Source organism: Paenibacillus sp. GCM10027628, from assembly GCF_042676385.1.
In the GTDB taxonomy this organism is placed as follows: Bacteria; Bacillota; Bacilli; order Paenibacillales; family NBRC-103111; genus Paenibacillus_E.
On record NZ_JBHTHA010000035.1, the window covers coordinates 55968 to 104617 of the forward strand.

The following is a 48650-nucleotide window of genomic DNA, read 5'->3' on the forward strand; positions in this document are numbered from 1 at the left end:
TTTTAAGAAAGGAGAATGCTTGATGTCCACACAAGCCTCGGCTGTAAAAACTGTGAAAAAACGTCGCCGAGAACAGTCCATGGGATGGACTCCATATCTTTTCGTGTTGCCCAACCTGTTGATTTTTTCTGTTTTCATCGTCATTCCAACCGTTATCGGCTTCATATATTCTTTTCATAAATATGATGGGCTGAACCCGATGGAATTTGTAGGGTTTGACAATTTTAAAGAAATTTTCATGAACGAAGAGTTTTGGGGCGCATTAGGGAAAACGGCCCGCTATGCCCTGATCGCGGTTCCGTCGATTTATTGCGTTTCTTTGGCGGTTGCCATGATGCTGATTCAACCGCTCCGTGCGAAAGGGCTGTTTCGATCCATATTTTACTGGCCTACGATGATTTCGTATATCATTGTCGGTCTGACGTGGAAGTGGATATTCGGTGACTTCGGGATTATGAACTACGTTCTGACTTTGTTTGGCGGAGAGCCTATTCAGTTTATGTCGAATCCATTTTTCGCGAGCTTATCGGTCATCATTGCTACAGTTTGGTCTCGTCTCGGATTTTATATGGTTATTTTTATGGCCGGACTTCAAGCCATCCCGATCGACTATTACGAGGCGGCACGACTGGACGGGGCGTCCAAGATTCGGGTATTCCGCAGTATTACACTACCCCTACTTAAGCCTACGACAGTCCTTGTTGTTATGCTTGCGTTGATTGACGCCTTCAAAGCGTATCCGTTATTGTTCTCGCTGACAGGCGGCGGGCCTGGGAAAGAAACAACTTTTATCGTGCAATATATTTACGAAACGGGCTTTGCCAAGCAGGAGCTCGGCATGGCGAGCGCGATGTCTGTTGTGTTGTTTGTCCTGATCTGCTTGTTCACCGCACTACAGAATAAATTGTCTAAGGGAGGCGAGGACTGATATGGAATTAAAATCTTCCGCTAAAGTCACCCTTTACATTGGTCTTATCGTATTGGCCGTTGTATGGCTGTTTCCTGTCCTTTGGATCGTAATTTCATCTTTTAAGACGAATAATGACTTGTACAGCTTTCCGCCGCGCTTTTGGCCACAGCCGGTTACGTTCCAGCATTTTGCCGATGCTTTCGAGAAGGGGAATTTCGGACGATATTTCTTGAACAGCACCATTGTTACCATCAGTTCGACGATTTTGCTGCTGCTAATCAACTCGATGGCAGGGTTCGCTCTGGCCAAATATAAGTTTAAAGGCGATACGGTGCTGCTTGTCGGCTTCATCTCTACGCTTATGATTCCACTCGAGGTCATTATGATCCCGATCTTTAAAGTTCTCAGCTTCCTAGGGATGTTCAACAGCTTGTGGGCTCTTATTATTCCTCCGGCAGCTACACCGACAGGGGTCTTTATGCTCAGGCAATATTTGCTTACCGTACCGAACGAGCTGTTGGAAGCAGCCCGAATGGACGGGGCGTCGGAATGGCGCATTTATTTCCGGATCATTTTGCCGATCTGCAAACCGATTCTGGCGGTGCTCGCTATTTTCTCTTTTATGTGGCGTTGGGACGATTTCCTGTGGCCACTTATCGGCATCAGTGACCCGTCGCTGTATACGGTTCAATTAGCGTTGTCCAACTTCATAGGAGAATACAATGTAGATTGGGGCAGCTTACTTGCGATGTCCGTCATTACGATGATTCCGGTCCTTGTTGTGTTCCTTATTTTCCAACGACAATTCGTCAGCGGTATGGTGACGTCCGGAATGAAATAATCACATCAATTCCCTTCAATGACAGTGACCGGTTCGGCTCTGTGGGCGAAGGGATTTTTTAAGGGGATTAATTTATGGAGCGCTTTATCCTTTCAATAGATCAAGGAACGACTAGTTCAAGAGCTATATTGTTTAATCAAAACAATGATGTTGTGGGCACGTCTCAGCAGGAGTTCCCTCAGATTTATCCGCATCCCGGTTGGGTGGAGCACGATGCTGAACAGATTTGGGAATCCGTAGTGTCTGTCGTCAATTCCTGCATGTCGGAGGCAGGGATAGAACCGGAGCAGGTAGCCGCAATCGGCATAGCCAATCAGCGTGAAACGACGGTGGTATGGGAGAAAGCGACCGGTATGCCGGTCTACCATGCGATTGTCTGGCAGTCGAGACAGACAGCTGCAATCTGCGAAAGACTGGCAGAACAGGGCTGGCAGAGCAAGATTCGGGAGAAAACGGGGCTGGTCATCGATCCCTATTTTTCAGGAACGAAAGTGGCTTGGATTTTGGATGAGGTCCCAGGTAGCAGAGAACGTGCGGAGCGGGGCGAGCTTTTGTTCGGCACGATCGATACTTGGCTGATATGGAAGCTAACAGGCGGCAAGGTTCATGTGACGGACTTCTCCAACGCTTCGCGTACGATGCTGTTCAATATCCACGACTTAACCTGGGATAAGGAACTGTTGGAGCTGATGCGCATACCGGAATCGATGCTGCCCGAGGTTAAACCGTCGTCCGGCATATATGGACTCACGGATAAGGCTTTATTCGGTGATGAAATCGTTATCGCAGGAGCGGCGGGAGACCAACAGGCTGCGTTGTTCGGTCAGTCGTGCTTTAAAGAAGGAGAAGCCAAAAATACGTACGGCACAGGCTGCTTCATGCTAATGAATACCGGCAACAAGGCGGTCAGCTCCAAACATGGGTTACTCACAACCATCGCCTGGGGAATTGGTGACCGGGTTGTCTACGCCTTAGAGGGCAGCGTGTTTGTGGCTGGTTCAGCAATCCAATGGCTGCGGGATGGGCTGAAGATGATCGAGGACGCTGCGGAGACGGAGCATTACGCTTCCAGTGTGGAATCGACAGATGGAGTCTATTTCGTACCTGCATTTGTCGGTCTGGGAACCCCCTATTGGGACAGTGAAGTTAGAGGGGCCGTATTCGGACTCACTCGTGGTACCACCAAGGAGCACTTCGTGCGAGCGGCCTTGGAGGCGCTCGCCTATCAGACTAAGGATGTGCTGGACGTCATGGAAGAAGACGCAGGCATTGCCGTAAATAGGCTGCGTGTGGATGGCGGCGTTGTCCGAAATCAATTCTTAATGCAATTCCAGAGTAACATCTTGAATATACCTGTCGATCGACCGGTAATCAATGAAATTACCGCGCTGGGCGCTGCCTATTTAGCGGGATTGGCTGTCGGTTACTGGGCGGACCAGTCCGAAATCGTGGAACGATGGAAGATAAATAAAACGTTCTTGCCGGATATGAATGATGAAAACCGTCATCACCGCTACAACAACTGGAAGAAAGCCGTGCTTGCAGTGAGAGCTTTTAAATAACGGATAGAAATGCTGGAGGGAAAATAATGAAAGTAAGCAATAACTTATTGCAGGTTGTGGATGGGAGAAGTTATTTGGATTTGGTGACGGATGGGGCACGATACCGGATCTATCTGATGAACGATCATATTGTCCGGGTTCGTGGAACCTTTGATGAGCAATTTGCCGAAGAAGCCTCGTACACGCTGATGATGACCGCATGGGACGACAAAATGGACGGCATCATCGAGGATCGAAAGAGGGGGGAAGCCCTCCCTATTCGGTATGAAGATGCGGGAACCCATTTGCTGCTCACCACTAAGCAATTACGCGTCCTCATCCATAAGAGCCCGTTTGCCATTGAGATCCAAGATACTGAAGGCCGCGTGCTTCATGAGGACTTGAAAGAGCGCTCATACGTGAAGGATAAGCATGGACGACTCTATCACTATTCCACCTTGAAAGATGAGGACCATTATTACGGCTTCGGCGAGAAGAGCGGCTATTTGAACAAGAAGAAAAGAAGACTGCGGATGCACAACGTCGATACGATCGGCTACGATTCCGAGCATACCGACCCATTATATAAGCATATTCCATTCTATATCAAATTTAACGGTATGACGCAAACCGCCACGGGCTTATTCTATCATAACAGCTACGACTCCATCTTCGATATGGGCTGCGAGCGCAGCGGCTATTGGAATAAGTACAGCTATTTTTGCGCGGACGGCGGGGAATTGGACTATTTTTTCATGCACGGACCGCACATGAAGGACGTTATCCGGCATTATACGGATCTGACAGGGAAAACGATTTTGCCAACCCAATATTCTTTGGGCTATATGGGATCCACCATGTATTACACCGAGCTGGAAGAAAATTCGGATCTAGCAATCCTGAACTTTGTCGAACGATGCAAGGCGGAAGGTATTCCATGCGACGGCTTTTTTATGTCGTCGGGCTATACCACCGGAGAAGACGGCAAACGATATGTATTCAATTGGAACTACAATCGGTTCCCTGCCCCTCAAAGCTTCATCGAACAAATGCGGGACAAGGGAGTAGCGCTCGCACCCAATATCAAGCCGGGTATGCTGGTCACGCATCCGTTTTACCGTCAATTTGATGAGGCAGGGGCCTATATTAAAGATGACCAAGGCGAGAAGTCCGTGACGGACCGCTATTGGGGCGGGCAGGCCTCGTTCGTCGACTTTACGAACCCTAAGGGCAGAGATCTGTGGAAGCAGCATCTGAAATCATCATTCATCGATTTGGGCGTCACCTCGATTTGGAACGATAACAACGAATATGAAATCAACAATCCGGATGCGCTCTGCGAGTTTGAAGGCGATAAGAGGGAGATTAGCGCTTTGCGGCCGATACTTCCGAATTTGATGGCCCAAATGGCCAAAGAAGCGATCGCCGAAGCCGCTCCGAATACACGACCTTATATCGTCAACCGCGCAGGATTTGCCGGTATACAGCGTTATGCCCAGACTTGGGCAGGCGACAACAATACGAGCTGGCACAGCTTGAAGTTCAATATTCCCGTTATTCTAGGTATGGGATTGTCCGGCGTGGCGAATCAAGGCTGCGACATCGGAGGCTTCTTCGGACCCGCACCAGAGCCGGAGCTGTTCGTCCGCTGGGTACAGAACGGAATTTTCCAGCCGAGATTCTCGATCCATTCTTGCAATACCGACAATACCGTTACGGAGCCGTGGATGTATCCTTCGTATACGCCCTTTATTCGGGATGCCATCCGGCTTCGGTACTTGCTGTTTCCATACTTCTATTCCTTGCTGCATGAAGCTTCCGTAGAGGGCTCTCCCGTTATGCGACCCATGGTGTATGAATTCCAGGAAGACCCTGCTACATGGGAAGAAAGCTTTGATTTCATGCTGGGACGTTCCATTCTTGTTGCTAATGTCCTCGACAAGGGCGCGAAAACAAGAAAAGTATACTTGCCGGAAGGCAGCGAATGGTTCGACTGGAATACGAGAAAGCATTATGCCGGCGGACAGACTGTTGAGATGGATGTTTCCTTAAGCTCGATTCCGATGTTCATTCGCAGCGGAGCGATTATTCCGATGGCGCCTACCTTGCAGAACATTCACAATGAGCGCGTTGAGGAACTTCACCTGCTGGTCGAGCCGTCTGAAAATACGAGCTTCGTGCTCTACGAAGACGACGGCACCACGAATAATTACAAACACGGTGAATACCTGAAAACTACTATCAACGTGAACACCCAACGAAATACGGTCATTTCCTTCAAGAAAGAAGGAACCTATACAAGCAGCGTCAAGCGACTAGTCATCGATTTGATATGCAAGCGAATCGCGCCGGTTCAAGTATCGCTGCAGGATCGCAAGCTTCCAATGTTCCTGGATCACGCGGAATGGGACTCGAAGGACGAAGGTTGGTACTACGATCTTGAGCTGAAAACAACGAAGATCAAAATGGTGAGCAGCGAAACGGACGCCGATATTGCGGTTAACTTCGATGTGAAAGACCTGATTTCCATTTAACAGATGTAACGCTAGTGGAGTAACAGTCGCAGCACATCGTGAGTAAGTTGACACCGGTATTGAACCGGTGTCAGCTTTTTCTCATTTTCATTATGTTCTTCTATACTTGATTTACCCATCAGATGAAAGCAATATACGTTAAATTGTAAGCAATAATCGATCTAACATAAAAATGTAGATGTGATAACATTTTAATGTAACCGTTGTCAGAAAGCGCTATCAACTATCATTGACAAGAAAATCGGGGGAATGTCATATGAAAAAAAACATGAAATCGGCTATGACTCTTGTTCTTGCAGGACTGCTCACGTTCGGGCTGACTGCTTGTGGAGGAAGTACGGGAAGTTCGCAAGCCGGCGGTCAAGCTGCAGGCAAGAGTGTATCTGAAGCTAAGAAGCAAGTTACACTTGATTATCTTTGGTTTACGGACGGTATTGAAGGCGATGTGATGAAAGGGATTATCGGCGATTACGAAAAGCAAAATCCGAACGTGAAAATCAATCTCATTGAAGTCGCTTTTAAAGACCTGCCGTTGAAATTGAAGACGATGCTTTCTGGCGGTCAACCGCCTGCACTCGCGCGTATTACCGACACGGGGATGTTTGCCAATCAGGCACTGGATTTGACGCCGTATGTGGGCGGTGCAGACAGCTTTACCTCCCAGTTTATCGATTCCATCAAGCCTTATTATGTGATGAATAACAAAATTATCGCTGCTCCGATGGATGTAACGGCCAATGGCATGATCTACAATAAGACGTTATTCGATAAAGCGGGAGTCAAGGTACCTACTTCCAAGGATAACATCTGGACCTGGGAGGAATTCAGCGCGGATCTTAAGCAAGTCATGGCAAAAGGCGGAGCCAAGACAGGTATGGTCTGGGACGTCTCGCCTCACAGATGGTCGACGATGCTGTATCAATTCGGAGGCAGCATGATCAGCGCTGACGGTAAAAAGGCGGCCATTAACAGCCCAGAAGGCGTGCAGGCACTGGAAACATTCGTAAAACTCCATAAAGACGGCATTATGCCTCCATCCGTATGGGTAGGTAATGAAAATCCGAACAACTTGTTCCGTTCCGGTACAGTAGCCGTTCATATGGCAGGTAACTGGGTACTCAGCAATTACAAGGATATTACGAACTTCGAATGGGGCGTCACTTACATGCCCAAAGGAAAAATCCGTTCCTCCGTTCCTGGCGGCAAATACGTGATGGCATTCAAAGGTACAGGCGTAGAAAAAGAGACTGCAGACTTTATCAAATATTTGTCCTCGAAAGAAGTGAATGCCAAGTTCACCAAGGATTCGTTGTTCATCAGTCCTCGCAAGGACAATGCTAAGCTTGATTATGCGTTCGGAAAAGAAATGTTCGAAGTATTCGCAGATGAACTGGCCAATACGACACCTCTGGCGGCAAACGATTGGTCCCGTCAAGATATCGTGCCGAAATTTTCAACCGATCTGAAGAACAATATTATTGAGGCGATCACGGGGAAAACGACGGCGAAGGATGCCTTGGACAAGACGGCAAAACTAATCGATAAAGCGATTGGCGAGCAAAGTAAATAATTGAATTGCTGCGGAGTAAGGAGGGCTACCTAGCGGTAGCCCTTAGACTTTTAATAAAGGAAAATGAAGGGCTCAGTAGTTTTCGAACGGACAGCAACATTTGTAGGATATAGGACAACTTCCGTGCTAATCGGCACGGATGGTTGTGCTAAAATTTGATCAAGTGAATCAATGAAGCAAGGAGGAGTGGCACATGTCGCATTATCTCCATTTTCTGACGAACACGCTACTAAAGCGGGAACGCATCTACATCCGTCATCAAGTTTCGGAATGGCAGGTCAGCTGGCCCCTTCATACACATGACGGCTATGAAGTGTATTTATTTCATCAAGGCAATGTCAATTTAATTGTCGGGAACGAGTTGTACCAGATGCAGCCGGGGGATATGTTGCTCTTTAGCGGGGATGTGCTTCACCGGCCGAACCCGAAGGAGGGTGTGCCGTATATTCGAAGCTATATCAATTTTACGGCTGATTATATTCAACAAATGGCAGGCGAAGATTTGCATACGAAGCTGATTGGCCTGTTCAGCCATCCGAACGGTTTGCTGATTCGTTGGGACGACAAAGGTTTAAGCGACATGGACAACCACTTCTCGACCTTGTTTCACGAAAGGGAAAGGGAAGCGATCGGGAATGAATTCATGCTGCAAAGCCTAATGGTCCAGCTGCTCCTGAAAATTTATCGCAAATCGAAAGAAATGTACGCTCTCTTGACGGCTCCGACCCAATCGCAAAAGGAGACAAACGTACGCCGCATGCTCCTGTATCTGAACCAGCATTATAAAAACCAGATTACTTTAGAGAGCTTATCCAAGGAAGTGCATTTAAACAAGTACTACATGTGTCACTCCTTTAAAGAGGTAACAGGGGTTTCCATTAATAATTTCATAACGCGCAAGCGCATTGATGAAGCCAAAAAATTGCTAAGGCTATCGGATGAGCCGGTTGGATTCATGTCTGGGCATCTCGGCTTTACGAATCCGGTACACTTCAGCCGCATGTTTAAGCAATATGCCGGCGTCTCACCGCAGGCATACCGCAAGATGCATCAGAAGTAAGCCTAGACTGCAAACAATCGGGACATTAGGAATGAAGGGAAGACGATGAAAATGATAACCCACAGCAATTATGCGGCATATGCTCCTTTAAAACTTCAGCACCAGGTGATTAACCGGTGGCTGGTCAGCGGGATATTAATCCGAAACGTCCGGTTTGAACCGATGACGATGGAGGGTGACATCAATGATTGGCTGATAAAAGGGTTTTCGATTCATGAAAATCCTTGCCGTAAGGAATTCGTAGAAGCGAGGCGTTCTTCCCCGCCGGAGCTGCCTTTTACACAGCCGCCGGCAATTGGCGATACCGTGTTGCTTGGGAGCTCTGAGGCGGACTGGGGAATTTACTTTCCGTGGGGGAATTCACGGGTGGAAGAGTCCGGATTTTATTATGTCCCCACACATATGCTCAGATACGCTTACACGATCGTTAACAGTCCGAGCGCGCATAAAGCGGTGTTTAACTTGAAAACTTGCGGTTCCGTGACGCTTTGGGTGAATGGGCGTCAGGTGTGCGATTTCACGCCGTTCACAAGAAACATCGAACAGAAGACCCAGGTGGAAATCGAACTGGAGGCCGGAGCAAACGAGTTTATCGTTTGTCATGAGGATTTGGCCGAACGCGATACGCTCTATCACTATACTCTCGAATATACAGGCTCAGAATCCTTGGAAATCCGCATTCCGCTTACAGAATCAGAGACTGCCGAAGCTGTGTCTGCCACGGAAGATGCCCTTCAGCGGGCTTATTTTCCGAAAGACAGCGTAACCGATGACGAGATCACGCTCCTCTTCGAACAGCCCTTTACCCGGCCAGTCGCGTTTGATGTAAGCCACAGCAGCTTTTTTAGCGGTACATCAACGCTGAATCGGGAGCTTGGGGCCGGAGCAACCAGCCTAGTCCTGGGGCATTCCTCCGATTTCAGCATCGATTACAAGTACTTTGAGGTAAGCACGGTTGTCGGTAAAGCGATTGTTCGCAAGCTGTTCGGCATCGAGCTGCACAACACCCGATTTCAGCCCAAGAACAGCGAAGCCATGTCGGTGCAGGAGCGCAAGCAAACGGCTCTGGAGTGCGTAGCCGAGCTCGGTATTCCCAACATTCATACGGCAATTGCGAACCTGAAAACCGGCGGGTCCCCCGAAAAGTCCCATGAGATGATTCTGAATGGTCTAGTCGGCATTCAAGAAAGGCGCGATTGCGCTGACTTTTATTTAGTGGCCCTATTCCGTTTTTGGCGGGATTATCACGACAGCGGTTTGTTCGGTGAAGATTTCTGGAACCAGGTTAAAGAAACGATTCTGGGATTTCGTTATTGGATTGACGAACCGGGAGACGATGTGATGTGGTTCTTCAGCGAAAATCATGCGCTGCTGTTCCATACCTGTCAGCTGTTGGCTGGCCAGCTGTTTCCTGACGATACATTCAGCAACAGCGGCGAAATCGGAGCCCAAAGGCGGTCGAAGGCAGAACAGCAGTTGATCGGCTGGTTCGAACGGTTTTTGGCGGAGGGGTTGGCCGAATGGAACTCCAGTGCCTATATCCCCATTGATTTCCTAGGGCTTATTCAGCTCTACGATCTGGCCGAGCTTCCATTCCTGCGGGAGCAAGCCAAGAAGGCCATGGATCTTCTTTACACTTATATGATGGCAGAGGCGCATGACGGGTATTTGTCCTCTACGTTCGGGCGCAGCTACGAGAAGGAGCAGCTCGGCAACCATGCGGCGGGGACGACCTCGCTCATCTGGGTTGGTTATGGCGTAGGCAACGTGAACAGTACTTCCTTTAACGTATCGGTGTACTTATCGGATTATGAGCCGCCGCAGCATTTGGTTGAGCTGACGAAGCTGAGCCCGCAAGAGGAGCTCGAGTTTCAGCTGGAGCAAGGCAAAGACGGATACGCCAAGCTGATTCATTACCGTACGAGCTCGTTTGTATTGTCGAGTATCTCCGGTTTCCGTGACGGCTTGAAAGGCTATCAAGAGCATGTTCTACAGCTGGCATTCTCCCCTGAGGCTCAAATTTGGGTCAATCATCCAGGTGAGATTTATGCTCACGGCTCGGGACGGCCGAGCTTCTGGGCTGGAAACGGTTATTTGCCGAAGGTCGGGCAGTATAAAGGGCTGGGAATCTTATTGTTTGATATTAACTCGGATCACGACGCTGATTATACGCATGCTTACTTCCCGGCTTACGCGTTTAGCCGAGTGGAGTACAGCGGATCGTGGGCTTTTGCAGAAAGAGAAGAGGCTTACGCTGCCCTATATGCTGCAGGCGGCCTGGAGCCGACCAGGAGCGGGATCAATCGCGGTCGCGAGCTTACATCGAAAGGACGTCGTAACGTATGGTTGGTTACGGCAGCGGACGCCCGGGAATTCGGATCTTTCGAACAGTTCATGGAAAGCATGCTGAAGACACCATGTGAAGTTTCGGCCGATTCGCTGCAAGTTCGGCTGACGGATCCAAGATATGGAGAGGTGCAATTCGGCTGGGACGAGCCGTTTACCGTGAACGGTGAATCTGTGCAAGTCGGCAATTGCGGAGCAGAGGGCCGAATGGTTCGCAGAGCTAGGGAGGTAATTTGTAAGTGAGACAAGAGACGATTCTAAGTGCGATCGAACGTGTATCAAATGCAATGAAGTCTATGAAAAACGAAGGATTGGACGAGATTTATCCGATCGGGCTGATTGATATTCATCTGTGGGAGTGGCCTCAAGGTGTAGGGCTCTACGGTATGTATCAGTATTATCAGGAAACGAAGGATGCGGGAACGCTGCATTTTTTGCAGGAGTGGTTTGACGCCCGTCTCCGCGAAGGCTTGCCGGAGAAGAACGTCAATACGTGCTCACCGCTGCTGACACTGATATCCCTGTGCGAACTGACGGGGAAGGAAGCATACATTCAAGTATGCGACGAGTGGAGCCGTTGGATCATGGACAATAAGAGCGGCTTGATCCGCACCGGAGATCAGGCGTTCCAGCACATGATTACGGGTGACCCGAATGACGGACAAATTCTGATCGATACACTGTTCATGACCGTGCTTTTCCTTACAAAGGCCGGCGTCTATTTCAAGCGCCCGGAGTACGTCGAAGAAGCGAAGAAGCAGTTTCTGATTCACATAAAATATTTGTACGATAGGCGTTCGGGACTGTTTTTCCACGGTTGGGATTTCAATGGAAGGCATAATTACGGGGCAGTGCGCTGGGGGCGTGGCAACGGCTGGTATACGTGCGGTATTGTCGATTTTCTGGATATGACCCCGCTGGAGGACGGCATCAAGCAATATTTGTTGGATACGATGCGAAGCCAAGTTCATGCCCTTGCCTTGCTTCAGACAGAGGACGGCATGTGGCATACGGTGCTGGACGATCCATCGTCCTATGTGGAGACGTCTTGTACGGCCGCTTTCGGTTACGGCATTTTGAAAGCCGTACGCAAAGGCTATTTGGAGCGGGAGTATTTGCCCGTCGGACTTAAAGCGTTAGAGGCCGTACTGAAGCGGATCGACGCGAACGGCGTGGTGCAGCAGGTATCCTACGGTACGCCGGTCGGAAACGACGCGCAGTTTTATAAAGACATACCGATTTCCCCGATGACTTATGGGCAAGCGTTAACGCTGCTGATTTTGATGGAAGGTCTGCGTTATACGGGTAGATCCAGCTAAGGGTATGAGATTCGCGTCATTCAGTCTTTGTGATCGAAGAGATCGCTTCAAGACTTTAAATGTCATTATTTTTTTGTGCAAGAAACCAGCGAACCCTTGAGTTTGCTGGTTTCTTGCACTTCAAAACATATGTGTCCTCCAAAAAAAAGAAAGAGATGATAATTGTGAGCGTTCAGGTCAAATATTCTCAAGTCCGTGCAGAACGAAGAGATCGAAAAGGAAGAAATCATGCAGGGAATTGATTTTTGGATCCGAAAAAGAATATAAATAAGAATGTGTGAAGAAAGCGATAAAATATGATTCTATAATTGGGGGGACACGCAAATGAACGAGAAGTACATGCTCTCGCTCGATCAAGGAACGACAAGCTCTCGTGCCATCTTATTCGATAAATCCGGCGCCATCATGGGCGTTGCGCAGAAAGAATTTACGCAAATTTACCCGAAGCCGGGCTGGGTCGAACATAATGCGGAAGAGATTTGGGAGACGCAGCTCGAAGTGTTGAAAGAGGTTTTAATCAAAAATCATGTGCAGCCGCACCAAATCGCCGCAATCGGGATTACAAACCAGCGCGAAACGGCAGTTGTCTGGGATAAACTGACTGGAAAGCCGGTATACAACGCAATCGTCTGGCAAAGCCGGCAAACGATGGATATTTGTAACGAGTTGAAAGAGCGGGGATTCGACCCTATTGTTCGTCAAAAAACTGGTCTGCTCATCGATGCATATTTCTCAGGTACGAAGGTGAAATGGATACTGGACAACGTCCAAGGAGCCAGAGAGAAAGCAAGCCAAGGCGACTTGCTGTTCGGCACAATCGATACTTGGCTCATTTGGAAGCTGACAGACGGCAAAGTGCATGTGACGGACTATTCCAACGCCTCAAGAACGATGATGTACAACATTCACGACTTGAAGTGGGATCCAGAACTGCTGGATATGCTCAGTGTCCCGTCTTCGATGCTGCCTGACGTACGTCCTTCCAGTGAAGTTTACGGTCAAACTTCCACTAGCCTGTTTGAAGTGCAAATACCGATCGCAGGCATCGCTGGAGATCAGCAGGCGGCACTCTTCGGCCAGGCATGCTTTGAAGAAGGAATGGCAAAAAACACCTACGGCACCGGCTGCTTCATGCTGATGAACACTGGCTCCAAAGCTGTAGCTTCCCAGAATGGTCTGCTCACTACGATCGCATGGGGAGTCGACGGTAAAGTCGAGTATGCGCTGGAAGGAAGTATTTTCGTCGCAGGAGCTACGATTCAGTGGCTGCGTGACGGTCTAAAGCTGATTGAAAAAGCTTCCGATTCGGAAAAGCACGCAGCTTCTGTGCCAAGCACGGATGGGGTCTATCTGGTCCCAGCTTTTGTCGGATTGGGCGCACCTTATTGGGATATGGAAGCACGAGGCGCGATCTTCGGGCTGACGCGCGGAACCACACAGGACCATCTGATTCGTGCAGCTGTTGAATCCCTCGCTTACCAAACGAAAGACGTACTTGAAGCGATGGAAGCCGACTCTGGCATACAGTTGCAAAAGCTGGCCGTAGACGGCGGCGCTGTAGCGAATAACTTCCTGATGCAATTCCAGGCGGATCTCTTAGGAGCAGCCGTGGATCGTCCTCGCGTGTTGGAAACGACAGCGCTGGGGGCCGCTTATTTGGCCGGTCTAGCGGTTGGCTATTGGGCTGGCAAACAGGATATCATCCATAACAAAGTGATTGAGCGCACGTTTGAGTCTGCGATGGAGCCAGCTGAGCGCGAAGGGCTTTACGGGGGCTGGCAAGCAGCGGTTCAAGCGACAATGGGTTATAAAGTGAAGAAAGACTAGTCGGCCTAATAAAATATAAATAAGCATGAATGAGGGAGTCACGGGAGTGGCTCTCTTTTTCTCGAAAAAAAGAAAGTGAAATTTTCTGCTAGGCAAGAACTCTTTTTTTTGTCAGTTTCATCTACGTCAGTATTGGAAAACGTACATCATACCTTCAAGGTCCAAAAACAGGAGCTAATCTCGATGAAGTCAGCTGTTTGCTGAGTCCGAAGTATTCGCAAAAGTTCATAATCATCGGGTTCCATTTCGAAGGATCAATGTAGTTTTTATGTCCATCCATAAGCAATTGTTCGTCAACATGGACGCGGACAATGCGCGTTTCAATTGCGACCAAGGAGCTAGGTTCTTCAAATGAATGCACGTTTTCCACAGTAGCTTCCAATTGGATCGGACATTCGGCGACTCGCGGTGCATGAACCTGATGTGAAGGCATAGGTGTCAATCCGGCGATCCCGAATTTATCAGCTTCATGCTGATAGCCAAGCTTCGCTTTCGTCTCCGGAACAGGATTTCTGCCCGTAAGAAGCGTTAATCCTTCTATGGAGGGGACAAGGTCGATGGATGGTAGATTAAGGACACATTGCCGCTCGCGCAACAAGTTTTGAACCGTTTGGGATTTGCTGCTCATGCCAAGCATACAGGATTGATTCAGCCACCATGCGGAGGACATGGGAGCCAGATTAGGGGTGCCGTTCTCATTTAATGTGCTGATAAGCACGACTGAGGTTCCAAAGTAAAGGATCTTGGGTTCGATGACAGTATGCATAAGGGAATCACTGCTCCTTTTTTGAAAGTTTTATGTTTGATTGGTTGGGTGAGGCTGATTTGTCAAGTGTAGCATAAGACCCTCGGGAGTTGGGGGCATCGGGAATGAGACAGCAAGATCGCAAAAGGACTTTTCTTAGGGGAGAGGCGGTCAAAACTATCCTCTTAATTGTTATTTTCTGTATAATTGAGACTAATCAAGTAATGAAAACGGTGGCTCACTAGTTAGGAGGAAATCCGTGTTAGAAGAGATAGAAATTTTCGAGGCTTCACCCTCTCAAGTTGAAGAGGTGTTGGCGATATGGCTGGAAGCGGCTTATTGGATGGAATCGAAGGGGATCGATCAATGGAAGCCGGCACACTTCAATCGGGATGTAGTTCTGAAGTATTTTGAGAACAGACATATTTTCCTGGCGAAGTACAAGGACGAGTATGTGGGAAGTTTCGCCTTACAATGGTCGGATCCAAGTGTTTGGGGGGAGATGAATAATGAGGAGTCCGGTTACTTGCACCGGTTCGTCGTGCGCCGAACTCAGGCTGGACAAGGGATTGGCGGCTATTTCCTGCAATGGATCGAAAATTATGTAAAATCCAAAGATAAACAATATTTGAGACTCGACTGCATGGCTGCAAATGAGGTGTTGAATACGTATTATCGCAGTCATCATTTTATATATAGAGGCACCTATCACTTGAGTCATGGCACATCCTGTTGGCAAGGAAGCTTATACGAAAAGGAGCTTTAGCATTAAGCTCGTAAGGATAACGTCTGAGGATGTGAAAGAAATCAAAGGATAATCTGGTACAAACGTTTAATATGCACTATAATATGAGGTATATTCATTATTTAAACGTTTCAATTTTATTGGACACGCGTGACGCGTGATCGTGAAATGGATGGAGAGGTCCTATGACGAACGTGCAAACTCAACCTGCTTATGGTCCTGAAATCGTTACCTTTGGCGAAACGATGGCGCTGCTCATGCCCACGAACGGCAAAGGTTTGGAATACTCGTCAGAGCTGCACAGCTTGTTCGGCGGCGCCGAAAGCAATGTGGCCATCGGCATATCCAGGCTCGGAGTTAGCGCCGGCTGGTTCGGACGATTAGGTAAAGATCCGCTTGGACGGATGATTTTCAAAAAAATTCGCGGCGAAGGCGTCGACGTATCGCGTGTGGAGCTGACAGCAGAAGCGCCGACAGGGCTTATGATGCGTGAAGTGCTGATGGGCAAAACGTCCGTCTACTATTACCGGAAACATTCAGCGGCAAGCCGCATGAGCCCTCAGCATTTGGATGAGGCGTATATCGCTCAGGCGAAGATTTTACATGTGACGGGAATCACGCCCGCGCTTAGCGAGTCTTGTAAAGAGAGTGCATTCGAGGCGATTCGCATCGCTCGCAAGCATGGGGTTAAAGTGAGCTTTGATCCGAATCTCCGTTTGAAGCTGTGGAGCATCGAAGAAGCGCGTGAAGTGCTGCTGGAACTGGCCAAGCTGGCGGATATTTTCCTGCCTGGCCTGGACGAGCTGAAGCTGCTTTACCAAACGGAGGACTGGGATGAAATTGTCGGTAAGCTGCGCGAACTGTCCGCAATCTCCATCGTTAAGGGCGGGGACGACGAGACTTACGTGGTTGACCGCGATTCCATAACGGCTGTTCCGTATTTCAAGGCAGAGCATGTCGTAGATACTGTGGGCGCGGGTGACGGTTTTTGCGCGGGATTTTTGACAGGTGTCGTGAAAGGGTACGATTACGCAGAGGCGGTACGCATCGGTAATCTGGTAGGCTCTCTGATTGTGCAAGCCGAAGGCGACTGGGAAGGCGCGCCGACTTGGGAACAAGTCGAGGCGGTGCTTAACAACGTTAAACATATCGAACGTTAATTGATAAAAGAAGGAGCGTAAATTTCGATGAAAAAGATCCAATTGATTCAGCAAATCTCGCAAGGAGGCGTCGTTGCCGTGCTGCGCGGAGAGACGCCCGAGGAAGTCGTTGAAATGGCAGAGCAGGCCATTGCCGGTGGGATCAAGGTCATCGAGGTGACGATGACCGTGCCTTTCGCGCTGCGCGCCATCGAGGAGCTGGCGAAGCGCTACTCGAGCACAGCGCAGGACGCGGCGAAGTACGCGATCATCGGGGTGGGCACCGCCCTTGACCCCGAGACGGCGCGAGCCGCGATTCTTAGCGGGGCCGAGTTCGTCGTCGGCCCGTCGCTCAACCCGAACACGGTTGCGCTCTGCAACCGTTACCGTGTGCCCGTCATGCCGGGCTGCATGACGATCGCAGACATACAGGCGTCGCTGGAGCTCGGCGTCGATATCGTGAAGCTGTTCCCGGGCAATCTCTACTCGCCCGCGATGATTAAGGCCATTAAAGGTCCGCTGCCGCAGGCGAACATTATGCCGACCGGCGGCGTCTCGCTGAGCAACCTCGGCGAGTGGATTCAGGCCGGCGCAGTTGCCGTCGGCATCGGCTCCGACTTGACCAGCGAAGCGGTCAAAACCGGCAATTACAGCCTCGTCGCTAAGAAGGCTGCCCAATATATCGAGGCCTACCAAGCGGCCAAGAGATAGGAAATAGATGCGCTCCGTCGAACTAAGATGGAGCGCATTTTTCATTTGAAAAGGAGATGATGCACATGGGATCCGGCCAAGCGAAGCTGGTGCTTGAAGTGGACAATCTTCAGGCTTCTTTGGCATTTTATACGACGAAGTTAGGATGGGAGCTGACGGAGACCGAGCCGAGCGGTCACGCAGTGCTTTTAAATGCGGTACCGGACTACCAGGTGGTGCTCTTGCAGAAATCTGCGGATGGGCTGAAGGTTAGTGAGACTGTAGACATTGGAGACTTCGCTGTATGGCTGCATCCGCAAGCACAGAGTCCGCAGAGCGGCGACCATGTGTATATGTGGATAGCATCCACCAACGAGATGGCAAACGAGCTGCGAGGACGGGGGATCGATAGGCTGGAGTTTGAGGAGGACGCGGGCTCCACCCGCAAACTGTTCGTATTCACGCCGGACGGCTATATCATCGTGTATTGGGAGGAACTCTACCCGTCCGATGAGGAGATATTGGCCGAGTATGAAGCGGGTGCGGACAAGCTGGAGCGACTGCTCTTAGGGGCGTCACCAGAAGTGCTTGACTGGGCCGAGTCGCCAGGGAAATGGTCCATTCGCCAGCAAGCGATGCATCTCATCGATCTGGAATTGGTTACGATTCATAAGGTGAAGTTTGCTCTCGCGGAGCCCGGCAGAACGTATCATGGCAACGGGTTCTCCCAAGATGACTGGTGCGCAATCCTGGATTATGCAAGGCGGCCCATTGAGCCTGAGTTAGCGATGTTTCGCGCAATGCGGGAGCATATCGCAGGATTATGCCGGCATCTGCCGGACGCTCTGCAGCGCAAAGTGATCACATCGAACCGGGAAGAGTCAGTTGCGAAGCTGCTGAAAATGATGAACGGGCATGCAGCGCATCACATAAGGGCAATGACTCGCCTTCGAGAAACTTTTTCCAAGATATAGCGTTAAAGGAGATATATTGGAAAAAGGAGGTCGTGCGATTGAATGCCTGGCAGCGGATGCTTATCCTTTTTATGATCAATTAAGCATGGGCAAAGTTGTCTTGGAAGAGCAGGATATCCAAGCGTCTCATCAATATACAAGCGATTTTTCAGGGCGGACCTGGTATCGGATTTTGACTAAAGAAGGCTATAAGTGGGTGGACCCGCAGTAAGCAATAGCACATGCTAAAAAACCAAGAGCAGTTCGCTCTTGGTTTTATTGTTGTTTTTATCATATAAACTTGTTACAATAAAGAGTGAATGTTTATATTAGGAAATAAATACATTATTATCCTAATATAATTATAGCACCAAACAAGGCCCCGTGTCAAACGGAATTCAAATTCTTATGAAAAGAGGCGTTTTCATGAGTTTAAGCGAGCAAGACTGGGCAATGGAAATACAGAGAGTTCACGAAGTAACGGCAAAAATCGCTGCGCAAATCGAACGGTTCGAGGCGGAAGTGGGGCAGGTAAAATCGGATGTGGTCGACATCCGGAAACACTTTTGGGATGAAGTTACTGTGGACTTCAGCTCAAGCGAAAATGCGGTGGAAACCATAGCCAGCATGAAGCAGCAGGCGGAGGTGCTGTCCGAGCGGGAACGCAGTCACCGGCATGCAGCCGCGGCGCTATCGAAGATGAAGAGATTGGTGCGTTCGCCGTATTTTGGGCGGATTGATTTTGTGGAGCGAGGGGAGCGCGATGTAGAACCCATTTATTTGGGGATCGCTTCTTTTCTGGATGAAAAGGATGACGCATACCTGGTGTATGACTGGCGGGCTCCGATATCAAGCTTGTACTACGATTTTGCGCCGGGCGAGGCTGCCTATGAAACGCCGAATGGCATTGTAAAAGGAGAGATGCTGCTCAAGCGGCAATATGTGATCCGTGACGAGCAAATTCAGTTCATGTTCGATACGGGTGTTACGATCGGCGATGAATTACTGAAACAAGTGCTGAGCCGGAGCTCGGATGCGCAGATGAAAACAATCGTTGCCACGATACAGAAAGAGCAGAATCGCATCATTCGCAACGATCACAGCCGGATGTTGATTGTGCAGGGAGCGGCGGGAAGCGGTAAAACTTCGGCTGCCCTACAGCGAGTCGCCTATTTGCTGTATAAGCACAGGGAAAAGCTGCAAGCGGATCAGATGGTGCTCTTTTCGCCGAATCCTCTATTTAACAGCTATGTTTCGACCGTGCTGCCGGAGCTTGGCGAAGAAAATATGCAGCAGACGACATTTCAGGCATATTTGGAGCATAGGCTAGGTCACGATTATGAGGTTGAAGATTCTTTTACGCAATTGGAATATATATTGATGGGCGGATCGCAAACAGAAGGAGAGATATCGGAAGCATATGATCATATCAATGCGAAGGTGGATGATCCGGCCTACGAGGCTCGGCTGAGCGGCATCCACTATAAGTCTTCGGCTCCCTTCCTGCATGTGATTCAAAACTATAAGCTGCATCTGGAGCGGGAGGGAATGCTTTTCAGGCCGATTGTATTCAGGGACAAAGAAGTCGTAACTGCGGAGCGCATACAGGAGCGGTTTTATAGCTATGACCATGCGATTCGGCTGCCGAATCGTCTTGAGCTTATGCGCGGTTGGTTGCTGGATCAGTTGGAAGACTTTATGGAAGCCGAGATGGAAGAGGGCTGGGTAGAGGATGAGATTGAACTGCTCAGCAGCGAGGATTACCATCGAGCCTATCAGCAACTGCGCCGGATGAAGGGTGCCAGGGGGGCGACTTTCGATGATTTTGAAAAAGAAAAGCGGCTGCTTGCGCGCGTAGTCGTGCAGGAGCACCTGCTCCCAGTGCGACAAGCGATCAAGCAGCTAAGCTTTGTAGATATGACAGGGCTGTACGCGCAGCTGTTTGACGTAAGGGGCTTGTTGGGCGGCGATGTGGAGCTCCCGCCGCATTGGTCTGCCATCTGCGAGCAGACGAGAGAGGCGCTGGCCGGAGCCAGGCTGCCTTACGAGGATGCGACGCCGTTCTTGTACTTGATGGAAGCGGTCCAAGGCTTCCATACGAACGGCGCCGTGCGCCACGTCATCATCGACGAGGCGCAGGATTATTCCCCGTTTCAGCTGGAATACCTGAAACGGCTGTTCCCGCGCAGCCGCATGACTGCGCTGGGCGATCTCAATCAGGCGATCTATTCGCACGCGTCCGCGTACAGCGAACTCGATCCGATCGCCGCCTTGTACGGGCCGGATCAAACGGAAGTGATCCGTTTGACCCGCAGTTACCGCTCCACGCGCGAGATCGTGGAGTTCACCCGCGGCATCGTGCCGGGCGGCGATGCCATCGAGCACTTCACCCGCGGCGGCGCAAAGCCGCGGGTGACCATCGCCAGCGATCGCGGATCGCTGCATAGCGGGCTAGCAGCCGAGGTCGATCGGTTGCTCGGCGAAGGCTATGCGTCCATCGCGATCATCGGCAAGACCGCGAGCGAGTGTGCGCTCGCGCAAGAAGCCTTAGCCGCAGAACTGCCGGCTACGCCGCTGCGGCTCATCACCAAACACAGCCCTGCGTTCGAGCAGGGCGTGCTGATTATCCCTTCTTATCTCGCGAAGGGAGTCGAGTTCGACGCCGTCCTTATCTACGATGGCTCCCGCCATCAGTATGGACGGGAGAGCGAGCGCAAGCTGTTTTACACGGCTTGCACGAGAGCGATGCACCTGCTGCATATCTTTACGCTAGGCGAGCCCAGCGAGTTCGTACTTTCGCAGTCTCCAGAGAGCTATGAACTGTTGTAAAAAGAAAGAGGCTGTCTCCTTAGGGTAGCCTCGATCGCTTGTCATTGGATTTCATACAGTAGACTAGAAACATTGGAGTAAATTGTATGATGTTGGTTGGAAAATCTCCAATGGTTTCAGCCAAAAATAGGGCTTTTGCCTTTTTGGGCATTAAATGACTGGATGAAATCCAACGAACTGTTCGCCAAAAGTCCCAGGGAATGATATCCGTTGGATAAATTCCACTCCATTGCCACTGAACATGCATCCGGCTCTTAGGTAGGATTGAGGTTATATAAAAAGGGGCTATCCTTCAGGTCGATTTGGACCTTCTGGGATAGCCTCTTATTTGCACTACTTTCCTTGCTCCGCATCATACTCGCTTGCGTATTGCGCCAACGATTTGATTTTACCATGGGGGTTCTGCGAATGTTTACGACTCTTCCAAGCGGCTTCGTCACGGCGTTTTTGGTGGCTCATCGAAACAACCTCCTGTGGCATGCGGATTTGTAATGCAAGTTTAAATTGCGAAATTCCTCAGCTTTTTATACGAATACCGATTCAACTTGATCTTCTCGTTGAGTCGGCAGGCAAATACGCAGTAACTTTCGTATCCCAATCGACTCGGTAGGGAACCACTGCTGCAAAGGACGAATGGCATGCTTGCCTGAATCACCGTGCTTACCGACATCAAACAATTATAGTTATAATATAACTATGTCAATTATTTTTTGATAAACAATGAAAAAAAGCCTCTACAAGATACGAGCTCTTGTAGAGGCTTTATGAATGATCTTTTACTCCGTAGCAACCGATTGGTCAGCTTGCATGTTGACCGGGGAGATACGGATGAAATTTGCTTCCAGGTTGCTTAGCAGACCGTCAATTTTCGCAGCGGCTTCGGATTGACCGGAACCAGCGAGCTCGTCGCGGTAGGCAGTAAGCAGTTCTGTCAGATCTTTTTTACTTTGAACACCGATGGTCTCGATTTTCACTTTCGCGCCTTTAGCAATACGGCGTTCGATTGCCGCTTGGTCAAGACCCATTTCAGGCACAAGGCGTTGGTAGATCACGCCGCCTGTCATACCTGCGCAGATCCATGGACCCGGATCGCCCATTACAACGGCACGGCCGTTCGTCATGTACTCGAATGCGAAGCCTTTGAGGTTCGCGCGAGCAGCAAGTCCGCCAAGCTCATCTTGCAGCGGAGTTGTGATCTCTCCGCCGAATACAACGTCAGCACCGGAGAAACGAATACATGCACGCGTATCAGCGCCGCCTTGGATCAAGAACAAGCCTTTTTGTGCACCGTAGCCGAAGGATTTACCTACACTACCGTTGATAAGCGTATTGTTTTTGCTTTGTGATTTGAGGATCGCTACTTTACCGCCGAATGCCATTTTACCAAGACCGTCTTCAGCTCCGCCGTGTACGGTAATGTTGACGCCGCGGGCATTGAATGCCGCCAGACCGTTACCAGGTACGGAACCGTCAACGAGGTTCAAAGCAAAGTTAGGCAATTGGTCGTAGCTGCCATCGAAACGGTCTCTTACGCGATGGCTGGAATAACGAGTTCCGAGAATACGGGACTCGGCATCCACTTTGGACCAGTTGCGTACGATTGGAGCGTCCATAGCCAAAGAATCCGGGAAGAACTCTTGACCTTCAGCGCCAGCCGCGATACGAATATCTGACGATACAGCCGCTTCTTCCATAGCTCTTTCTGCATCAGAGATGAATTGCAGCGGAGCCGGACGAAGAATATCGGATAGATCAATGCGATCTTGATGACTGATTTGCTGCAGCAGGTCGGAACGGCCTACGAGATCCTGCAAGCTTTTGAAACCAAGGGAAGCGACGATTTCACGTACTTCTTCACCCATCGAGCCGAACAAACGAACCAAGCTGTCAACAGCGAGATCGTATTGACGAGGCACGAAGCGGCGAAGACCTTTTTCTTCGGCTTCTTCCATGGAGTCGATTTGTGTTGCGATACCCACGTGACAAGTGTCCAAATGACAGCCGCGACAAGTTGTACAACCGATGGATTGCATGGCGATACTGCCGAATCCGGCGCGATTCGCACCGAGCATAACCATTTTTACAACGTCAGCACCGGATTTCAAACCGCCGTCCGACCACAGCTCAACGCGGTGGCGAAGACCAGCCTCGATCAGAGCAACGTGAGCAAGCTTAGTACCAATCTCAGTAGGAAGACCTACGTGAGTTAAGGAGTGAATACGAGCCGCACCTGTACCGCCGTCAAAACCGGACAGCGTAATGACGTCAGCGCCTGCTTTGGCAACACCCACCGCAATCGTTCCGATACCTGGAACAACTGGGATTTTAACGATGATTTTCGCTTTGCGTCCGCTAGCTTCTTTCAACTCGGAGATGATTTGCGCCAAATCCTCGATCGAATAAATGTCATGGTTGTTCGAAGGAGAGATCAGGTCGGAGCCGATCGTTGCATTACGAGCTGCAGCGATTTTCGCTGTAACTTTAGAGCCTGGCAAGTGACCGCCTTCACCCGGTTTAGCGCCTTGACCGATCTTGATCTCAAGGAAAGCAACGGCATTAGCCAGTTCTACGTTAACACCGAAACGACCGGATGCGACTTGCGCACCGCGCGTTTTTTTGTAACGGCCGAGCATATCTTTAATCTCTCCGCCCTCGCCGTTCATGGTAACCATGTTCAGGCGTTCGCCGGCTTCAGCGTAAGCGCGGAAAGCTGTTTCGTTCTGTGAACCGAAGGACATCGAAGAAATCAACATCGGCAAGGAGTGACCGCCAATCGAAATGTCCACTTGGGATGGATCCAGTGCTTTGCGGCCTTCACCCAAAGCTTTCTCCACATTAAATCCGGCGATGTGACGGATCGAAATCGGGTTCTTCTGCTCTTCTTCACGCAGTTTGTCGCGGTAGTCGCTGTAAGGAGCTGCTCCGGATGCGGCATCGCCTAATGCTTTCCACATGCGTTGGAAGAAACGGAAGTTTTTCGCTGCTTTTGCTTTAGGGTTGCTGTAGTCCGCATAGCGGGCTTCAGCTTCAGCTTCCAATTGCGCAAAGCCGGTTCCTGCTTTTTCGCTGCCGAGGTAGTTCACGATATCCAGCACTTCAGCTACTTCCGGATGGAAGCCGATGGAGGAGAAGAATCGTGTGTAACCACGAAGCTCATGCGTACCGATTGTGGAGATGACTTTCTCCAAACCTTTGCTGAGAGCTGCATAAACTTTGCGTGCTGCTGCTGCGCTGCCCTCTTTATCCGATGCTGTAGAGAACAGCAGGTAAGGGGAGATCACGTCAGCGCCCAGACCGCAGGCAACTGCGATATCATGCAGATTGCGAATCGCAGCGGAACGCAGAACGATGGTCACGTGACGGCGCAGGTTGTCGCCGAAGCCGAGCTTCTCAGCGCGTAGTGCGATATCGATTTTGGAAACAGCCAGGTGCGGTTCAAGCCACAGGCGGTCGTTTTGATGAGCTTCTGCATCGTCAAGCACGATCAGGGCTGCGCCAGCTTTTGCAGCGGCCACAGCGTCTGCAGCGATTTTGTCCAAACCGTCACGCAGGGAAGTGCCTCTTGCAAATGTAGCGGAAAGAACAGCTACGCTGTTGTCACCTTCTGCACGGAATAGTGCAAGCAATTGCTCGTAGGAAGGTTGGGACAGATGCTCTTCGCTGTCTACTCCATTGGTGCCTTCCAGTACAAGCGGAGCCAATAGTTCAATGCGAAGCTTGGAATCTACTTGAGAGTAAACTGCTGGACGAGTTCCTGCTACAACGCGCGTGGAGAAGTGCTCCATCTCACGGTCGCGGTCAATCGCAGGGTTCGTTACAACCGCTACGCTTTCTTTAATGAAGTCAGGCACGTTTTGACGCTCCCATGCGATAGCCGCATGCGGGGAGTCATGACCTAGGGAACGGATCGGCTCCGCACCGGTTTCGGACATCGTTTCGATATGTTGAATACCTTCGCGATCCCAACCAAAGGCACTGTACAATTGGTCTGTAGCGACGATATTTTCATTGAGCTCAGCTTGTGCATCCGTTTTAGCAGGCGTCAGGTGTTTGCGCAATCCGCCGAAGTTCAGGCGTTTGCTTGCGCGCTCGTAGACCAAGCTTTGTACTTCGTGGTAAGGAATGACTTGCACGTGTTCGCCTGGTGTAAGCACGACGCCCACTTTTTCGCCCGGAGCGATCGGTTTTGGATCAGCAACCATTTCACCAACCGTGATGACCCCTTGCTCTGAGGAGAAGTAGAGGGAAGTATCGCTCTCTACCATCCAAACCGGACGAAGACCCAGCGCATCCACGCTGAAAATACATTCGTTGCCGTAACGGGAAACGATACCCGCAGGACCTTGGGCATAATGTCCCCAAACTTGGCGGAAGTACACATATAAATCTTGCAGTTCCGGACGGAACTGTTTCATTTCATTAATAATAGGAGGGAATACCATCTCCATCGCTTCGAACAAGCTGAGGCCAAAACGGTGAATGAACGTTTCAATCGTACGGTTCATGTCCTGGGAGTCGGATCCGCCGCTAACGAGCGGTACGCCTACCATGTCAGCTTCGATACGCATTTTCTTAACGGTGTTAATTTCTCCGTTATGTCCAAGCAGCGAGAACGGCTGAACGCGGAAGAAGCTGGATAATGTATTAGTCGAATAACGATTGTGACCGATAGTTACTTGGGAAGCAAACAGCGGATCACGGGTATCGTTAAAATATTTAGGTAAAATGCTTGCAGCACCCAGCACTTTGTATGCAGCTGTAACGTTGCTCAGCGTTGCTACGTGAACATTGTATTTGTTCTCAATCGCAACATGAAGTTCAAATAGATGGTCAGCGACATTCACTTCCGCTTTATCGGAAAGCGCGGCGATCTGCCAGAAAGTAGGCTCGTCGTTCAAGCCATTAGGTCCAAGAACGCTGCTATCCACTTGGTTTTCTTGCTCCAAGATAATGGATACGTCATGTCCGGCAAAAAGCTCACGGATGCCGTTTTGAATTTCAGCGGCGGTCAGGTCCAGCTTGCGTGGAACAAAAATATGAGCAACAGAAAAACGGTTGTCATAGGCTAGCTTGCCGTCAAGACCCGCATCTGTTAATTTCTTTTCCCAAAGAGCACGTGGAATGTCAGTTAGAATTCCGCAACCGTCGCCTTCGCCGTTAATGAAGCCCGAGCGATGTTCCATTTTTACAAGGGCATCGATCGTCTTTTGAATATTATCACGGGAAGGGTGACCGTTTTTTTCAATAATACAAATAATTCCGCAGCTATCGTGTTCGGTTCCTAGCAGATTCTGAAAACGGCCTTCATTACGCATCAATTCATTCATAGCTCTAGGTCAGTCTCCTGACCGTCACCTCCAATACATATTTAAACTCCTCTTGCATGACGCTGTCTTGCGTTCTTGCATTAAAGCACTGCTTTGACCCCGCAATTCGTGCATATTCTTGGAAAGACCGTAAATCTTGTAAAAACCGAATATGCAAGCAGATGCATAAAAATGCAAATTTGCTGAATAGCATGCCAATTTCAAGGAAAATAGTCCCCTAAAATAAAGCTCTTAACGACCCGTGTTAAAGTAAGGCATGATACACAAAAAAGAACGAAAAAATTGTAAATCGTGCCCTAACTTTCTAAGAAAATACTGTGAAAACAAGACATTTCGCGAAAAGGGTAAAAGTATTCTTAGAATAGCATGAAAAAGATGATCCGACAATAGTCGCGCCGCGAATTCAAAAATGTAAGCGTTACCTTTTCTGTATATTGGTGAATAAAGCCAATTTTCTTACAAATGAGACGGTCAAAAAAAACGAACAAACTATGATCCATATAGGATCATAGTTCGCTTTTGGGACATATTCGGTCCAAGAGGATCGCTTCATTAATATTATTGTAGGTTGGGTTTCATTGGGAGGCCATCTTTTTGAATGCGTGATCGGCAGCTTCTAATGTACGAGTGACATCTTCTTCTGTATGTGCGATCGTCAGGAACCACGCCTCGTATTTGGACGGAGCGAGGTTGATGCCTTGCTCCAGCATGAAGCGGAAGAACTGGGCGAACCGTTCGCCGTCGGTATCCTGCGCCTGATCGTAGTTCGTGACCGGATGGTCGCAGAAGTGGGTCGAGAAGGCGCCGCCGATCCGGTTGACCGTCAAGGCGATGCCGTGGCGGGCGGCCGACTCGGCAACGCCGTCGGCCAGGCGGGCACCAAGCTGCTCGAGCTTGGTGTAGACGTCTGCCTGCTGCAGCACTTGCAGGCAGGCGATGCCGGCGCTGATGGAGGCGGGGTTGCCCGCCATCGTGCCGGCCTGATAGGCAGGTCCGAGCGGCGCGACCTGCTCCATCACTTCCTTGCGGCCCCCGTAGGCGCCGATCGGCAGCCCGCCGCCGATCACTTTGCCGAGGGCCGTCAGGTCCGGTTCCACGGCGGCGAATAGGTTCGCCGTGGTCGTGCGGGAGGCCTCCTCCGCGAACGGGAGGCCGGCATAGGTCTGTGCCGCTCCGTAATGGAAGCGGAACGCCGTGATCACCTCGTCGTAAATGACGAGGGAGCCGTTTGCGCGAGCAGCCGCGCAGAGCTGCTCGAGGTAGCCGGCATGGGGCATCACCATGCCGAAGTTGCCGACGATGGGCTCGACCATGACGGCGGCCACATCTTTGCCCCAACGCGCAAGGGCAGCCTCCAGTGCCGGGATGTCGTTGAACGGCACGGTGATGACCTCTTGCGCGATGCTCGCGGGCACGCCGGCGCTGTCCGGCGTGCCGAGCGTGGACGGCCCGGAGCCGGCCGCCACGAGCACGAGATCCGAGTGGCCGTGGTAGCACCCGGCGAACTTGATGATCTTCGTGCGCCCCGTGTAGGCGCGCGCCACGCGGATCGTCGTCATCACGGCCTCGGTGCCGGAGTTGACGAAGCGCACTTTGTCGAGCGACGGGATCGCCGACTTCAGCATCTTCGCGAACTCGATCTCGAGTTCGGTCGGGGTGCCGTACAGCGTGCCGTTCTGTGCGGCGCGTATGATTGCCTCGGTCACGTGCGGATGCGCGTGACCGGTAATGATCGGGCCGTAGGCGGCGAGGTAGTCAATGAAGCGATTGCCGTCTTCATCCCAGAAGTATGCGCCTTGCGCGCGCTTCATGAAGACGGGCGCGCCGCCACCCACGGCTTTGAATGATCGGGAGGGGCTGTTGACGCCCCCCACGATATGTTGAAGAGCTTCCTGATACAGTTGTTCGGATCTTTTGCGTTCCATAGATAGAATCATTCCTTTATATGTAGTTTAATCCCGCAAAAAACCTCTACTTGTAGGGCGTGAAGCCCTCAATCAAGTAGAGGCGTAAAAAATTAATGGTGCGTCTGCGGGATACGATTGTCTTAAGACGGTTTTTCAGTGTTAACTTATCGGCAACTGGTTGATCGCTGCTTTTAACGCGGATTTTCCTGCTTAATTGACAGGGGAGTCAGTGAATTTTCGCCAACTGTAGCCTTTAACACTGTTTTTCAGCGCTAATGCAGGTTAGAAAGTTACGTGCTTGGTTTTAAGACGGTTTTTCCGTCTTAAATTCGGCGGCTGCGATAACGCTTCGTTCTTGGACTGCTTTCGCATTCGCATTCGGTCCAGTCACGACCCCAGCGTCTCGACCTATTTCTTCGTCGTCTTCACCGACGGCTTCGCTGCCGGCGATGGCGAAGGCTGCGAAGGACCCGCATCCGCTTCCACCGTGCCGGCGAAGAGCTCCTTCACATACAGCTGCAGCTTGTTTTTATCTGCTGAGATGACGGCGGCGCCGCGTACGTTTTTCTCGACCAGCAGGTCGGTTGGCGGAAGCTGGGAGCTGACGATACCGTCGGCTTTGGCTTCATAACCAAGCGTACCGAGTTTCAGCATGTCGGAGACACTGAGATTGGTATCGATGTAAGGATCCATTGCGTTTAATATTCTCGGCAGCTTAATCATCGATGAGGTAGATTGCATCTTTTGAGCGACAGCAGTCAGAAACTTGCGTTGGCGCTCAGTTCTCGAAAAGTCGGACAACGCATCGTGGCGGAAGCGCACATATTGCAGCGCTGTTTTGCCGTCGAGATGCTGCATTCCTTTTTTTAAATTAATATCGTAGATATGATCGTCCTCGGAATCGGAATATTTCATATCTTTTTCCACATCAATATCGATGCCGCCGACTGCGTCAATAAGTGCAATAAAGCCTTTGAAATCGGTGTACACATAATATTGAACGGGGATGCCCAAGAGATCGCTTACCGTCTTCATGGCCAGATTAGGCCCGCCCAAAGTGATGGCCGTGTTAATCCGGTCCTCGCCTTCGCCTGGAATCTTTACATATGTATCTCTGAGAATGGAGAACAAATGAGCTTTCTTCGTCACAGGATCGATGGAGGCTAGCATGATGCTGTCCGATCGGGGCATTTCATTCTTTTTCAACCCCCGCGAATCTCCGCCAAGAAGCAGGATATTAACGCGCTGCTTGCCTTCCCATTTGGGAGGCGTATATTTTTCGCCCTTTTCTTTGACGGCTTGGCTGATCATAGGACCACCGCCGCCGCCTTGTGGATTGTCCGATTTATTTGATATATGCTTGGCGAAACTATAGAAAGAATACGAGTAGTATCCGGCTGCCACCATAAGCAGCAAACCGACCAGGAGCAGTGTTCGTTTGAGTATTTTCAAGGCATCTGCGCTCCTTTCATAAGGAAAAAGGTGATCTGTACTTTTTTTTCTTACAGATATCATGTATCATAGTTTAGTATTGACTGTTGTACAATTCGCCTATCTGAACCATATTATAGATGCTAAGAAACTTCGATAGCAAGTTTAGGCGAATTTTGGAATATCTTGTAGCCGAGTCTACAAAGACAGGAGGTTTCATTATGTTAGCGATTGACGTTCAACAGCTTCGCAAGGAGTTTCAAGTGCAGCAAAGCCGCGGCGGATTGAAAGGCGCTTTCCAGGATTTGTTCAAAAGAGAGTACAAGCATGTCACCGCTGTGAAAGATATCAGCTTTCAAATTCCGAAGGGCGAAATTTGCGGATATATCGGTGAAAATGGCGCCGGCAAATCGACAACGATCAAAATGCTGACCGGCATTCTGGTCCCGACGTCAGGTCATATTAAAGTAAATGGCTTCGTCCCATTTAAAGAACGGGAGAAATTCGTCTCCGGCATCGGTGTGGTATTCGGCCAACGCAGCCAGCTTTGGTGGGATATCGGTGTTGTGGAATCCTTTCAATTATTGAAGAAAGTGTACCGCGTCTCCGAAGCCGATTACAAAAAACGTCTCGACGAGCTCGTGGATCGATTGCAGCTTTCCGACCTGCTTTCGCGACCTGTTCGTAAGCTGAGTCTGGGTCAACGGATGCGTTGTGAACTCGCCGCTTCATTAATACATAATCCGGCAATCCTGTTCTTGGATGAACCGACGATTGGTTTGGATATTGTAGTGAAGACGGAAATTCGCGAGTTTCTCAAGTCACTGAATCAGCGGTACGAGACGACCATTCTGCTCACCACACATGATCTGCAGGATATTGAAGCTCTGTGCTCCCGTGTTATTATGCTCGATGACGGCCGTATTATCTATGACGGCGGGCTCGAAGAACTGAAAGCGAAGTGGGGCAAGGGTAAAGAAGTCGTGCTTCAATTCGAATACCCGGTTACTTTGCCTAAACTGCAGGAATTGACGCGAGGCTTGGACGTTGCTTGGCAGCTTGAGAACGAGCTGTCTGCCAAAGTGTTCATCCCGCAGGATCGGGCCAATGTCTCCGAGGTGCTGAGTCGCGTAGTTGGCGTGCTGCAAATCCAGGACATCAAAATCAACGAAACGAACACGGATGACATCGTCCGTGAAATTTATAAGTCAGGATCTGCGGAAGTGAAGCGCCCGGAGGAAGTACAGCAAAATGAAGGAGTCGCCACCCATGCTTAGCGCTTATTTGGAAGTCATCCGCATGCGGTTCCTGATGATGCTGGCTTACCGCGTTAATTATTACAGCGGCATTCTGATTTATGCACTTAATATTGGTTCGTATTATTTCGTTTATAAGGCGATTTACGGCGATCAAGCGGTTATTCAGGGCATGACCCTTGGACAAATGACCACGTATGTAGCCATTTCCTGGATGGGCAGGGCGTTTTATTTCAATAACTTGGACCGGGAGATTGCCACCGAAATCCGGGACGGCAGTGTAGCGATTCAATTCATCCGGCCTTACAATTACGTCAATGTGAAAATGATGCAAGGACTCGGCGAAGGCATCTTCAGGCTCCTTTTGTTTACAACACCGGGGATGGTTTTCGTCTGGCTGCTCCTGCCTGTGGAATTGCCGACAGATCCAATGCGCTGGCTCATCTATCTGGTTATGCTGTTCTTCAGCTTCCTCATTAATACCCAGCTTAATATCATTACAGGGCTGTTTGCATTCTTCCTGGAAAATAACGAGGGACTTATGCGCATGAAGCGTGTGGCGGTAGACCTATTTTCAGGGCTTATTATTCCGATTTCCTTCTTCCCGGGCTGGTCCAAGTCGGTCTTGGAGTGGCTGCCTTTTCAGGCGATCACTTACCTGCCAAGCGCCGTTTTCACCGGTAAAATTACAGGGTCTGAAGTATTTCAAATGCTAGGCATTCAAGCGTTATGGTTCTTCGTTCTTATTATTCCAATGTACATCTTGTGGAACAAATCGAGAACGCGCTTGTTTGTGCAGGGAGGTTGATGCGGATGTTCTATCTATCTCTCGTTGTCGACTACTTGAAAAATTACATGAAAACACGCCTCACCTACCGATCCGACTTTTGGATTGAAGTGCTGTCTGACCTTTTGTTCAATGGACTGAACTTGTTCTTCATCCTAGTCGTCTTCCTGCAAACGCAATCGCTCGGCGGGTGGAATCAGAAGCAGATATTGTTCATTTACGGTTATTTTATGATTCCGTATGGCTTGTTTATCACCTTTTTTAATCTGTGGGGCTTCAGTGAAAAATATATTGTTAAAGGCGAAATGGACCGCATTCTAACGCGGCCGGCATACAATCTCTGGCAGCTGATGCTTGAAAATCTGGACCCGGCTTCGTTGTTCAGTGCGCTTGCGGGCGCTGTTGTTATGATCTACTCGTGGGTGGAGCTCGGCTTGCCGTTCCATTGGTACGATCCGCTGATGTTTATCGTTCTGGTCATCGGATCGGTGCTTATCTATGCAGGAGTGTACATCTCATTGACGTCGCTCGCATTTTTCTCCGATGCGCCAACGGGCATCTTGCCGCTCATTTGGAACATCCAGAACTATGGTCGATATCCTGTGACGATTTATAACAGACTGCTTAGAAGCATTTTGACTTGGATATTGCCTTTTGCTTTTGTCGGCTTTTATCCTGCGGCCTACTTTATTGACCCGGCCAACTGGAAGTGGTTCGCGTTGCTGACCCCTCTTATGGGAATTGTGTTCAGCATCTTGGGGATCAGCATTTGGAATATTGGCGTAAAACGTTACCGTGGCGCGGGTTCGTAAAATGTAAAAAACCGATACTCCCTTTACACCTGATGGTGCGTGAGGGGATCGGTTTTTCTTTTGGTCTGATGGTCGTTAAATAAAGACTTGAAGGGCTCATGACTTGAGGCAAGTTTCGCAACAGAGAACATGAGGCGCTATTAGTGTACTAGTTTGACGCAAAATAAATGAAAAATGGTCAAAAACGAGCTCGATAGAACAAAAGTCTATAATTAAAGAACCATATTCGTTAAACATGGAATCTTGTTCTCTAAGTAATCTTTGGCGGTTGAATCACACATTTTTAGCGTCACTTGAGTGTCTTATTAGAGAACCAGGGGCCTTATAGTCATGGCTTGAGGCAAGTTTCGCGAGAGAACAACGGCCTTCGAATTGAGAGGGCGAGTTGTTGGGTTTGAGACGGAAGAAACCAAGTAACGACTCAATCAGATGTATGGGGAGTGTTATGCGGACTCATCATGTCCAATAACTAACAACGCCCCATGTTCTCTGTTCAATTGGTTTCTTGCTATAACTGTGCTCCATGATGACGAAGAAGCTCCGCAACGTTATTATTGCCTTGCTTCAGTGCAAGAGACAATGGTGATACTCCCCCTTCAGCCTTTGCATTTACATCTGCGCCATGTTCGATCAGTATGCGAATAATCTCTAAGTTATCTTCATGGAACGCCGCGGTATGCAAGCAGGTATGACCATTACTGTCAACTATCGTTGTCTGAGCTTGATGAGCCAGAAGCAGCTTGATGACCTCGATATTTCTCTCGCCTGCAATCGCTGCATGCAGAGCTGTATTGGAAGGAATGTAAGAAATCTTTGAATGAGATACTGCATTGACATTGGCGCCATGGTCTAACAAAACCTGAACGATATGCTGATTGCCAAAATGCGCTGCAAATCCAAGAGGTGTAAGCCCATCGCCGTTTTCTGTATTTGCAAGATTAGAGTGAGAGTTCAAAATCTCATTTAATCGTGCTGCATCCCCAGAATGTATAGACTGAAATACGTCGTCAATGATTTGTTTTAACTCCATAAATGTTGTCTCCTTTTCGACCTGACTAAACCCCAGTACTTACCATTATAATCCATAAATTTTAAATGTTCATGTGAATTAATGCTATCATATAATGGTATTTATTTCCATTCATAAGGAGCGTGGTGGTTTGAAAACCTTCTTGATATTCGTTTTAGTATCCTTCGGATGGATACACCTATCTTCACAAGGAAACTCTTCACCACCATCCGTTAATAGCGTTGAATCAAATTTGAGTTTACAGGATCAGGTTTATGCATTAGATCAGGTGTACAAACAGTTTTCGTTGGTCGTTAGGAGTGTCAGTACATCTCTTAATGAACATCAAGAGGACATGATTCTTTTGGATGTTAGGAAGATCGAACAACACCGTGAGGCTTTGGGTGAAAAGGAGACTGCCGATCTTAAACAAGCCATCTACAAGGCCATTGGCAGATCATTTCCATTGGAGATAACGTCGTATGTCATTCCGAACGAAGCGGAAGCCGTAGGTATAATTACGGAAATTGATGCTGAGGACCACAAGGTGTTGATTGTAAATCCTGAGTGGTGTTTGGATAGAGACTGCAAGGAGCATGAGTCATATTGGGTAAAGCCAGAGAATGATATCAAGATTATCTCTGAGGTACAAGATGGTATGTTGAACTTTGGGCAGTTACGAATAGGCGATTGGATTGAAGTCTGGAGCAATGGAGCTGTCCTGCAAAGCGCCCCCGCCGAAATGCTTGCACTGGACATCGTTGTTAAGATAGAGAAGAATGAGCCCGCAGTAGCGTTATCCTCATTGTTAAAAACGAATTTTGAGCCTATCAAACAAATCGACATCAGGTACGGAGACGGAAAAAGCCTGACCCTCACCGATGAAAAAGTCTTAGAGCGGATAGCTTCTATGCTGAAAAAGATTGAACTCACCCCGGCTAGAGATCAACGAACGGTTATAGGTTTTCTGTATTTCATGGATATAACGATTGGTGATCGGAAAATTCGATACGAAAACGACCTGCGATTCGGTGACCTAAAATATCTCCATAATTTCCTCACACAGGAATTGAATGACGAGATCGTCCGGATAGGCAGAGAAAAGATCCCTAATCTTCTTCCAGGTATCGTTCGGCAGCATAATGACGATAGGGATAAGCCGTTTGCTGTTCGTACCGGTTATACCGCATAATGTGTCTATACAGTTATAGGAAATAGGAGAGAATGTTCATGACACAAGAGACGGTCCGACGTGCCGCGCCTGATTTTACATTACTTGCATCCAATGGGAAGCAAGTATCTCTTCGGGATTATAGAGGCAAGAAGGTGGTCATTTATTTTTACCCGCAGGACGACACGCCGACTTGTACCCAAGAATCGTGCGATTTCCGTGATTATAACGGCAAGTTCGCCGAGTTAGGCGTGGAAGTTATTGGGATCAGTCCAGACGATCTGAAAGCGCACGATAAGTTCATCGCAAAGTACGAATTACCATTCTTGCTGCTGTCCGATCCCGATCATCAGGTCGCCGAGAAGTTTGGCGTATGGGCATTGAAGAAGCTCTATGGCCGAGAATATATGGGCATTGTCCGTACGACGTTCCTGATAGACGAGGAAGGCAAGATCGTAAAAGAGTGGAGCAAAGTCAGAATTAAGAAGCATGTGCAGTCGGTTTTAGACGCAGTTAAGGAAATGGACCGGAACATATAATAAGATGATCTGAATAAAAAGGATGGTTAATCATGAATCCGCAACTAACGGAAATTAGCAAAAATGTGTTGAAAAACTGTTTGGGGCTCCGGGAAAACGAAACGTTCCTTGTTGTTTCGGATGATGCGAAGAAAGAGCTTGCAGAGTCGCTCTACGAGGCAGGAAAAAGCTTAGGCGCAGAAGCGGTGCTGATGGTGATGAAAGAACGGAGCAAACCGGGCGAGGAGCCGCCTGCGGGTGTAGCATCAGCCATGGTGAACTCACAAGTTGTCGTATGCATCACAAAGCATTCACTAACGCATACGCAAGCCCGTAAACAAGCTGTTGCAGCCGGTGCCAGAGTGGCGACTATGCCGGGAATTACCGAGGATATGTTCCTTGAAGGAGCCATTTCTGCCGACTATACGCAGGTTAAAGCGCTCACGGAAAAGGTAACCGACATGCTGACGGAGGCCAAGAACGTACGGATCGAAAAGGACGGCTATACGTTATCTTTTTCCCTGGAGGGGAGAAACGGCGTTCCGAGCACGGGGATGTACCTGAATCCGGGTGAATCCGGAAATTTGCCTTCCGGGGAAGGTTTTATTGCTCCGGTCGAAGGAAAGGCAGCAGGGCAAATTCTCGTAGACGGTTCTGTTGCGGGCATCGGAGCGCTAGACTCGCCATTGCTGCTGACACTGGAGCAAGGACGACTTACTAACGTGGAGGGCGGTGAAGCGGGCGAGAAGTTGCTTCGGATGTTAGGGGAAGAAGACGGAAGATTCCTTGCGGAATTCGGCATTGGGACTAACGATAAAGCAAGAATTACCGGAGTTATCCTGGAGGATGAAAAAGTATACGGGACGATTCATGTCGCTTTTGGCAGCAACAACACGTTCGGGGGATCGATCGCTGCAGGAGTCCATATCGACTGTGTCGTCAGCCGGCCGGATGTTTATTTAGATGACCGGCTTATTATGAAACAAGGACAACTGCTCATATAGAAGCAAGTATGTTTCACGACCGAAAGGAATGTTGATGATGTGGATGATGCTCAAAGACCGAAGAATGCTGTTTCTTATGATAGCAAATATATTATCGTCAATCGGATCCGGCGTTACGATGATCGGGGTGCCGTGGCTTTTGGTCAACCGTGCCGGCGGGGATGAAATCTATGGATACGCGACTTTAGCTTCGACGATTGTGCTTTTCTTCCTATCCCCGCAAATCGGCGTTTTCATTGATCGTTTTTCTCGAAAGAAATTGCTTTTGCTAAGTGAAGTGATCGGCGGGTCGGTCACGTTGGGGTTTGCCCTTTGGGGCTTCTATGCGGGACATTTCGAAACGTGGATGTTGATAACCTTATACTTTAGCGGGTCCCTCTACTATAATGTTCACTTCCCGACACAGTTTGCTTTTACGCAAGAGATCTTCTCGAAAGAGCAGTACAAGACCTTGAATTCGATGCTGGAAGTACAAAATCAGTCCACCTCGATGATTGCCGGGGGCATCTCGAGTTTAGTCGTTGACCATGTCGACATGGCATGGATTCTTTTGGCCGACGCGATGACGTATTTCGCAGGTTTCGGTCTGTTTCTTCTCATTCCTTATGTACAGAACCGTTTGGTAAAAGCGACGCAAGCCGGTTCCATGTGGTCCAACATCGCAGAAGGCTTTCGTTATTTGAAAACGAAACCCATTCTCGTGGTCTTTTTTTTATGTGCTCTCATGCCTTTTATATGCGTAATGGTGGGGAACTATCTCTATCCCGTATACATTACCAGCGTTCTTCATGGCGGGGCTGACGTGTTCGGAGCAGCCGATATGATCTTTGCGATCGGTGCCGTAGTTGCCGGACTAACGGTCCCCATGCTTATGCAGCGGTTGGGTTCCTACTATACGACGATTCTCGCGTTCGTTCTCTTTAGTCTATCGATTATTTTCTTTTATGCCCTTCCTATCGTCAGTATTTTTCTCGCATTCAAAACGCTGAACGGATGGGGAAATGCAGGAAGTCGCGTAGCCAGAAATACGATTTTAATGGAAATCGTACCGAACCATCTGATTGGTCGCGTGAACAGTTTCTTTAATACGGTAGGGATGGGAATGCGCGTTCTACTCATCGGTATATGTACCCAAATTGTCACCTTTCAAGGTGCAAGAGCAGCGCTTCTTTTACTCGGAGCGTTACTGCTAGTTAGCTTGATTGGTCTTATTCGCAGCAAAAGCCTTTTTGCAGCTTCTATATCGCCCTCAGCGCACGAAACTGCAACCCAGGAAGCCTAAGATCTTGAGAGATTCGTCTCTCAAGGTCTTTTCTTTTGTTTTCAAGAAGGATATAAATGGAAAATATAGAATATACATTCGTATACAGGGAGTAGGGGAGGGATGAGTATGGACGTTATTGTTAAGCAAGTTCCTGCATTAAAAGCGGCTGTTTTACCTGCTGTTGCTGATTTCAGTTCAATGGGCCATGAAGTGCGAAAAGCTTGGCATCAAGTCGTTGAAGCCTTGCCTGTGGGCCATCCGAATCGGACCAATACGGATCGGGGCATCGTGTTCATCCCTCAGTGGGAAGCACGCATAGAGGGGAAGCCAGTCCTGTATGCAGGGGTAGAAATAAACGCTAAGGATGATGTGCCGCAGTATTTGGAAGTAATCGATATACCGGAGCATACCTATGCCGCTATCCATGTTCAAGGGGATCGGGAACAAATGTGGAGTATTTATAAGCAGCTTGATGAATGGATAGCAAATTCCGGGGAATACAGGCTTGCTAACGAACAAGGCTCATTTGGTTTTGAGGTCAACGATCTGCAAGTCAATCCGTTCGATATCCCTTGGGATATTATCAATGAGTTTAATTACGAAATTTATAAAGCAATTGTAAAAAAAGAGGAGGCGATTACTCGTGGTTAATCCGCTTTTACCCAAAGTTGCAGGAACATTCATTCCGGTGCGGGACATTGAAAAAGCGCGTGATTGGTATTGCCGTTTATTCGGCTTTCCGCTCGATACCCCAATCTTGTTCGGGCATTTATGCGCATTACCAGTTGAAGGACCGGGTATTATTCTAGATACAATGCCGATGTGGGGAGGCGAAGAGCCGCAAGGAGCGGCACCCTTTCAGACGCCTGCAATCATGTTTCCGACTCGTGACCTGGAGGCTGCATATGCCTACATGAAAGAGCTCGGTGTTGAGCTCGTAACGGAGATACAGGATAACCACTGGTTCGTATTTAAAGACCCTGATGGCAACCTGCTAATGATTTGTAAAGATCATTCTAACGCAGAAAATGCGTAGATTCGGAATCGAATAGCTGCCACAAGTTGATGTGTACGTGCCTTATGAGCTCAAAAAAGAAGAAGCTTTCTTCTCCATTGGAGGGGGAAGCTTCTTCTTTAAATTCCTCTTCATTTGATTCGCAGACATGACATACTATGCGCCTGCCTCCCATATACTCTATCAGCAGGTCAAAATGATAGAACAAGCGGAGGGATTATCGGCATGCGCACCCATACCCAACATTCCAACTCTAAGACGAAGAAATCAATTCAATTCACTTTGGCAGTACTGTTGCTAGCCTATCTGTGGTTATCAACGGTACCTGTAAAAGCGGAAGAGAGTGAAGGCATCTCCGCACAAGAAGGACAAGAAATCTATCAAATGTTGAAATCAGGCAAGCGTACGGGCGCTCAGCAAGAGAGAAGTTACAAAACGCCGGAGCAGCCAACCGTGTACTTAACGTTCGATGACGGACCTAGCAAGCTGACGCCACAAGTGCTGGATATTCTGGAAAAAGAAGATGTGAAAGCAACGTTTTTTGCGCTTGGCGAAGAAGCGAAGGCACATCCGGATATGGTCAAAAGAATTGTGAAAGACGGGCATACACTTGGCAATCATTCATATGATCATGTATATAAAGAGCTCTATAGCGATTTTCAAAACTTCTGGGATCAAATTCAAAGCACTGAAGAGATTTTCGCCGGTGTGGCGGGGGTTAGACCGGAACTTGTAAGGGCACCCGGAGGCACCTATACCAATTTTGACGCTTACTACTATTACTTGCTGGAAAAAGCGGGTTATACGGTTGTAGACTGGAACGTCGACAGCGGCGACTCCAAAAGGGCGCATGTACCTGTAAACGAAATTATTCAAACGGTCAAAAGCGCTCCGCTGGAACACGAAATGACGATCTTGTTTCACGATGGGTCCGGTCATGAATCTTCCGTAGAAGCGCTGCCGGAGGTCATTCATTATTACAAAAAATTAGGCTACGCGTTTGCGCCGTTAACGACCGATGTCAAACCCAAGCAGTTTCCGGTTGGCAAGTCCAAGTGGTCGCGAAACATGAGCTTTACACACTTTAAGGAGCTGTTGCAAGAAACACAACAGTATGTGCTGGCCCATGTACCGCCAACAAAAGAACCGCAGGACGTGACGCAGCAGTTAGTGAATCAAACGAAAGTAGCACGCGAAGAATCTGCACAGGTGCTTTCTACTAAGCCTGGCGTGCCACTGCAGATCAATGTGGCCGGGGGGAACGGTTTTACCCTCGACTCATCACAATACGAATTACAGGGGGATCGGATTGAGCTGGCTCTTCGTTTTTTAGTCGAGAAGATGGGGGGACAAGTAAGCTGGAATGGACCCGCGAAGACCGCTTATGCGCATTACGGTGTATATGATTTGGAATACGACTTGCCGACAAGAAGCATTCGCCTCTATACCTTAGGGAATCATGTGTCCACCTATTCATTAGCCGATGTGAGTTTGGAAGATGGGACGATCATCGTTCCCCTGCAGAAAACGGTAGATTTGTTAGGAGGGCGCATCACCCAGTCCGTTCTGGAGCCGGGGAAGAGAGAAGTATCGCTTGCTTTCCGACAATTCTATATGTGGAACGAAAATAATAGTCTCTTAAAAAACTCTCTATTTGCTATAAGTCGCTGATGTCTAAAAGAGTAGACGGCTGGAAAAACTAGAAGCATACCCTGATGAAGGAGGCTTCTTGCCTATGCAGTCGAAAACCCGAATCTTCGATCAGCCGCAGCCTCTCGTGGAACGGATGATCATGAACGTAGAGAAAGTCATAGTTGGGAAAAGAGAAACGATAGAGAAAGCTTTTGTAGCCATGCTGAGCGGTGGTCACTTGCTGTTGGAGGACGTCCCCGGTGTAGGTAAGACGATGCTGGTGCGGGCACTTGCCAGAACGATAGGCTGCGAGTTTAAGAGAATTCAATGCACGCCCGATTTACTGCCTTCCGATGTGACCGGCGTTTCGGTGTACAATGCCAAATCCGGTGAATTTGAATTTCGCCCTGGTCCGCTCATGACGCCTATTGTGCTGGCCGATGAATGCAACCGCACATCGCCGAAGACGCAAGCCGCCTTCTTGGAAGCGATGGAAGAAAAGCGGGTGACGATAGACGGAGTCGGTTATGAATTGCCGAAGCCGTTTTTGCTGTTGGCTACACAAAACCCCGCGGATTATGAAGGCACGTATGCGCTTCCGGAAGCGCAAATGGATCGCTTTTTGATGAAGTTGACGTTAGGCTATCCGACACCCGAACAGGAAATTCTGATGCTGGACCGATTGCAGGACCGGCAGCCCCTCGATCAATTGAAGCCGGTCATCGTACAGGATGAATTTGTTCAGCTGCAAAGAGAAGCCGGGATGGTCCACGTCGATGAAACGTTAAAAGATTTTATTGTCCGTATCGCCCTAGCGACACGGCAGCACCCCGATTTGTACTTGGGCGTAAGTCCAAGAGCATCTTATGCGCTCCTTCGCGCGGCTCAATCAGCCGCTTATATGAGGGGCAGAAGTTACGTGGTGCCCGATGATATTAAAGATTTACTGCTTCCGGTCTGGACGCACCGCCTCATGTTGACATCGGAAGCGCGTATTACGGGGAAATCGGCGGAAGCGATTTTATTGGGACTGCTCTCCTCCATGCAAACGCCAGTACTTCGTTATGCTTCGTCGAAGTAGGAGGCACGCGCGATGAAAAGCTGGGGAAAATTGTTGCTGCTGGTTACAGGATGTTTACTGTCTGGCTTCATGACTTATACGCAAGGTGGATTAGCATCCTGGTTCTTATTGGATTGTTTATTGATTGTATTGATGCAAGCCGGACTCCTTTATGCGTTTGGCTTAAGAGGTCTTCAAGTAAATCGATCGTTATCTCAACATATATCTACATCTGGCGAGGATGTTGTCGTCGGGCTAAATATCACGCACAGATCACTGTTCCCGTTGCCCTGGTTAGTCGTTAAAGAGTCATGGCTGCATGAGGGGAGCGGTGCGAAGCTGATTTTTCGCAAGCTGCTGTTTCCATGGTTTCGTACCTCGTTCACTTTACATTACCGGATTACAGGGCTCTTGCGGGGCATTTATCGTTTCGCCGGAGTTGAAGTCGTAACTGGGGATTTGTTTGGTTTTGCTGTGAAAAAGGCGCAGCGCACGGACGATCAGCGCTGCGTCGTGTATCCGAAGCCCGATGCATTGGATCGGGCTGTGATGACGCTGCATGCCGATGATGGCGATAAGCCGGCAGCAGGTGTACCGTGGGCGGCGTCTCTGCAAGCAAGCGGCATCCGCGAGTATGTGAGCGGGGATCCGTATCACCGGATCCACTGGAAATCCACAGCCAAGCTCAGCCGGCTGATGACCAAAACGCCCGAGCAGGCATCCGCCACGAAGCGGATGCTGCTGCTCGACGCGACGCCTGCGGCGAGTCCAGCCGAGGCGACACAGCCGCTGCTGGATAAGGGCGTCGCCCTCGCGGCGGGCTTCTTCGAAGCCGCCGCCCGCGGGCGCGAGAGCTGCGGCTTCGCCAGCAGCTCCGCAGGAGCAAGGCGAATCGCGCCGACGATTCGCCCCGATCTGACGCTCGCGTACGAAGTCCTCGCGAGCGTGGGCGGCAAGCCCGCCCTTCCCTTTCCTGACCTCGTCAGGAAAGAGGCGGCGGCCTTGCCGCCGGATGCGTCGATGCTGTGCATCACATCGACGCTGGACGCCGCCCTGCTGCGTGCATGCGCAGAAGCGCGCAGCAGGCGGCGGGCCGTGCACGTGATTTACGTGCACGCGCGGCCTTCCCTCTCGGTCACGGACCGAGAGGGGGCTTCGCAGCTGCAGGCCTTGGGCTGCAGCTTTACCGAAGTGCCGCATCCGCGTGAGCAGTGGCCGAAGCAAGGAGGTGTCGCGGATGCAACCGCTTGAACCCCAAAGCTCGCAGCTCGGCTCGCTGCCTTTAGTCCCGGACGCGTCCGCAGCCAACACCCAGCGACAACGCTCTACATCTGAGCCGTATCGATCTGGCACCGAATATCAACGCTCTGCCTTTGAATCGTCCGGGTTGGCCGTTCAGCAACAGCATTCTGCATCTAATATGCCTAGATCCGGCACCGAAAATCAACGCTCTGCTTTTGGATCGTCCAGTTCGGCCTTCCGGCAACAGCTCTCTGCTTCCGATTTAACTCAAACAGGCACATCCCGGACTCCAACCAGCACGCCCGAAACCTACACGGCTGTCCGCACTGGGGGTTCGCTGCTCCGGGATATCCTCATCTCCTTGCTGTTGTTTTTGCTGCTGGCAGAATGGCTTCGACCGCTGCCGACGTTAGCGGATATTTCAGAAATTTATCGGATACAGCCGTTTCTAATTGTCTTTGCTCTTTGTATTGCTTTAGATTGCTTCAGAGTCCCTTATACATGGGGTTGGGCAGTGAAGAGCATCATCATCCTGTTTTTTATCGGATTCATGTTTGAACCCGAGGGTTTTCTGAACGGATCGTGGGTCGTTGATTTCTTCAAGCTCATCGTCCAGGATGTCGGCTATGTTTTTGCAGCTCGCTTCGATCTGATTAGCGGAGAAACGCGGACCTTGCTTTTCCTGTTTGGTTGGGCCTTATTAATCTCCGTGGTTCAGGCGCTCATGCTGCAAAGACAGCATAGTCTTTGGTTTGTTGGGGCTACTCTGATTTATCTCGTCTGTTTACAATTGGCGCTTGGTGCAGATACCGTACAGGGTATTTTTCGCACATTAGGATATGGCCTAATGCTACTATCGCTCCTTAATCTTTCCCGTATTCAACAATCGTATGGTTTAACAAAAGTGAGTTCGGGAGGGACGCTTCTATGGCTAACAGTAAGTTTGATAGTTGTAAGTATTCTGGCAGGCGCCGGGTTGTACTCGGCTTCACAAGCTGCTCCGACATCATTAATGAAACCCGTTAGCTGGGCAAATATAACGGACCGCATCTTTGAACTCTACAACGAAGACACGGGACTACCCGCAGTTGCGGCTAAAGCCGGATATGGTCATGATGATTCATCCCTGGGTGGTCCCTTGCAATCGGATAGCAGCATCGTATTCACGGCCAAAACTCCTGAATTAACCTATTGGCGCGGCGAATCCAAAAGTTTATACGACGGCAAGGGCTGGACATCAACGGAACAAATCAGCGAGCCCTTTATTTCAAGTGATCATACAGCTTCCGGAACGACGATCGCACAGGAAGTGCTGTGGAGCTCAAAATCGCCGGACAAACAGCTCTTTTACGGAGGTTCATTGCTGCACATCGAGGGGTTATTGAATGATAAGGGTTCGTATCTTTCTCCTGACATTGTGGTCGCGAATAGCATGACCGGTAAAGTGGCATTGCCCGAAATCAGCGATCCGCTGTCTTTTTACAAAATAATCGTTCAGCCCGTGCACGCCGATCCGGCTCTACTCAGCTCCGATTCGGACAGTTATCCGGCTGCGATTCGCGATGCTTACCTCCAGCTCCCTGATACTTTACCGCGAACGGTTCGAGGCCTTGCCGAGCAAGTGACGGCAGCTGCAACGTCGCCTTATGCCAAGGCGGTGGCTGTTGAACAGTATTTGCGCAGTAATTACACCTATAGTTTGGAAAAGCCTACGCATCCGACCCGCAATGAGGATTTTGTCAGTCATTTCTTGTTTGTGGATCGGACAGGCTATTGCGATCATTTTTCCACGTCCATGGTGGTGATGCTGCGCTCCGTCGGAGTGCCCGCCCGTTGGGTGAAAGGGTTTGCCCCTGGAACGCAGCAGGCCGTAGGTGAAGATCGAATGAAAGAAGTAATCGTGCGCAACCAGGATGCCCATTCCTGGGTAGAGGTCTATTTCCCGTCGGCAGGGTGGGTTCCATTTGAACCTACACCCGGTTTCACAGGTATGGATGGCGAACACGCAAGATCTCCGGTCACGATCTCACAATCGGAGCGGCCTACGATGACAGCATCATTGCTCAATATTCCAACTATGCAGAGCTTCTCTTCGGATTCCAAAGAATGGCTCCAATCGAGAGTGAATGAGGTCATCTCATTTGTGGAAATATATAGGAAACAATTTTTGTTGGCCGCTGTTCTTAGCGTTTTCATTCTGGGGCTTTCAGTAATCCTGTGGCGGAAAGGAATTCCCCAAAATATGGCGCTAATTTTCCCGGTCAGACCGAGCGGTCCAGTCCATTCCCAACCGCTCGTCAGGTTTATGGATCGTCTCTGGATTCAGCTTTTTCGCAGGTATGGCGCCAAGTCCGCTCATCAAACCGTGCGTGAATACGTAACTGCCCTACGTTTAGAGAATGCTGAACAAAAACAAGCGCTGTTTGAATTTGCTTTGATCTATGAAACCGTCCGTTATGATATTCCTGGCCGGCCTATCTATTCCAAACGAGAAATTGCCGCCCTATGGAACGCCATACTTTCGACACGGGACCGCAAAACTCGGTAATCCTTTCGTGTAAAGCCCTTTACATCCTAGGCATGTAATGTTTAAAATTAGTAGCTATAAATAGTGATAATTGGACAAAGGGACCGCGGGGCCCCCAAACCCAATCGCTATGAATCTAGGAGGTCGGGTAATGAGTAAACCAAGTGAAATCATCGTTGTTCTGGATTTTGGAGGGCAGTATAACCAACTAATCGCAAGGCGTATTCGTGATTTGGGCGTTTACAGCGAATTAATGCCTTACAACACTACCGTGGATAAAATTCGTGAGCTGAACCCCAAAGGTATCGTGTTCTCCGGAGGCCCGGCGAGCGTGTACGGCGAGGGCGCACCGGCTGTCGACTCTGCGATTTTTGATATGGGTATCCCGATTTTGGGGATTTGCTACGGTATGCAGTTAATTGCTCATCAATTGAACGGCGGCAAAGTAGAGCGCGCTCATACGCGCGAGTACGGCAAAGCTGAGCTGGAATTCATCAATGAAAGCCCGCTTGTCAAAGGTCTGGACGCGAAACAAGTCGTTTGGATGAGTCACGGCGACCACGTTTCCGTATTGCCTGAAGGCTTCGTGCTGGAAGCAAGCACCGAGTCTCTGCCAATCGCAGCGATGAGCCACCGTGACAAAAACATTCACGCTGTCCAATTTCACCCGGAAGTTCGCCACTCCGTTCAAGGGAACGAAATGATCCATAACTTCGTGTATGGCGTTTGCGGCTGCACCGGCGACTGGACGATGGAGTCCTTTATCGAAGACACGATTAAAGAAATTCGCGAGCAAGTTGGCGATCAAAAAGTGCTCTGCGCACTGAGCGGCGGCGTAGACTCCTCCGTTGTTGCGATTCTGCTTCACAAAGCGATCGGCGACCAACTGACTTGTATGTTCATCGACCATGGTTTGCTGCGCAAAGGCGAAGCAGAGAGCGTTATGGAAACTTTTGTCGGTAAATTCGACATGCATGTGGTCAAAATCGACGCCCGCGAGCGCTTCCTCGGCAAACTTGCCGGTGTGGACGATCCGGAACAAAAACGCAAAATCATCGGCACGGAATTCATCCGTGTATTTGAAGAAGAATCCGGCAAATTCGACGACTTCGCCTTCTTGGCGCAGGGAACGCTCTACACAGATATCGTAGAAAGCGGAACAGCTACCGCGCATACGATCAAATCGCACCATAACGTAGGCGGCCTCCCTGAAGATATGAAGTTCAAGCTTGTTGAGCCGCTCAAAGCGTTGTTTAAAGATGAAGTGCGCAAAGTCGGCGAAGAGTGCGGCCTTCCTGCTGCAATCGTTTGGAGACAACCGTTCCCAGGTCCGGGTCTTGCGATCCGTGTTCTTGGCGAAGTGACAGAGGATAAGCTGCACATCGTGCGCGAATCCGATGCTATCCTTCGTGAAGAAATCGCCAAAGCCGGCTTGGACCGCGAGATCTGGCAGTACTTCACAGCACTTCCCGGCATGAAAAGCGTAGGCGTCATGGGCGATGCCAGAACGTATTCCTACACGGTAGGTATCCGTGCGGTCACTTCCATCGACGGCATGACAGCGGACTGGGCTCGTATTCCTTGGGATGTTCTCGAGAAAATCTCCGTTCGTATCGTAAACGAAGTTGAGAACGTCAATCGTATTGTCTACGACGTGACTTCCAAACCGCCTGCGACCATCGAGTGGGAGTAAATTAGTCTTAACCGACAAAACCGAACGTCTGAGAAAAAAAACTCAGTAACGTTCGGTTTTTCTGTTGACATCTTTCGACATGAGCACTAAAATGTGAATTGGATAACAGTTTTTTCGTATAATCTCGGGAATTGGCCTGAGAGTTTCTACGAGATCACCGCAAATGATCTGGCTACGAAAAAAAGGAACGGAATCCGTATGAGGTTTGCTTGCACTTGTCTTTTCGCATGCGCAGGAAGTCGACTCTCATATGGGAAGACTCCTTTTTCGTACCCGGAATCATGCAACACGGATTCCGGGTTTTTGCTGTTCCCATGGATAAGATTTTTGCTTCAAAGCCAGTTTTCTGGCGAAAAATTCTTAGGAGGAATAGGTAGAATGGATCAGTTTTTTAAATTGAAACAAAACGGCACGACAATAAGAACCGAAATCATGGCAGGTATCACCACGTTCATGACGATGGCTTACATCCTTGCGGTGAACCCGGACGTTCTCAGCGCATTCAAATCGGGAGCGACCGGCGGAGACTGGACATCCATTTTCTTGGCAACGGCCATTGCGGCAGGCGTTATGACGATCGCGATGGGATTGTTCGTGAATTTCCCTGTTGCGCTTGCACCGGGAATGGGCTTGAACGCTTATTTTGCAACCATTATCCTTTCGTCACAAGGTAAATTTACGTTTTCCATGGCTTTGACAGCCGTATTCATTTCGGGGATCATCTTCTTGATCCTGACAGTTACGAAAATCCGTCAGATGCTGCTTGTAGCGGTCCCTGACAGCTTGAAACATGCGATCACCGTTGGTATCGGTTTGTTTATCGCGATGATCGGCTTCAAAAACAGCGGAATTTTGAGCGTAGCGGTTGAAAGCTCGAAAGATATCGCAGCGCATAAGTTTACAGACGTCCTATCTTTTGAAACGATCTTTCATTTAGGTTCTTTGCATGATAAAGGTGTCATCCTGACGATCATTGGTATCTTGTTAATTTCCGTCTTTATGGTGCTTCGTATTCGCGGCGCTATTCTGATCGGTATCTTGGCAACCACCGTAGTTGGCTACTTCATGGGTCTGGTGAACCTCGGTTCCTTGACAAGCGCCGATACAACTTGGGTTCCGGATATGTCGAAGCTGACTTTCGCGGACTTTGACTTTGCAGGTATCATGAACACCGGGATTATCTCGGTTATCGCGACATTTACATTTGTAGAGCTTTTCGATACATTCGGTACAATGGTCGGTACGGCAAGCCGCGCAGGTATTATGAAGAATAAAGAAGAAGGCAACAAACGCGTAGGTAAAGCCATGTTCGTAGACGCTATCGGCGTAAGCGGCGGCGCTTTGGTGGGTACAAGTACAGTTACCGCATTCGTTGAGAGTGCGGCGGGCGTCGCAGAAGGCGGACGTACAGGTTTAACAGCCGTAACTACTGGCGTATGTTTCTTGCTTGCCTTGTTCTTGGCCCCAATCGCGATGTTGATCCCTGGCTCTGCAACGGCAGCAGCTTTGATCGTAGTCGGTGTTCTGATGGTTCAATCGATTAAAGAGATCGACTTCCAAGACTTCGTTCTGGCTATTCCGGCGTTCCTTACAATTGTACTGATGCCATTTACTTACAACATCGCTAATGGGATCTCCTTTGGTATCGTTACTTATGTAGTCCTTGCAACTGCTTCTAATATAGGTGGTAATAATAAATATCAAATTCACTGGCTCATGTGGGTGCTTGCCATTCTAGTTCTGGCTCGCTACATCTTTATAGGAAGCCAAGGGTAAAATGATTCAAGACTCCGGTGCGATGATGCCGGGGTCTTTTTTTGTTTTCCGACGATAACAATAACTTCTTTGTTTCCATTTATTTCAATGAAGAGAAAGCTTGCAATCGGTTTTTGATTTTGGTATATTACTCTTTGTCGCTTCGGAAGCCGAACGGTTGAATAAAAGAA

The 48650-nt window shown here is 49.4% G+C and carries 36 protein-coding genes and 1 riboswitch; of the genes, 30 read left to right on the plus strand and 6 right to left on the minus strand.

Going from position 1 to position 48650, the window contains the following annotated elements:
• The first annotated feature begins 22 nt into the window (after window positions 1–22).
• The 9 genes from ACFQZT_RS22655 (at window position 23) to glpK (ACFQZT_RS22695) (ending at window position 13948) form a co-directional block, all read left to right on the plus strand.
• Window positions 23–928, plus strand: coding sequence for a carbohydrate ABC transporter permease (locus ACFQZT_RS22655; protein WP_379303371.1), 906 nt, complete (start codon window positions 23–25; stop codon window positions 926–928).
• A gap of 1 nt (window position 929) precedes the next feature.
• Window positions 930–1751, plus strand: coding sequence for a carbohydrate ABC transporter permease (locus ACFQZT_RS22660; protein ID WP_379303373.1), 822 nt, complete (start codon window positions 930–932; stop codon window positions 1749–1751).
• A gap of 74 nt (window positions 1752–1825) precedes the next feature.
• Window positions 1826–3313, plus strand: coding sequence for a glycerol kinase GlpK (gene glpK / locus ACFQZT_RS22665; RefSeq protein ID WP_379303375.1), 1488 nt, complete (start codon window positions 1826–1828; stop codon window positions 3311–3313).
• Window positions 3314–3339: 26 nt separating this feature from the next.
• A complete protein-coding gene (locus ACFQZT_RS22670) occupies window positions 3340–5826 on the plus strand; it encodes a glycoside hydrolase family 31 protein (RefSeq protein ID WP_379303378.1) in 2487 nt (828 codons plus the stop codon).
• A gap of 256 nt (window positions 5827–6082) precedes the next feature.
• Window positions 6083–7396: an ABC transporter substrate-binding protein gene (locus ACFQZT_RS22675; RefSeq protein ID WP_379303380.1), complete on the plus strand. Its 1314-nt coding sequence runs from the start codon at window positions 6083–6085 to the stop codon at window positions 7394–7396.
• Window positions 7397–7589: 193 nt separating this feature from the next.
• The gene (locus ACFQZT_RS22680) at window positions 7590–8456 is read left to right on the plus strand and encodes a helix-turn-helix domain-containing protein (protein WP_379303382.1); all 867 of its coding nucleotides are present in this window, start codon (window positions 7590–7592) and stop codon (window positions 8454–8456) included.
• A 45-nt stretch (window positions 8457–8501) separates the two neighbouring features.
• Window positions 8502–11045 carry a hypothetical protein gene (locus tag ACFQZT_RS22685; RefSeq protein WP_379303384.1) on the plus strand — a complete coding sequence of 848 codons (2544 nt, stop codon included), beginning with the start codon at window positions 8502–8504 and terminating at the stop codon, window positions 11043–11045.
• Window positions 11046–11089: 44 nt separating this feature from the next.
• A complete protein-coding gene (gene bglB / locus ACFQZT_RS22690) occupies window positions 11090–12121 on the plus strand; it encodes a beta-galactosidase BglB (RefSeq protein WP_379303444.1) in 1032 nt (343 codons plus the stop codon).
• 324 nt (window positions 12122–12445) lie between these two features.
• On the plus strand, window positions 12446–13948 hold the full coding sequence (gene glpK, locus ACFQZT_RS22695; protein ID WP_379303386.1) for a glycerol kinase GlpK: 1503 nt from the start codon (window positions 12446–12448) through the stop codon (window positions 13946–13948).
• A 154-nt stretch (window positions 13949–14102) separates the two neighbouring features.
• Here glpK (ACFQZT_RS22695) and ACFQZT_RS22700 read toward each other — a convergent pair whose 3' ends face one another.
• Window positions 14103–14714, minus strand: coding sequence for a flavin reductase family protein (locus ACFQZT_RS22700; protein WP_379303388.1), 612 nt, complete (start codon window positions 14712–14714; stop codon window positions 14103–14105).
• A 238-nt stretch (window positions 14715–14952) separates the two neighbouring features.
• On the opposite strand from ACFQZT_RS22700, the gene ACFQZT_RS22705 reads away from it, so the two are divergent.
• The 6 genes from ACFQZT_RS22705 to helD all read left to right on the plus strand — a co-directional run bounded on the left by ACFQZT_RS22705 (window position 14953) and on the right by helD (window position 21049).
• Window positions 14953–15459 carry a GNAT family N-acetyltransferase gene (locus tag ACFQZT_RS22705; protein WP_379303390.1) on the plus strand — a complete coding sequence of 169 codons (507 nt, stop codon included), beginning with the start codon at window positions 14953–14955 and terminating at the stop codon, window positions 15457–15459.
• A gap of 164 nt (window positions 15460–15623) precedes the next feature.
• Complete coding sequence (locus tag ACFQZT_RS22710) at window positions 15624–16598, plus strand: sugar kinase (RefSeq protein WP_379303392.1); 975 nt, start codon at window positions 15624–15626, stop codon at window positions 16596–16598.
• A gap of 27 nt (window positions 16599–16625) precedes the next feature.
• A complete protein-coding gene (locus tag ACFQZT_RS22715) occupies window positions 16626–17288 on the plus strand; it encodes a bifunctional 2-keto-4-hydroxyglutarate aldolase/2-keto-3-deoxy-6-phosphogluconate aldolase (protein WP_379303394.1) in 663 nt (220 codons plus the stop codon).
• Window positions 17289–17353: 65 nt separating this feature from the next.
• Entirely contained in the window at window positions 17354–18241 is an 888-nt protein-coding gene (locus ACFQZT_RS22720) for a VOC family protein (RefSeq protein ID WP_379303396.1), read from the plus strand.
• A gap of 16 nt (window positions 18242–18257) precedes the next feature.
• A complete protein-coding gene (locus tag ACFQZT_RS22725) occupies window positions 18258–18452 on the plus strand; it encodes a hypothetical protein (RefSeq protein WP_379303398.1) in 195 nt (64 codons plus the stop codon).
• 194 nt (window positions 18453–18646) lie between these two features.
• Window positions 18647–21049, plus strand: a complete 2403-nt coding sequence (helD, locus tag ACFQZT_RS22730; protein WP_379303400.1) for an RNA polymerase recycling motor HelD — start codon at window positions 18647–18649, stop codon at window positions 21047–21049.
• Between the two features lie 333 nt (window positions 21050–21382).
• On the opposite strand, the gene ACFQZT_RS22735 is transcribed toward helD, so the two are convergent.
• The 4 genes from ACFQZT_RS22735 to ACFQZT_RS22750 all read right to left on the minus strand — a co-directional run bounded on the left by ACFQZT_RS22735 (window position 21383) and on the right by ACFQZT_RS22750 (window position 29690).
• The gene (locus tag ACFQZT_RS22735) at window positions 21383–21508 is read right to left on the minus strand and encodes a DUF6254 family protein (protein ID WP_379303402.1); all 126 of its coding nucleotides are present in this window, start codon (window positions 21506–21508) and stop codon (window positions 21383–21385) included.
• A gap of 317 nt (window positions 21509–21825) precedes the next feature.
• Window positions 21826–26376: a glutamate synthase-related protein gene (locus ACFQZT_RS22740; RefSeq protein ID WP_379303404.1), complete on the minus strand. Its 4551-nt coding sequence runs from the start codon at window positions 26374–26376 to the stop codon at window positions 21826–21828.
• Window positions 26377–26951: 575 nt separating this feature from the next.
• A complete protein-coding gene (locus ACFQZT_RS22745; RefSeq protein ID WP_379303406.1) occupies window positions 26952–28301 on the minus strand; it encodes a glutamate-1-semialdehyde 2,1-aminomutase in 1350 nt (449 codons plus the stop codon).
• A gap of 390 nt (window positions 28302–28691) precedes the next feature.
• Entirely contained in the window at window positions 28692–29690 is a 999-nt protein-coding gene (locus ACFQZT_RS22750) for an LCP family protein (RefSeq protein ID WP_379303446.1), read from the minus strand.
• A 245-nt stretch (window positions 29691–29935) separates the two neighbouring features.
• Between ACFQZT_RS22750 and ACFQZT_RS22755 the strand changes: the two genes are divergently transcribed.
• Genes ACFQZT_RS22755 through ACFQZT_RS22765 form a run of 3 tightly spaced genes read left to right on the plus strand, consistent with a single transcriptional unit; the run spans window position 29936 to window position 32569 of the window.
• On the plus strand, window positions 29936–30991 hold the full coding sequence (locus ACFQZT_RS22755; RefSeq protein ID WP_379303408.1) for an ABC transporter ATP-binding protein: 1056 nt from the start codon (window positions 29936–29938) through the stop codon (window positions 30989–30991).
• A complete protein-coding gene (locus ACFQZT_RS22760; protein ID WP_379303410.1) occupies window positions 30984–31778 on the plus strand; it encodes an ABC transporter permease in 795 nt (264 codons plus the stop codon). Before ACFQZT_RS22755 ends, ACFQZT_RS22760 begins: the two co-directional genes overlap by 8 nt.
• 5 nt (window positions 31779–31783) lie before the next feature.
• Window positions 31784–32569, plus strand: coding sequence for an ABC transporter permease (locus tag ACFQZT_RS22765; protein ID WP_379303412.1), 786 nt, complete (start codon window positions 31784–31786; stop codon window positions 32567–32569).
• 508 nt (window positions 32570–33077) lie between these two features.
• On the opposite strand, the gene ACFQZT_RS22770 is transcribed toward ACFQZT_RS22765, so the two are convergent.
• Complete coding sequence (locus tag ACFQZT_RS22770) at window positions 33078–33599, minus strand: ankyrin repeat domain-containing protein (RefSeq protein ID WP_379303414.1); 522 nt, start codon at window positions 33597–33599, stop codon at window positions 33078–33080.
• 130 nt (window positions 33600–33729) lie between these two features.
• On the opposite strand from ACFQZT_RS22770, the gene ACFQZT_RS22775 reads away from it, so the two are divergent.
• From ACFQZT_RS22775 to ACFQZT_RS22830, 12 genes are all read left to right on the plus strand, one after another.
• A complete protein-coding gene (locus ACFQZT_RS22775) occupies window positions 33730–34770 on the plus strand; it encodes a hypothetical protein (protein ID WP_379303416.1) in 1041 nt (346 codons plus the stop codon).
• A 38-nt stretch (window positions 34771–34808) separates the two neighbouring features.
• A complete protein-coding gene (gene bcp, locus ACFQZT_RS22780) occupies window positions 34809–35288 on the plus strand; it encodes a thioredoxin-dependent thiol peroxidase (protein WP_379303418.1) in 480 nt (159 codons plus the stop codon).
• A 32-nt stretch (window positions 35289–35320) separates the two neighbouring features.
• Window positions 35321–36271: an aminopeptidase gene (locus ACFQZT_RS22785; protein ID WP_379303420.1), complete on the plus strand. Its 951-nt coding sequence runs from the start codon at window positions 35321–35323 to the stop codon at window positions 36269–36271.
• A 76-nt stretch (window positions 36272–36347) separates the two neighbouring features.
• Window positions 36348–37553 (plus strand): MFS transporter, encoded by a 1206-nt coding sequence (locus tag ACFQZT_RS22790; RefSeq protein ID WP_379303422.1) that lies wholly within the window; start codon window positions 36348–36350, stop codon window positions 37551–37553.
• A 108-nt stretch (window positions 37554–37661) separates the two neighbouring features.
• On the plus strand, window positions 37662–38186 hold the full coding sequence (locus ACFQZT_RS22795; RefSeq protein ID WP_379303424.1) for an effector binding domain-containing protein: 525 nt from the start codon (window positions 37662–37664) through the stop codon (window positions 38184–38186).
• Entirely contained in the window at window positions 38179–38571 is a 393-nt protein-coding gene (locus tag ACFQZT_RS22800; protein ID WP_379303426.1) for a VOC family protein, read from the plus strand. The genes ACFQZT_RS22795 and ACFQZT_RS22800 overlap by 8 nt, the downstream gene beginning before the upstream one ends.
• 204 nt (window positions 38572–38775) lie before the next feature.
• Entirely contained in the window at window positions 38776–40221 is a 1446-nt protein-coding gene (locus ACFQZT_RS22805) for a polysaccharide deacetylase family protein (protein ID WP_379303428.1), read from the plus strand.
• Window positions 40222–40285: 64 nt separating this feature from the next.
• The gene (locus ACFQZT_RS22810) at window positions 40286–41263 is read left to right on the plus strand and encodes an AAA family ATPase (RefSeq protein ID WP_379303430.1); all 978 of its coding nucleotides are present in this window, start codon (window positions 40286–40288) and stop codon (window positions 41261–41263) included.
• Between the two features lie 12 nt (window positions 41264–41275).
• On the plus strand, window positions 41276–42493 hold the full coding sequence (locus tag ACFQZT_RS22815; protein ID WP_379303432.1) for a DUF58 domain-containing protein: 1218 nt from the start codon (window positions 41276–41278) through the stop codon (window positions 42491–42493).
• Window positions 42480–45032, plus strand: coding sequence for a DUF4129 domain-containing transglutaminase family protein (locus tag ACFQZT_RS22820; RefSeq protein WP_379303434.1), 2553 nt, complete (start codon window positions 42480–42482; stop codon window positions 45030–45032). The genes ACFQZT_RS22815 and ACFQZT_RS22820 overlap by 14 nt, the downstream gene beginning before the upstream one ends.
• A gap of 130 nt (window positions 45033–45162) precedes the next feature.
• Window positions 45163–46704, plus strand: a complete 1542-nt coding sequence (guaA, locus tag ACFQZT_RS22825) for a glutamine-hydrolyzing GMP synthase (protein ID WP_379303436.1) — start codon at window positions 45163–45165, stop codon at window positions 46702–46704.
• A gap of 94 nt (window positions 46705–46798) precedes the next feature.
• A riboswitch (purine riboswitch) is annotated at window positions 46799–46899 on the plus strand.
• 183 nt (window positions 46900–47082) lie between these two features.
• Complete coding sequence (locus tag ACFQZT_RS22830) at window positions 47083–48480, plus strand: NCS2 family permease (RefSeq protein ID WP_379303438.1); 1398 nt, start codon at window positions 47083–47085, stop codon at window positions 48478–48480.
• The last annotated feature ends 170 nt before the right edge of the window (window positions 48481–48650 follow it).

What these genes read in the sequence shown, in the direction of transcription:
- ACFQZT_RS22655 (WP_379303371.1), top strand. Translation starts at nt 23, where the DNA reads ATGTCCACACAAGCCTCGGCTGTAAAAACTGTGAAAAAACGTCGCCGA.
- ACFQZT_RS22660 (WP_379303373.1), top strand. Translation starts at nt 930, where the DNA reads ATGGAATTAAAATCTTCCGCTAAAGTCACCCTTTACATTGGTCTTATC.
- glpK (WP_379303375.1), top strand. Translation starts at nt 1,826, where the DNA reads ATGGAGCGCTTTATCCTTTCAATAGATCAAGGAACGACTAGTTCAAGA.
- ACFQZT_RS22670 (WP_379303378.1), top strand. Translation starts at nt 3,340, where the DNA reads ATGAAAGTAAGCAATAACTTATTGCAGGTTGTGGATGGGAGAAGTTAT.
- ACFQZT_RS22675 (WP_379303380.1), top strand. Translation starts at nt 6,083, where the DNA reads ATGAAAAAAAACATGAAATCGGCTATGACTCTTGTTCTTGCAGGACTG.
- ACFQZT_RS22680 (WP_379303382.1), top strand. Translation starts at nt 7,590, where the DNA reads ATGTCGCATTATCTCCATTTTCTGACGAACACGCTACTAAAGCGGGAA.
- ACFQZT_RS22685 (WP_379303384.1), top strand. Translation starts at nt 8,502, where the DNA reads ATGAAAATGATAACCCACAGCAATTATGCGGCATATGCTCCTTTAAAA.
- bglB (WP_379303444.1), top strand. Translation starts at nt 11,090, where the DNA reads ATGAAGTCTATGAAAAACGAAGGATTGGACGAGATTTATCCGATCGGG.
- glpK (WP_379303386.1), top strand. Translation starts at nt 12,446, where the DNA reads ATGAACGAGAAGTACATGCTCTCGCTCGATCAAGGAACGACAAGCTCT.
- ACFQZT_RS22700 (WP_379303388.1), bottom strand. Translation starts at nt 14,714, where the DNA reads ATGCATACTGTCATCGAACCCAAGATCCTTTACTTTGGAACCTCAGTC.
- ACFQZT_RS22710 (WP_379303392.1), top strand. Translation starts at nt 15,624, where the DNA reads ATGACGAACGTGCAAACTCAACCTGCTTATGGTCCTGAAATCGTTACC.
- ACFQZT_RS22715 (WP_379303394.1), top strand. Translation starts at nt 16,626, where the DNA reads ATGAAAAAGATCCAATTGATTCAGCAAATCTCGCAAGGAGGCGTCGTT.
- ACFQZT_RS22720 (WP_379303396.1), top strand. Translation starts at nt 17,354, where the DNA reads ATGGGATCCGGCCAAGCGAAGCTGGTGCTTGAAGTGGACAATCTTCAG.
- helD (WP_379303400.1), top strand. Translation starts at nt 18,647, where the DNA reads ATGAGTTTAAGCGAGCAAGACTGGGCAATGGAAATACAGAGAGTTCAC.
- ACFQZT_RS22735 (WP_379303402.1), bottom strand. Translation starts at nt 21,508, where the DNA reads ATGAGCCACCAAAAACGCCGTGACGAAGCCGCTTGGAAGAGTCGTAAA.
- ACFQZT_RS22740 (WP_379303404.1), bottom strand. Translation starts at nt 26,376, where the DNA reads ATGAATGAATTGATGCGTAATGAAGGCCGTTTTCAGAATCTGCTAGGA.
- ACFQZT_RS22745 (WP_379303406.1), bottom strand. Translation starts at nt 28,301, where the DNA reads ATGGAACGCAAAAGATCCGAACAACTGTATCAGGAAGCTCTTCAACAT.
- ACFQZT_RS22750 (WP_379303446.1), bottom strand. Translation starts at nt 29,690, where the DNA reads ATGGTGGCAGCCGGATACTACTCGTATTCTTTCTATAGTTTCGCCAAG.
- ACFQZT_RS22755 (WP_379303408.1), top strand. Translation starts at nt 29,936, where the DNA reads ATGTTAGCGATTGACGTTCAACAGCTTCGCAAGGAGTTTCAAGTGCAG.
- ACFQZT_RS22760 (WP_379303410.1), top strand. Translation starts at nt 30,984, where the DNA reads ATGCTTAGCGCTTATTTGGAAGTCATCCGCATGCGGTTCCTGATGATG.
- ACFQZT_RS22765 (WP_379303412.1), top strand. Translation starts at nt 31,784, where the DNA reads ATGTTCTATCTATCTCTCGTTGTCGACTACTTGAAAAATTACATGAAA.
- ACFQZT_RS22770 (WP_379303414.1), bottom strand. Translation starts at nt 33,599, where the DNA reads ATGGAGTTAAAACAAATCATTGACGACGTATTTCAGTCTATACATTCT.
- bcp (WP_379303418.1), top strand. Translation starts at nt 34,809, where the DNA reads ATGACACAAGAGACGGTCCGACGTGCCGCGCCTGATTTTACATTACTT.
- ACFQZT_RS22785 (WP_379303420.1), top strand. Translation starts at nt 35,321, where the DNA reads ATGAATCCGCAACTAACGGAAATTAGCAAAAATGTGTTGAAAAACTGT.
- ACFQZT_RS22790 (WP_379303422.1), top strand. Translation starts at nt 36,348, where the DNA reads ATGATAGCAAATATATTATCGTCAATCGGATCCGGCGTTACGATGATC.
- ACFQZT_RS22795 (WP_379303424.1), top strand. Translation starts at nt 37,662, where the DNA reads ATGGACGTTATTGTTAAGCAAGTTCCTGCATTAAAAGCGGCTGTTTTA.
- ACFQZT_RS22805 (WP_379303428.1), top strand. Translation starts at nt 38,776, where the DNA reads ATGCGCACCCATACCCAACATTCCAACTCTAAGACGAAGAAATCAATT.
- ACFQZT_RS22810 (WP_379303430.1), top strand. Translation starts at nt 40,286, where the DNA reads ATGCAGTCGAAAACCCGAATCTTCGATCAGCCGCAGCCTCTCGTGGAA.
- ACFQZT_RS22815 (WP_379303432.1), top strand. Translation starts at nt 41,276, where the DNA reads ATGAAAAGCTGGGGAAAATTGTTGCTGCTGGTTACAGGATGTTTACTG.
- ACFQZT_RS22820 (WP_379303434.1), top strand. Translation starts at nt 42,480, where the DNA reads ATGCAACCGCTTGAACCCCAAAGCTCGCAGCTCGGCTCGCTGCCTTTA.
- guaA (WP_379303436.1), top strand. Translation starts at nt 45,163, where the DNA reads ATGAGTAAACCAAGTGAAATCATCGTTGTTCTGGATTTTGGAGGGCAG.
- ACFQZT_RS22830 (WP_379303438.1), top strand. Translation starts at nt 47,083, where the DNA reads ATGGATCAGTTTTTTAAATTGAAACAAAACGGCACGACAATAAGAACC.